37 protein-coding genes, 2 pseudogenes and 1 CRISPR repeat array (1 of these 40 running past the window's edge) are annotated in these 57,671 nt (G+C 62.5%); of the genes and pseudogenes, 34 read left to right on the top strand and 5 right to left on the bottom strand.

Translation table 11 applies throughout. The features are described from left to right. The 3 genes from NUW12_10455 to carB form a co-directional block, all read left to right on the top strand. Positions 1-393, top strand: partial view of a gamma-glutamyltransferase family protein gene (locus tag NUW12_10455; GenBank protein ID MCR4403173.1) — the 3' portion only. The gene continues 1,392 nt to the left of window position 1, outside the view; 393 of the gene's 1,785 nt are visible here — the last part of the coding sequence; its start codon lies off the left edge, out of view; the stop codon is at positions 391-393. A gap of 542 nt (positions 394-935) precedes the next feature. Beyond that, entirely contained in the window at positions 936-2,162 is a 1,227-nt protein-coding gene (gene carA, locus NUW12_10450; protein ID MCR4403172.1) for a glutamine-hydrolyzing carbamoyl-phosphate synthase small subunit, read from the top strand. Between the two features lie 153 nt (positions 2,163-2,315). After that, a complete protein-coding gene (gene carB, locus NUW12_10445) occupies positions 2,316-5,783 on the top strand; it encodes a carbamoyl-phosphate synthase large subunit (protein ID MCR4403171.1) in 3,468 nt (1,155 codons plus the stop codon). Here the strand turns inward: carB and NUW12_10440 are convergent, their stop codons facing one another. Next, positions 5,784-7,472 (bottom strand): FGGY family carbohydrate kinase, encoded by a 1,689-nt coding sequence (locus tag NUW12_10440; GenBank protein MCR4403170.1) that lies wholly within the window; start codon positions 7,470-7,472, stop codon positions 5,784-5,786. Between the two features lie 74 nt (positions 7,473-7,546). Here NUW12_10440 and NUW12_10435 point away from each other — a divergent pair, with 74 nt between their 5' ends. The 5 genes from NUW12_10435 to NUW12_10415 all read left to right on the top strand — a co-directional run bounded on the left by NUW12_10435 (position 7,547) and on the right by NUW12_10415 (position 18,849). Next, complete coding sequence (locus tag NUW12_10435) at positions 7,547-7,822, top strand: hypothetical protein (GenBank protein ID MCR4403169.1); 276 nt, start codon at positions 7,547-7,549, stop codon at positions 7,820-7,822. A gap of 13 nt (positions 7,823-7,835) precedes the next feature. After that, positions 7,836-9,350 (top strand): glycoside hydrolase family 13 protein, encoded by a 1,515-nt coding sequence (locus tag NUW12_10430; GenBank protein MCR4403168.1) that lies wholly within the window; start codon positions 7,836-7,838, stop codon positions 9,348-9,350. A 524-nt stretch (positions 9,351-9,874) separates the two neighbouring features. Next, complete coding sequence (locus NUW12_10425) at positions 9,875-10,471, top strand: Uma2 family endonuclease (protein ID MCR4403167.1); 597 nt, start codon at positions 9,875-9,877, stop codon at positions 10,469-10,471. A gap of 792 nt (positions 10,472-11,263) precedes the next feature. Then, entirely contained in the window at positions 11,264-12,580 is a 1,317-nt protein-coding gene (cas6, locus tag NUW12_10420; GenBank protein MCR4403166.1) for a CRISPR system precrRNA processing endoribonuclease RAMP protein Cas6, read from the top strand. A gap of 844 nt (positions 12,581-13,424) precedes the next feature. After that, positions 13,425-16,802: direct repeats of the CRISPR family, unit length 37 nt; unit sequence GTTGCACCGCTTGACTCGATGACGAGAGGACTGAAAG. Between the two features lie 427 nt (positions 16,803-17,229). Next, positions 17,230-18,849, top strand: a complete 1,620-nt coding sequence (locus tag NUW12_10415) for a MerR family transcriptional regulator (GenBank protein MCR4403165.1) — start codon at positions 17,230-17,232, stop codon at positions 18,847-18,849. Between the two features lie 277 nt (positions 18,850-19,126). On the opposite strand, the gene NUW12_10410 is transcribed toward NUW12_10415, so the two are convergent. After that, a complete protein-coding gene (locus NUW12_10410) occupies positions 19,127-20,359 on the bottom strand; it encodes an aldo/keto reductase (protein ID MCR4403164.1) in 1,233 nt (410 codons plus the stop codon). Positions 20,360-21,331: 972 nt separating this feature from the next. On the opposite strand from NUW12_10410, the gene NUW12_10405 reads away from it, so the two are divergent. The 12 genes and pseudogenes from NUW12_10405 to NUW12_10350 all read left to right on the top strand — a co-directional run bounded on the left by NUW12_10405 (position 21,332) and on the right by NUW12_10350 (position 35,756). Beyond that, complete coding sequence (locus tag NUW12_10405) at positions 21,332-21,571, top strand: Ykof family thiamine-binding protein (GenBank protein MCR4403163.1); 240 nt, start codon at positions 21,332-21,334, stop codon at positions 21,569-21,571. A gap of 579 nt (positions 21,572-22,150) precedes the next feature. Then, positions 22,151-23,191, top strand: coding sequence for a LacI family transcriptional regulator (locus NUW12_10400; protein MCR4403162.1), 1,041 nt, complete (start codon positions 22,151-22,153; stop codon positions 23,189-23,191). Positions 23,192-23,910: 719 nt separating this feature from the next. After that, a complete protein-coding gene (locus NUW12_10395) occupies positions 23,911-25,284 on the top strand; it encodes an FAD-dependent oxidoreductase (protein ID MCR4403161.1) in 1,374 nt (457 codons plus the stop codon). A 343-nt stretch (positions 25,285-25,627) separates the two neighbouring features. Further along, entirely contained in the window at positions 25,628-26,875 is a 1,248-nt protein-coding gene (locus NUW12_10390) for a sugar ABC transporter substrate-binding protein (protein MCR4403160.1), read from the top strand. A 146-nt stretch (positions 26,876-27,021) separates the two neighbouring features. Beyond that, entirely contained in the window at positions 27,022-27,906 is an 885-nt protein-coding gene (locus tag NUW12_10385; protein MCR4403159.1) for a sugar ABC transporter permease, read from the top strand. Beyond that, positions 27,899-28,753 (top strand): carbohydrate ABC transporter permease, encoded by an 855-nt coding sequence (locus NUW12_10380; protein MCR4403158.1) that lies wholly within the window; start codon positions 27,899-27,901, stop codon positions 28,751-28,753. Before NUW12_10385 ends, NUW12_10380 begins: the two co-directional genes overlap by 8 nt. Positions 28,754-28,788: 35 nt before the next feature. Beyond that, the gene (locus NUW12_10375) at positions 28,789-30,018 is read left to right on the top strand and encodes a zinc-binding dehydrogenase (GenBank protein MCR4403157.1); all 1,230 of its coding nucleotides are present in this window, start codon (positions 28,789-28,791) and stop codon (positions 30,016-30,018) included. Positions 30,019-30,109: 91 nt separating this feature from the next. Further along, the gene (locus NUW12_10370) at positions 30,110-31,351 is read left to right on the top strand and encodes a PfkB family carbohydrate kinase (GenBank protein MCR4403156.1); all 1,242 of its coding nucleotides are present in this window, start codon (positions 30,110-30,112) and stop codon (positions 31,349-31,351) included. Positions 31,352-31,566: 215 nt separating this feature from the next. After that, on the top strand, positions 31,567-32,640 hold the full coding sequence (locus NUW12_10365; GenBank protein MCR4403155.1) for a zinc-dependent alcohol dehydrogenase family protein: 1,074 nt from the start codon (positions 31,567-31,569) through the stop codon (positions 32,638-32,640). A gap of 276 nt (positions 32,641-32,916) precedes the next feature. Then, positions 32,917-33,474 carry a ferrous iron transport protein A gene (locus NUW12_10360; GenBank protein MCR4403154.1) on the top strand — a complete coding sequence of 186 codons (558 nt, stop codon included), beginning with the start codon at positions 32,917-32,919 and terminating at the stop codon, positions 33,472-33,474. Further along, a pseudogene (locus NUW12_10355) lies at positions 33,471-33,950 on the top strand (GTP-binding protein). The gene NUW12_10360 and the pseudogene NUW12_10355 overlap by 4 nt, the downstream one beginning before the upstream one ends. Before the next feature lie 864 nt (positions 33,951-34,814). Then, positions 34,815-35,756, top strand: a complete 942-nt coding sequence (locus tag NUW12_10350; protein ID MCR4403153.1) for a hypothetical protein — start codon at positions 34,815-34,817, stop codon at positions 35,754-35,756. Positions 35,757-35,876: 120 nt separating this feature from the next. On the opposite strand, the gene NUW12_10345 is transcribed toward NUW12_10350, so the two are convergent. Together NUW12_10345 and NUW12_10340 are read right to left on the bottom strand one after the other, a co-directional pair. Next, on the bottom strand, positions 35,877-36,830 hold the full coding sequence (locus tag NUW12_10345) for a branched-chain amino acid transaminase (protein MCR4403152.1): 954 nt from the start codon (positions 36,828-36,830) through the stop codon (positions 35,877-35,879). 569 nt (positions 36,831-37,399) lie between these two features. Beyond that, positions 37,400-37,738, bottom strand: a complete 339-nt coding sequence (locus tag NUW12_10340; protein MCR4403151.1) for a tRNA-binding protein — start codon at positions 37,736-37,738, stop codon at positions 37,400-37,402. Between the two features lie 682 nt (positions 37,739-38,420). Here NUW12_10340 and NUW12_10335 point away from each other — a divergent pair. Both NUW12_10335 and NUW12_10330 read left to right on the top strand, forming a co-directional pair. Next, a pseudogene (locus NUW12_10335) lies at positions 38,421-38,807 on the top strand (4Fe-4S binding protein). A gap of 184 nt (positions 38,808-38,991) precedes the next feature. Continuing rightward, positions 38,992-40,842 carry an aldehyde ferredoxin oxidoreductase family protein gene (locus NUW12_10330; GenBank protein ID MCR4403150.1) on the top strand — a complete coding sequence of 617 codons (1,851 nt, stop codon included), beginning with the start codon at positions 38,992-38,994 and terminating at the stop codon, positions 40,840-40,842. Positions 40,843-40,851: 9 nt separating this feature from the next. Here the strand turns inward: NUW12_10330 and NUW12_10325 are convergent, their stop codons facing one another. Then, positions 40,852-42,858, bottom strand: a complete 2,007-nt coding sequence (locus NUW12_10325; GenBank protein MCR4403149.1) for a glycosyltransferase family 2 protein — start codon at positions 42,856-42,858, stop codon at positions 40,852-40,854. 621 nt (positions 42,859-43,479) lie between these two features. Between NUW12_10325 and NUW12_10320 the strand changes: the two genes are divergently transcribed. The 12 genes from NUW12_10320 to NUW12_10265 all read left to right on the top strand — a co-directional run bounded on the left by NUW12_10320 (position 43,480) and on the right by NUW12_10265 (position 57,225). After that, positions 43,480-44,667, top strand: coding sequence for an ATP-binding cassette domain-containing protein (locus NUW12_10320; protein MCR4403148.1), 1,188 nt, complete (start codon positions 43,480-43,482; stop codon positions 44,665-44,667). A gap of 315 nt (positions 44,668-44,982) precedes the next feature. Further along, positions 44,983-45,819 (top strand): ABC transporter permease, encoded by an 837-nt coding sequence (locus NUW12_10315; GenBank protein ID MCR4403147.1) that lies wholly within the window; start codon positions 44,983-44,985, stop codon positions 45,817-45,819. Positions 45,820-46,073: 254 nt separating this feature from the next. Continuing rightward, positions 46,074-47,042, top strand: coding sequence for an ABC transporter permease (locus NUW12_10310; protein ID MCR4403146.1), 969 nt, complete (start codon positions 46,074-46,076; stop codon positions 47,040-47,042). 215 nt (positions 47,043-47,257) lie between these two features. Further along, on the top strand, positions 47,258-48,280 hold the full coding sequence (locus NUW12_10305) for a molybdopterin-binding protein (protein MCR4403145.1): 1,023 nt from the start codon (positions 47,258-47,260) through the stop codon (positions 48,278-48,280). Between the two features lie 50 nt (positions 48,281-48,330). Next, complete coding sequence (gene modB, locus NUW12_10300; protein ID MCR4403144.1) at positions 48,331-49,023, top strand: molybdate ABC transporter permease subunit; 693 nt, start codon at positions 48,331-48,333, stop codon at positions 49,021-49,023. A gap of 66 nt (positions 49,024-49,089) precedes the next feature. Then, positions 49,090-49,767, top strand: a complete 678-nt coding sequence (locus NUW12_10295; GenBank protein ID MCR4403143.1) for an ATP-binding cassette domain-containing protein — start codon at positions 49,090-49,092, stop codon at positions 49,765-49,767. A gap of 93 nt (positions 49,768-49,860) precedes the next feature. Continuing rightward, entirely contained in the window at positions 49,861-50,637 is a 777-nt protein-coding gene (modA, locus tag NUW12_10290; GenBank protein MCR4403142.1) for a molybdate ABC transporter substrate-binding protein, read from the top strand. A gap of 39 nt (positions 50,638-50,676) precedes the next feature. After that, entirely contained in the window at positions 50,677-51,528 is an 852-nt protein-coding gene (locus tag NUW12_10285; GenBank protein ID MCR4403141.1) for a DUF364 domain-containing protein, read from the top strand. 346 nt (positions 51,529-51,874) lie between these two features. Continuing rightward, positions 51,875-52,294 carry an Rrf2 family transcriptional regulator gene (locus NUW12_10280; protein ID MCR4403140.1) on the top strand — a complete coding sequence of 140 codons (420 nt, stop codon included), beginning with the start codon at positions 51,875-51,877 and terminating at the stop codon, positions 52,292-52,294. Between the two features lie 154 nt (positions 52,295-52,448). Further along, positions 52,449-54,317 (top strand): anaerobic carbon-monoxide dehydrogenase catalytic subunit, encoded by a 1,869-nt coding sequence (gene cooS, locus NUW12_10275; GenBank protein MCR4403139.1) that lies wholly within the window; start codon positions 52,449-52,451, stop codon positions 54,315-54,317. 165 nt (positions 54,318-54,482) lie between these two features. Next, entirely contained in the window at positions 54,483-54,890 is a 408-nt protein-coding gene (locus NUW12_10270) for a 4Fe-4S binding protein (protein ID MCR4403138.1), read from the top strand. A gap of 406 nt (positions 54,891-55,296) precedes the next feature. Beyond that, positions 55,297-57,225, top strand: coding sequence for an FAD-dependent oxidoreductase (locus NUW12_10265; GenBank protein ID MCR4403137.1), 1,929 nt, complete (start codon positions 55,297-55,299; stop codon positions 57,223-57,225). Positions 57,226-57,671: the final 446 nt, after the last annotated feature.

The raw sequence follows: 57,671 nt of genomic DNA, 5'->3' as shown, positions 1-57,671 counted from the left end.
CGCCTCGCTCCAGGCAAACGACCGTATCACACCATCATCCCTGCGTTCATCACCCGTGACGGCGTGCCGCTCGCCGCGTTCGGCGTCATGGGCGGCGACATGCAACCCCAGGGACATGTCCAGGTCATTCTGGGCCTCATCGACCACGCGATGAATCCCCAGGCCGCGCTTGACGCGCCAAGGGTCCGCGTGCTCAAAGGGAGCGAAGTCGCCGTCGAGCCCGCGATAGGTCGGGAAGTCGCGGAGGATCTCGCCCGGCGGGGCCACCAGGTCCGCGTGGACGAGGAGCCCGCAGGCTTCGGCGGGGGACAGATCATCTGGCGGGATCCCGACTCCGGCGTGTTCATATGTGGCTCGGAGCCTCGCAAGGACGGGGCGGCGGTAGCCTGGTAGGCGCCGCGCACGGCAGGCATCGCCCGGCGGGCATTCTTCCTGTCTCGCAGGCGCCATGGCTTCCCCCGGACGCGCACGTTCTCCCACGTGCCTCCGCGCGGCGCGTACGCTCAGGCTCGCGTCCGCGGGCGGCGACGGACGCGTTCGCGCCCCGCGCATCCCAAACAAAAGTGTATGCACGCCCTTGACTTTACCACCCGTCTGCTTATAATAGCAATAAGAAGCATGAGATGCATAAATATGCACCAGCTGACTTGTGCGTCGCTCTTTCCCGTGATTCGGGGAACCCAGGTGTGAGGTGACCCGAACAACGAAGCGCGCCGACATGAGGGCGCTATTCCGACCATGGCTGAGCGGGATGGAAAGGCGAGGCAGCTGGGCGCGGGGCGCGTCGGCGTGCGGCGTCTATCTGTAATGCTGACGGCGGGATGCGCGACCCGCGGTGTGCGGCGCGGGCGCCGCGAGCGATGCCGGCGCCGCGAGCGGTGCTGGCGGCGTTCGATCGGTGTGTGTTTCGGTGTGGTGTGGACGGGAGGAGCTGCATGAAAGCGCTGCTGGTGTTGGAGGACGGATTCTGGCTGGAGGGAAAGGCGTTTGCGGGGAGCGGGGAAGCGTACGGTGAGGTAGTTTTCAATACAAGTATGTCCGGGTATCAGGAGATCATCACCGACCCGTCCTACAAAGGACAGATAGTCACCTTCACGTACCCTCTCATCGGCAACTACGGTGCAAACGAGGCGGACTCAGAGTCCGCGCGTCCGCAGGTCGAGGCGGTCATAGTCCGAGAGTACAGCCGCTTTCCGAGCAACTGGAGGGCGACCCGCACCTTAGTCGATTACCTGGACACCAACGGAGTGCTGGGGATAGAGGACGTGGACACCCGCGCTCTCACGAGACACGTGCGGGAAGCGGGAGCGATGCGCGGGGTGGTATCGACCACGGACCTCGACCGTGAGAGCCTGCTTCGCAAGGTCCGCGCCCACCCCGGTCTCGTGGGACAGGACATGGTGAGGCGCGTCACCTGTGCCCAGGAGTACACTTGGAATGCTTCGGGCGAGTGGCGCGTGGTCGCGTTCGACTTCGGGATCAAGCGCAGCATCCTGAGGATGCTCGAGGAGGCGGGGTGTCAGGTCACAGTGGTGCCGGCCTACACCCCAGCTAAGGAAGTACTGGCGAAGGATCCGGACGGCGTGTTCCTTTCGAACGGGCCGGGCGACCCCGCAGGCGTGCCTGGGGTGGTGAGGGAGGTAGGGAGACTCATAGGCCGCAAGCCCGTCTTCGGTATATGCCTTGGTCACCAGATCCTCGGCCTCGCGCTCGGCCTATCCACTTTCAAGCTGAAGTTCGGGCATCGAGGCGCGAATCACCCGGTAAAGAACCTCCACACAGGAAGGGTGGAGATCACCTCTCAGAACCACGGCTTCTGCGTGTGCGTCGACGCGGTCGAATCGGTGTCGTCCCGCCACGCGGACCGGACGCCTCCTGGGACGGCGCCGCTCGAGCCAGGATCGCCCGGGGCCGTGCCGCGCGACGTAATGGACACGTTCCGCGTCACCCACGTGAACCTCAACGACGGCACCGTCGAGGGAATGGAGGTGCCCGGCCTCATGTGCTTCTCCGTACAGTACCACCCGGAAGCGTCCCCCGGTCCCCACGACTCGCGGTACCTGTTCGAGAGGTTCGTTCACATGATGGCCGGAAAGGATGCAGGCGGACGACAGGCTACGGTGGGTATGCCCGGTGCGTCTGGCGGTCGAGGAGCCGCGTAGGCGACCCGCGGTCTCTTGCGGTCTCTGGTGGTCTCGAGCGGTCTCCTGCGGTCGCGGCGGTCGCGGCGGCGCGATGAGCCACGGGTGAGGCGCGCAGCACGTAGAGGGACTTGACGAACCAAGGTACGCGAGACGGAAGGAGGGCGCAGGCAGATGCCAAAGAGACGAGACCTCGAAAGCATCCTCATCATCGGGTCGGGTCCGATAGTCATAGGCCAGGCGTGTGAGTTCGACTACTCGGGTTCGCAGGCGTGTAAAGCGCTGAAAGAGGAAGGCTATAGAGTGATCCTCGTGAACAGCAATCCCGCTACGATCATGACAGACCCCGAGATGGCTGACAGGACATACGTGGAACCCCTTTGCTTCGAGGTCCTCGAGCGGATCATCGAGCGTGAGCGGCCTTCAGCGATCCTCCCAACCCTAGGCGGCCAGACCGGCCTCAACCTCGCAGTGGAGCTCCATGAACACGGCATCCTTGAAAAGCACGGGATCGAGCTCATCGGGGCGGGTTTCGAAGCGATTCGGAAGGCCGAGGACAGGGAGCTCTTCAAGTCGGCCATGTCCCGCATCGGCCTGGACGTGCTGCGCAGCCGACGCGTGCGTTCGGTTGAGGAGGCCCTGGAGTTCGCCATGGCCGTGGGGTACCCCATTGTGGTTCGTCCTTCGTTCACGCTGGGTGGAGCGGGCGGCGGTGTGGCGCGCAACGCCAGGGAGCTAGCGGAGGTCGTGAGCACGGGAACAAGCCTCAGCCCCGTGCATGAGGTGCTGGTGGAGGAGTCGGCGATTGGCTGGAAAGAATACGAGCTCGAGGTCATGAGGGACGGCGCCGACAACGTGGTCATCGTCTGCTCCATCGAGAACCTCGACCCGATGGGCGTCCACACGGGAGACAGCATCACGGTCGCGCCGGCCCAGACGCTCACGGACGTCGAATACCAGGCCATGCGCAGCGCTGCCATCGCCGTCATCCGCGAGATAGGAGTCCAAACGGGAGGCTCCAACATTCAGTTCGCCGTGCGTCCCGAGGACGGACGCATGGTTGTAGTCGAGATGAACCCGCGCGTGTCGAGATCGTCCGCGCTCGCTTCGAAGGCCACGGGCTTCCCCATAGCCAAGATCGCCGCCAAGCTCGCCGTTGGCTATACACTGGATGAGCTAGCGAACGACATAACACGCGAGACTCCCGCGTCCTTCGAGCCTGCCATAGACTACTGTGTCGTCAAGATCCCCCGCTGGGACTTCGCCAAGTTCCCAGGTGGGGACAGCACGCTCACGACGCAGATGAAGTCGGTGGGGGAGGTCATGGCCATCGGCCGGACCTTCAAGGAGGCATTACAGAAAGCCATTCGCTCGCTCGACCAGGGCAGCGCCACGCTTGGCCTCAACGCCGCCGACGGGCGCGATCCCGACGCGCCGGGCGTCATCACCGGGGCACCCCGCGGGCAGCGGGCGGGCGGCCGGTGTGACGCGGGCGGCAGGTGTGACCAGGAGGACGGGCTTTCGGAACTTCGCTCGAGGCTCGCGGTGTTGGGCCCCGATAGAATCTTCGACGTGTACCGTGCCCTCCGCATGGGGATGGACATCGAGGAAGTGTACAGTCTGACGCGCATTGACAGGTGGTTCCTCTGGCATCTCAAGGAGATAGCAGAGGTTGAGGAGGAGATCAAGGCACGCGCGGAAGGGGGCGCGCTCGACGCCCTTGGCCCTGATCTCGTGCGGCGGGCGAAACGGTGCGGCTTCTCAGACCAGCAGCTCGCCACCTTCACGGGATCTTGCGAGCTCGACGTAAGGCGGTACAGGCTCGAGCACGACATCCGTCCCGTCTTCAAGCTGGTGGACACGTGCGCGGCGGAGTTCGAAGCGCGCACGCCGTATTACTACTCCACTTATGAGACGGAGGACGAGGCGAGGCCCTCGGGTCGGCCGAAAGTCATGGTCCTCGGAAGCGGACCCAACAGGATAGGCCAGGGCATTGAGTTCGACTACTGCTGCGTGCAGGCGGCCTTCGCCCTCAAGCAAGAGGGCTACGAGGTCATCATGGTCAACTGCAATCCTGAGACTGTGAGCACCGACTACGACATCTCTGACCGACTGTATTTCGAGCCGCTCACGTTGGAAGACGTTCTGAACATCGCGGATGAGGAGCGTCCCTGGGGAGTCATAGTCCAGTTCGGCGGACAGACCCCGCTCAAGCTGGCGTCGGCGCTCGAAAACGCTGGGCTCAGGATCTTGGGGACATCCCCGCGGAGCATCGACTTGGCGGAGGATCGAGAGAAGTTCTCGAAGCTCGCAGACGAGCTAGGCCTGAAGCAGCCCCTTCACGGCGTGGCGAGGACGGTCGGCGACGCGCTCGATGTGGCGCGGTCGCTGGGTTACCCGGTCCTGGTCCGTCCATCGTACGTCCTGGGCGGCGCGGCCATGGAGGTAGTGAGAGACGACGCTTCCCTCAAGAGCTACGTCGAGCGTGCCATGGAAGTCGCACCCGGCCAGGTGATCCTGATAGACAGCTTCCTCGCGGGAGCCACCGAGGTGGACGTGGACGCGGTATGCGACGGCGATGAGGTGGTCATCGGGGGCGTCATGGAGCACATCGAACACGCCGGGATCCATTCCGGGGACAGCGCTTGTTCCATCCCGCCACTAGGCCTTTCTCCAGGATGTGTTGACGAGATCAAGCGGCAGACCAGGTCGCTCGCTCGCGCTCTGGGCGTGGTGGGGCTTATGAACGTCCAGTTCGCGGTGAAGGACGGCACGGTTTACGTCCTGGAGGCGAATCCCAGAGCTTCGCGCACAGTCCCGTTCGTCAGCAAGGCGGTGGGCGTGCCTCTTGCCAGGATCGCCACGCGGGTCATGGTCGGGAGGACCCTCCGCGAGCTCGGTCTCGTCAGCGATCCTATGCCCAGGCACGTGGCGGTCAAAGAGGCGGTCTTCCCGTTCGCCAAGTTCCCCGGGACAGACATTGTGCTCGGCCCGGAAATGCGCTCCACGGGCGAGGTCATGGGAATAGACGAGACGTTCGGTGCGGCCTTCGCCAAGGCGGAGTTGGCGGCGGGGACGCCGCTGCCCAAGGCCGGCACCGTGCTCGTGGTTGCCTCCGAGTGGGAGCGGGCCTCTGTTGCGCCCGTGGCTCGGGAGCTTGCGGCGCTGGGATTCACGCTGGTCTCGTATGGAGCGACCGCGGAGTACCTCCGCAGCTTGGGAATCGCGGTCGAGCTCGCCGAATGCGCCGGATGCGCCGGAGACGAGGCAATGGAGCGCGCTGGCGGGGGCGGGGGCACCGGCAGGGTCGAAGGCGGCGAAGGCGGTGGAGGAGACTCTGCCGCGAGCGAGTCCGGACGCGGCGTCGGTGGCGGCGCCTCAGCCGCGGTTGAGTGCATTAGGAGGGGACAGGTGAACCTCCTCATCAACACGCCGTCCGCACGCGGTCCCGCGTGTGAGGAGTACTATGTGAGGCTGGAGGCGCTGAGGCGTGGCGTGCCGGTCATCACAACCGTCCGTGCTGCCCGTGCGGCGGTGGAAGGGATCAAAGCCCTGCAGGCTCGGTCGCTGCAGGCGAAGAGCCTTCAAGAGCACCACGAGCACCATGCGGGGCCCCATGCGGAGCGGCACGCGGCGAGCTGACTACCGAAGCGCCGCGTCCACGCGATGCAGCGCGTCGCTGACCGAGCAGTAGATGGAGTAGGCGTCTTCGTACAGTTCGCGCAGAGATTCGTCGGGCTCCGCCCGGCGAGCGATACGGAGGGTTCGCGCGAGCGCGTCGCCTACGTCCCGGTACATCCCACACCCGATGCCCGCGAGGAGCGCGGCCCCAAGCGCCGCAGCCTCGGTTACCTCGGGCACCTCGATAGGCATGCCAAGGACGCTCGCTTTGATGGCAAGCCAGAGATCGTTCCTCACGCCGCCGCCCGTGGCGACCACGCTCGATACCGGGGTGCCGAGGGCGGCCTCCATTGCCTTGATGGCTGTCCGGAGCTCGAAACTGAGGCCTTCGAACACTGACCTCGCGAAGTCCGCTCGCGTCGCGCCCGGCCTCAGTCGCGCGAAGGCTCCGGTCGCCCGCTCGTCGCGGGTCGGGGGCCCGCTTCCGAGAAGGCGTGGGACGAACACAACCCCGCCCGCGCCCGGCTCGGAACGGCGCGCAAGCTCCGTGAGGCGCTCATACGACGCGCCGGGCTCGGGTTCGAGGAACTCGCGCATGAACCACTCTACGGCTCCGCCCGACGCGAGCAGGCCGCCCATGGCATAGCGCATGCCCTCGACCACGTGGTGACCCAGGGAAAAGCCGTTCCCGCAGACCGTCCGAAGGACCGACGCGTCCGGGCAAGACGTGAGGATGCTCTCGGCTGTGCCGCACGAGTCCAGGAGGATGCCGGGCCTCGTGGCGCCGACCGCGAGCGCTCCACACACGTGGTCGTGACCGCCCATGAACACCGGCACGCCAGCGGGGAGACCTGTGGCAAGAGCGGTCTCGCGGCTGACGTAGCCTGCCGGGGTGCCGCTGGGGACGGCGCGCGGCAATATACGCGCGGGGATTCCCGCCGCTTCGGCCAGGTCGCACGACCAATCGAGCTTCGTCTGGTCGAAGAGGAGGGTCCGCGAGGCCTGCGAGAAGTCCACCAAGTAGTCCGAGGGGCGGACGCGTTCCCTGTCGGCGGGACGGCCGGTGGCGCCGGCGGCGCTGCCGACGCCTCCGGTTCCTCCGGTCAGCCTATACGCCACGTAGCTCGACACCGGCAACCATGCGTCGATCGCTTCCCTGAGCCCACTCACGTTCTCGAAGAGCCAAAGGATCTTGAGGGCCGAGTATATGGACTTGACTGACAGTCCAGTGATAGCGCGCGTGCGTTCCTGGCCGATCTCCCGAGCCCACCATGCTGCCTGGGGCGCCGTTCGCGGGTCGAACCAGGCGATAATCGGATAGAGCGGGCGGCCTTCGCGGTCGAGCGGAACTCCCGATTCCCCGACGCTCGCAACGGCGACGCCGACGATCTCGGGGCGCACTCCAGAGGATGAAGTCCGACATGAAGGGTCCTGGGGGGGACGGGGTTGGGCCTCGCCGCTTCGGGCCATCTCCTGCGCCTCTGACCCGAGCGTCTTGAGCGCTCTGCGTGTGACAGAGGCGACCGCTTCCCAAATGGCTTCCGGATCCCATACCACGTGACCGGAGCCGTTCCCCGGCAGAGAGGGTGTGTCGGTCGAACATCTCGCCGCTTCCACGCCAGCCTCATCGAACACCACGGCCTTGATGTGCGTTGTCCCGACGTCGATCCCAAGTAGGTAGGGCTTGCTGTACCTGGAAGAACTGGCCATTCCGTGGACCTCCTTCATGTACATTCTAGTCTATCCGCGCCAAGTCCACCAAGCAAGAGTTCCGAAGTTGGAGGGTGGTCTTGCCGCTCTCACGACCTGTTGTAGCTACACTCGCGGTGTTCGCGTTCCTGTTCTCGTGGAACGACTTCCTGTGGCCGATGATCGTCAGCCGGTCTCCGGAAATGTATACCATTCAGGTTGGTCTGCAGGTCTTCATGGGCAAATACGGGACGCAGTGGGTCAAGCTCATGGCGGGTGTCGTCACGAGCACGATCCCGGCGATTCTCTTGTTCATGCTTGCTCAATCGCACCTCGTCAAGGGAATGGCCACATCGGGGCTGAAAGGGTAGAAGGAGTAGTTGGATGAGCAATCGTCTGCAGTTCATCAGTTCTGTGCCAGAGCCAGACGGCGCGTCAGATCACGCACCAGACCGCGAGGGAGACCGCCCGCTCGTCTGGGCGCCTGGCGAAACGCGAGACCAAGCCTGTGATCGCGCACCAGACTGGGTGAAAGACTCCATCATTTATGAGGTGTTCCCTGAGCGCTTCAGCAACGGCGATCCGATTAACGACCCCGGCAACGCGTGTTCCTGGACCGGTCTCCCGAGCCGCGGGAATTTCTATGGCGGCGATCTTCAGGGGATAATCGACCGCCTGGACTACCTGGACGACCTCGGCGTCACCTGCCTCTATCTAACGCCGGTATTCGCCGCTCCGTCCAATCACAAGTATGACACGGTCGACCACTTCCGCGTTGACCCTGCCTTCGGAACCGACGCTGTCTTGGCAGACCTTGCCCGCCGCCTGCACGCCCGCGGGATGCGCCTCATTCTCGATGCCGTGTTCGCTCACGTAGGAGACGGACACCCGGCGTTCCAGGACGTCCTTGCAAGGGGCGAAGCGTCGCCATACAGGCGCTGGTTCAAGATAGATGGTTTCCCGGTAAGGCGGAGACCTCGGCCCAATTACCGCGCATGCGGCGGCCTTGCCTCGATGCCCAAGCTCAACGCGGAGGACCCTGAGGTGCAGGACTTTCTTTGCCGCGTGGGAGTACATTGGCTCAGAACTGCCGATATCGATGGCTGGCGCCTGGACATGCCCTGGGAGATCCCCCATTCGTTCTGGCGGTCCTTTCGCGCGGCGGTGAAGAGCCTGAAGCCCGAGGCGTTCCTGTTCGGCGAGCTCTGGGGGGACGCTGCGCCGTGGCTGCGCGGGGACCAGTTTGACTCAGCGATGAACTATCGGTGGCGCGACATCGTTCTGAGGTTCCTCGTCACGCAGTGCGTCGACGCCCGGACTTTCGTCCGCGAGCTCTACTCGCTGCGACGAGCTTACGGGGCGGCAAGCGAAACCATGGTGAACCTCCTCGGGAGCCATGACACGCCGCGCCTTCTCACCGTGTGCAGAGGGCAGGTAGGGAAAGCAGTGCAGGCCCTGGCCCTTCTGCTCACTGATGTGGGGGTGCCGATGCTGTACTATGGCGACGAGATCGGCCTCACGGGCGGCAACGACCCCGGGTGCCGCGGCGCGATGCCTTGGTCGCGGGACAAATGGAACATGCACATCTACGAATCGTGCCGTGCTCTCATGCGCGCGAGGCATCAGCACCCAGCCCTCAGGCGCGGGGACTTCCGTCTTCTGATCGTCAGTGGCCGTGTGCTTGTGTTCGTGCGCAGGTGGCAAGAGGACGCTGTGCTGGTCGCGCTGAACGCAGGATTTCAACAGGAGAGGCTCGAGGTGCGCCTGCCCGACATGATGTGTTTTCGACCTCTCGAAACCTGGCACAGCCCCGTGCCCGGGCACGAGTGCAGAATCGACTCCAGCCGCGCCCGTCTTGTCCTGCCTCCCTCGGGGACGTGCCTAGTTCTTACTGCATAGTCGGCAACTATGGAAGCGCGACGCGTCTCGGTCTCGTCCGCGGGGCGGGACAGGGGGAACCCTACGCTCCGACTGGACAGTCGGGTGGAGCTCGGAGGCGTCGTGACCCTGCAAGTGGTGTAGATGGGGTCCCAGCGTCAAAGTCGGCGCCCGTGACGCACATGCGTCCAAGAGCAATGCCCCCTCTGGGTCATTCTGGCTGGCACGCGTTGTACGTAGCTTGGCCATCGATACCTGAAGGATTGCGGCGCGCCAAGACCGCAGCGCCGAGACCGCAAGCAGGCTACTCTACATAGCCTGCACCGTCGAGGCGCCCTACGATAGGGCTACGCAAGCCGCGGCCTTCGTGTCGTGTGACAAGGTTTTCAACAAGAATGTAAACCTCAAATCAAGGGGAAGACTGCCCCACTGGTCTTGACACGCACCTCACCACAACGGGGGATGGCGGCGCAAGTGCCGGCATGATACAATCAAGCCGGGACCAGGCCGACGCCATACCATCAGGTTCGTCTGGAGGGGAAAGCGTGGCGAAACCGGATAACGTACGGGAGGTCGCGGTGGACTATGTTTCGCCCGTTGCGCCTTCTCTACGCCTTACATACTCTGACTATTGCGAGATTCCACCCGGGCAGCAGCGGTACGAGCTGATCGGGGGTGCGCTCAGGGTGGTACCATCGCCGAGCGTGGTTCATCAGGAGATCGCGAAGCGCCTCTATAGGGCCCTCGTGGAGTGGATAGAGGACCGCGGGCTCGGCAAGGTGTACTTTGCACCCCTTGATGTCGTTCTCAGCGAACATGACGTGGTGCAGCCGGACCTCCTTTACGTGTCGAAGGATCGCATCGAAATCGTCAAAGCTGCACACATCTTGGGCCCTCCCGACCTTGTGGTGGAGGTTCTCTCGCCTGGAACAGTCGGATGGGACCGCGGAATCAAACGCCAGACGTACGGGCGATTCGGGATACGCGAGCTATGGCTGGCGGACCCCGAGAGCCGAAGCATTGAGGTCGCGACGCTCACAAGCGGGGACTTGCCAACCGCGGGCGTGTACGGTCCTGGTTCGGCGCTGATAAGTCCTATCCTGCCTGGGTTTAGCTTGAGTGTAGACATTGTCTTTCCGTGACCATCAGCCCCCACTACGGACCTTGTGCCACTCGGCACGTGTGCCCTCATGGGACTCGGTACGCAAGAGTGCGCAGCTCATCTTCGGGTTTTCAGCAGCCTCTCGGTGCTGGCGTTGCACTCCTGGCGTTCCACTCAATGGCAGCGCTCCGAGCAGACGCTGCTCCGCCGGACCCGGCCGCGAAGCCCGTAGCCGGATCTCCGCAGTACCCCTCGTGTGAGCAACAACGCCCTCAAACACCGCGAGCGCCTTTGCACTGTAGCTGGCGGCGGACGGTCTAGCTAGCGAGACTGCTCGCGAGCTCGCCCAGCTTCCTCAACGTTTCAGCGGCGAAATCGTGTCGATCTCCGAATGCTGGCGGTCGGAACAGGCAGGAACCGTAGACATCGTGTCGAAGTGTGCAACCGGCGCACGCAGGCGTCGCAAGAAACAGCTCATTCCCGCGGATACGTCGGCACGTGTCAATACCCGCTCGATGGCCGCCGCAATATGAATCGCGAGTATGTCGCACTGACGTGAGCCTTTGCTTCTCTCACATCCGCACTAGTGCCGCACGACAAATTGCAGGCGTGGCCCGCGAAGCTAGGTGGCTGCGCCAGCGCGATCCGCGAACGGGAAGCTCTAAATGAGCTGTGCGCAGGACACTCCGAGGTTGAGGAACCGCCTCGCCGGCAGTCAGTGCGCATGCATGCACGGAATGTCCGGTCCGTGATGGTGGGCTGCGCTTGTGCAGTTTCGAGCTTGATCGTCTACACAGAAGCGTCCACACAGACACGCAAAGGGGGCGCCCAGGTGAAGGGCGTCGAGGAGTTTCGCCTTGCCCGCTATGAATTCATCCTGGAAGCCGTGGACAACCTCTTCCTGCCGCCTTATAAGGGGTCCACACTCAGGGGCGGCTTCGGGACGGCCTTCAGGAGGATTGCCTGCTCCGCCGGCAGAGCAGACTGTCGCGACTGCGTCCTGAAGGCCCCTTGCCCATACGCATACGTCTTCGAGACCATGCCCATGGACGGGTCGGAAGCGTTGGCCAAGTTCGAGCACGTGCCCCATCCCTTCGTGCTCGAACCGCCTCTCACGGAAGAGCGCGAGTTCGGGCCGGGGGACCAGCTTTCGGTGGGGTTAGTCCTCGTAGGGCGGGGGATCGAGTTTCTGCCATACTTCATCGCTGCGTTCCAGGAGTTCGGGAGAATGGGGATCGGCCGTGGACGTGGAAGGTTTCGCTTGAGAAACGTCTACGCTTCGGTGGGGGTGCCCCACAGCCAAGATAAGTCCGGCGGCGATGAGCGTCGCTTCCAGCCAGGTGGTTCAGCTTCTGGGCCTATCGCTGCCCACGACACAAGTTGTGCCAAGGAAGACAACCGTGCTTGTGGTACGGATGGTGCGGGACACAGTGACAACAGCGATCCCCGTGCCCTCGTGTTTGACGGAAAGGCCAACAAGGTGTATATGCGAGACGCGGCTGTCACATGGGCCGACATCGTGGAGACGGCGAGAGGCATCTCTAGACGGCTTCGTCAGGCATCTGACCGGGGGCCGGAAGGCGGACGACCGTCGACCACCTCTGGACCCATGGTCGTCTCCGACTCTGAGTCCGCTTCTCCCGTCCTCGGCGGGACTTCTGCTTGCCCGGCCGCCGCCGAGTCTCGTGGCTCTTGCGAGTCCGATCCCTCCTGCGCTCCCCCACGCGTAACCGTGGTGTTTCGTACAATGACACGCCTCAAGTTTCAGGGTGGCCTCGAGGACCGACCCGAGTTCCATGTCTTGATGCGCAGCTTGCTCCGACGAGCGTCATCTCTGTTGTACTTCCACCACGGAACGCGGCTTGACATGGACTTCCGTGGGTTCATCGCGCGGGCAGAGCTTGTTGAGCTGGCAGCACAAGATGCGCGGTGGGTGGATTGGGAGAGGTACTCGAGCCGCCAGGATACTCGGATGAAGCTGGGCGGACTCGTGGGCACCGCGACTTACGAATTCTGTGACGCAGACCTCGCTGAGTTCTTTCTGCCCTGGCTGATCCTCGGAGAATACATTCACGTCGGGAAGGGGTGCACGTTTGGGCTGGGGCTAATCAGCCTGCAGCCTGGCTGCAAGCGGGCAAACGGCAGATGACGACGGACCTTCAGGGGCATCGGTCCGTTGATCAGTATCTGGGGCCCCCTAGTGGGCGCACTCCGGTGTTGCAGAGCATTCCGTCCATGCGGCCACATCCCTTCTGCGGGCCGACCTCTGATGATCCGACCTCGGCATCCTGCTGCGCTGCCGCATCGGCATTTGTAGTCCAATCGGTTGCGCGGGGTGTCGTGAGGTGACCGCAGGCCTATTCAGTGAAGAAGACCGTGACGGCAGCCGTCAGCTCCCTTTCGCGGGCGATGTAGCGACGTGGCCAGACAACGGACAGCCACCTACTGGCCTTCACGCGTTCTAATGCGACGGCGTCGGAACTCCGTTCCAGAAGCTGCCGGCGCTAACCCATATGTCGGCCATGCGAGGGCAGGTGCGTACGAGGCGCCTGACCCCTCGGCTTAGAGGCTGCCCGTGCCGCGCCCATCGGCCGACCAGTACGGCACGCAGCCGAAGGATTATAGCATCTGGCCCGCAATCGGGAGAGCAGCCCGAGTTTCGGGGTGCGTTCCTGTGAGGCACCGGCTTTGCAGGAAAAACTCTGTGCAAGAAAGAATATCAGCAACAAACCGAGCAAGCCAGGCGGATGCCAAAACTTGTCTCTCAAATCCCCGGGTTCTTGCGTGAAATGTTCATCTGAATGTTCCTGGTAATGCATGGAACAACAGCCCTGAACCCTTGCGGGACAACGAAAGGCGCCCCTGAACCGTAATGTTAAAATCCCCGGGGTTTTCATACAGAGAACCGATTTTAACATGGACGAGGTGATCGCCAGTGTATCGATGGACGCAAAACTCAGTAACGACGCGGGGTACAGCAACGCGCTGGGGTCGTTGCACCACTTGACTCGATGACGAGAGGACTGAAAGCAAAGAGGCAGCTCGAGGATGCGGCAACGCTCCAAGCCGTTGCACCACTTGACTCGATGACGAGAGGACTGAAAGGGTAAATTCGCAGATACGTTTCCAAGGGCGAGCCAAAGCGTTGCACCACTTGACTCGATGACGAGAGGACTGAAAGTGTCAAGCCGCAAAGCCATCGGACAAGGAGTGGACACAGTTGCACCACTTGACTCGATGACGAGAGGACTGAAAGCAAGATCTCCGTCGCCATCACCGAGCCCGCCTCATCCAGTTGCACCACTTGACTCGATGACGAGAGGACTGAAAGGCGCTACGGCCTTCACGTCGCGCTTGAAGTCTCGGGAGTTGCACCACTTGACTCGATGACGAGAGGACTGAAAGGCGCAACAAAGGCGTACAAACTCTCAATGCGCACCAGGTTGCACCACTTGACTCGATGACGAGAGGACTGAAAGCCTTCGCGGCTGCGTCCATCTCCTCATCGCGCAGGAGTTGCACCACTTGACTCGATGACGAGAGGACTGAAAGTCAGCCCGGCCCCTACATCCAGAACAGAGCTGCCTGCCGTTGCACCGCTTGACTCGATGACGAGAGGACTGAAAGCGGCAAGCGGGATCTCTACTCGGACGAGCGAATCGTGGTTGCACCGCTTGACTCGATGACGAGAGGACTGAAAGCAAAGAAACTCGCGCTTCGCGGCCCCATTCTCAGGTTGCACCGCTTGACTCGATGACGAGAGGACTGAAAGACGATTTCGTCTGGTATATCTTGTCCTAGCCGGGCGAGGTTGCACCGCTTGACTCGATGACGAGAGGACTGAAAGCCATACACCCTGAGTCCCCAATACGGCGGCGATGTGACGTTGCACCGCTTGACTCGATGACGAGAGGACTGAAAGGACAACGAGCTGGAGGCCTTGCCGCTGACCCTCGCGGTTGCACCGCTTGACTCGATGACGAGAGGACTGAAAGTCAAAGACAAAGCCCAGGCAAATCGTGATTGGGCCATGTTGCACCGCTTGACTCGATGACGAGAGGACTGAAAGGAGGTTGTCCCAATCGCGCGGGTCATCAAGACACTCGTTGCACCGCTTGACTCGATGACGAGAGGACTGAAAGAGTATCCGACCCCTGGCTCGGTCTTGGCGGTTCCAACGGGTTGCACCGCTTGACTCGATGACGAGAGGACTGAAAGCGTGTGGGATAGTGCCGGTAGGAGGCCGGTGCCGCTAGTTGCACCGCTTGACTCGATGACGAGAGGACTGAAAGCTGGAAGGAGGGCGACCGGAATATGGCAACCAATCTCGGTTGCACCGCTTGACTCGATGACGAGAGGACTGAAAGGCGCAGGCGAATTCCCTTTTCGCGAAGTTCGCCTACGGTTGCACCGCTTGACTCGATGACGAGAGGACTGAAAGCGCGGTTGGCCTCGACGCTCGTGTCGAGAGCCGCGGTTGCACCGCTTGACTCGATGACGAGAGGACTGAAAGTATTCTGCCGCCTCGAAAGCACCCTCTCCCCGGTCTGGTTGCACCGCTTGACTCGATGACGAGAGGACTGAAAGGGAGGAGTTGACCCTGCGTATACGGGCCGCTTATGGTTGCACCGCTTGACTCGATGACGAGAGGACTGAAAGCGGCTCTTCTGGACCGGGAACACGTCTTTCGCGGTCCTGTTGCACCGCTTGACTCGATGACGAGAGGACTGAAAGAGCGCCGGGATCTGGTGTGATGATACTGACACGTCGCCGTTGCACCGCTTGACTCGATGACGAGAGGACTGAAAGTTGTGTAGCGCGCCATCTCGTCACCCTGCTTTCGGCCAGTTGCACCGCTTGACTCGATGACGAGAGGACTGAAAGTCTCTTGGTTGGTCATCGGCTCACCGCCTCAGTAGTTCGTTGCACCGCTTGACTCGATGACGAGAGGACTGAAAGTCCAACTGTGATCTCAAGACGCTGGAAGCCCAGGTGGTTGCACCGCTTGACTCGATGACGAGAGGACTGAAAGCAACACCCGGCACCCTGGTTCTGATCTCATCCATGAGGTTGCACCGCTTGACTCGATGACGAGAGGACTGAAAGCCGACCTTGTGGATGCCCGGTACGTGATTCACCGGACGTTCCACCGCTTGACTCGATGACGAGAGGACTGAAAGCTGGCTGGCTCTCCTTAACATCGACGAACTCTTCAAAGGGGTTGCACCGCTTGACTCGATGACGAGAGGACTGAAAGGTCTTCGTTCAGCAACACCAGGTCCCTAAGCAGGGCGGTTGCACCGCTTGACTCGATGACGAGAGGACTGAAAGATTGAGTAGTCGGCCAGACTTTGTCGTATGACTGCCTGGTTGCACCGCTTGACTCGATGACGAGAGGACTGAAAGTCACGCGACACCCCGCTTCCTCAGGCGCCGCTCCCAGTTGCACCGCTTGACTCGATGACGAGAGGACTGAAAGCCGCCGGGGTTTGGAGCAGAACCGGAATTCTCTTGTGTTGCACCGCTTGACTCGATGACGAGAGGACTGAAAGCTTGCACCAACGCTCCCGGATGTGCGGTTCCATGTGTGGTTGCACCGCTTGACTCGATGACGAGAGGACTGAAAGGCCAAGGCTTGTCCTCGCCCGCCGCGTCGCCGCGCCCGTTGCACCGCTTGACTCGATGACGAGAGGACTGAAAGTTTTCGCGGGCCTTCTTGCAAAACTCTGCCGCGCCCGGTTGCACCGCTTGACTCGATGACGAGAGGACTGAAAGATTTACCCTCCCTGGTGTTAGAGTTTGCCTCCCGTCAGTTGCACCGCTTGACTCGATGACGAGAGGACTGAAAGTCGCGGATCGTTTGATAGACCGCTTGCCGCCCCACGTCGTTGCACCGCTTGACTCGATGACGAGAGGACTGAAAGTGAACAGTGCAGGATCGGCAGGTACAAAACCCCCATCGTTGCACCGCTTGACTCGATGACGAGAGGACTGAAAGTCGGGGCCGGTCCAGTGAAGGCGTCCGACGAGACGGCGTTGCACCGCTTGACTCGATGACGAGAGGACTGAAAGCAGCTCAAACTCTGTCTGGTTATCTGCGATTTGCTCTGGTTGCACCGCTTGACTCGATGACGAGAGGACTGAAAGCGTAGACGTTCCAATGTCGCATGTGGCGCCTTAAAGTTGCACCGCTTGACTCGATGACGAGAGGACTGAAAGCTCCAATACCTCGCCCGAGAGCCGCACTCGACACGCTATGTTGCACCGCTTGACTCGATGACGAGAGGACTGAAAGCATCGCGTCCGTTGGCTTAATGCGCCATTTGGTAGTGGCGTTGCACCGCTTGACTCGATGACGAGAGAACTCAGAGGTGGATGCCTCGCTCGACAACCCTTGCGAGGTCCTCGAGGAGCCTGTGCGAGTATTGGCGGGGAAGGTGGGGAGGGTACAGGAGGTTGAGCGTCGGGGTCGAGTAGTCCTCGCATGATCAAGATATGTCGGCGTCACGACCAGGATCAGGTGCTGCTGTTACCTCCTCGTTTGCGCGATTGGCTTACCGGGGGGGCACACGGCGCTCCTCATAAACGACATCGCAGATGAGCTGGACATTAGGAGTATCGAGGGGTATTACGAGGAGTGGACGAGGGGATACCACACCCGGTCCCCTGCTGCCCTCCCCAGCCTAGCGTCAGCGCAAGACCGGACATCGCTCAGCGTTCGCGCGACACCGGACATGCGCTCAAGCCTTGCAGGGCACACGAGACACCGCGTAGACGATTGGTGTTAGGTTCAGATCGATGAGACCCCTAAGGACATCTGACATCGCCAAAGCTGCGGGGATTCACGTCAACACGGTTCGGTTGTACGAAGAGCTCGGCTTCCTTCCGCCGGTGCCGAGAAGCGCTAACGGTTATCGCATGTACTCCCCGGACCATTTGGCACAGGTGCTCTTGGTCCGGACCGCCTTACGGAGCACCTGGCTTGGCGGAGAGATCCGCAGGCGCGCCCTGGCTGCGATCAGGTTTGCGGCAGCCGGGGACGGACGGAAGGCAGTGGAACAAGCTCGGATTCATCTGGAATTGGTGAGAGCCGAACGGAGCCGGGCTGAAGCGGCAGCTCAATACCTCCAGCGGTGGGCACGAGGGGCTCTCCCTGCGGAGACCCTGCCGCGTCCACTGCGCATCGCGCAGGCGGCTCGGCTGCTGGGTGTGACCGCTGATGAGCTCAGAAACTGGGAGCGAAACGGCCTCATCCGGATCCCGCGCGATGCCACGAGCGGGTACCGACTCTACGGCAGGATGGAGTCGGACCGTCTGCTGGTCATCCGGGCGCTGCGTCGCGCCAGATACAGCATGATGTCCATCCTTCGCATGCTGCGACGGTTGGACACGGGACAGCGAGAGCGGCTCGTTGAGGTTCTGGACAGTGTCCCTCCGGATGAAGAGGACGTCTTCCATTCGACAGACCGCTGGCTCTCAAAGACCCGGGAGATCGAGGAGTGTGCGAAGGAGATGATCGCCAGGCTCGAGAGGTTGGAGGGCACGTCTTGCGACACCGGGGACGAGTTGGCTTCTCTTGGCTTCGAGACCGAGACTCCCGAATTCAACTGCATCGATTGGGAACACGGAGACGTAACGTTGCAGATGGGAGGCACGGCAGGAGCGGCAGGCGGGACAGGCGGGGCAGGTGGGACAGGCGGGGCAGATGGGGCCGGCGGGGCAGGAGCTGCAGGAACTGCGGGCGGGGCAGGCGCGGCAGGCGCGGCGTCACGGGAGCGCGCGTTCCGGGCGTTCGTCAGCCCCTACTCGCTCCCGTGTGACGTGACCGCGCCGCTGGTTTGCGCGACCACCATGGACGAACTGGAGGACGCGCACATCACCGGCAACATAGTCCTCCTTCGTTCCGAACTTGCCAAGGAGCCACTGATGCCCAAGAACTTTCCCTTCTATAACCCGGATGACCACCAAAGGATCATTCGTCTCCTCGAGCAGGGACGCCCCGCCGCAATCATCTCTGCGACGTCAAGGAATCCCGCGCTGGCGGGCGGTCTTTATCCGTTCCCCATCTTCGAGGACGGCGATTTCGACATCCCATCGGTGTACCTGACCGAGGAAGAGGGGAACGAGCTCGCTATGCACGTCGGAGAGGACGTTCTGTTGAGGTTCGAGTCCAGACGCGTTCCTTCTCGAGGCTGCAACGTCATCGCCCGGAAAGGGGGTGCCCGATCACCCAGGGCCTCGCGGACCTGTTCCTGGATGTGGAGGGAAGTCTCTCGTAGGACGGGGTTGCGGGTTTGGCCCCGTCCGCGGCGGATCTGGCCGGCCGCATTAACGGGCTCATCCGTATCCGCCGAGCTGAACAACGTGCCGCACTGGAATACTGAACACGTGCGGTCGCGGGCACGCCGTCGGTCGTGAGCGGACGACGCGGCGGCGTGCCGGTCGCTTGGAGGCTCCGACCCGCGTGCCCTGGCATGATTTGAAGGAAAGGGGCAAGAGCGTGGGCCTGTGCACATGGCCCTTGCCCCGGCGTCTCCGGACCGTTCCTATTCCGGCTTCGTCCTCGATTGTCCCGAGAACGACCCCGTCACTGTCTCCGCTCGCCCTTCTCTGGCCTCGGCCCCTAAACTTCGACCCGAGCCTCTGTGCGAACCTTCGCTTGCGTCCCGGCCCGTGCTCCGCTCCGGCCTGTGCCTTACCTTGTGCCCAACGTGCCCAACCTCTCGTTTCCTCCGGCGTCTTGACCTGCCCCTCCACTTGTGAAGAACCGGTGGATCTCCTTGAGATGTTGCGGAATCCCGAGATGTTGAGGGCACACCTCTTCGCACGCCCCGCACTCGACGCACGCTGAAGCGTCGCATCCTGCCTTCTTCAGAGTATCGTACATTCTCAGCGAGTCGCTCAGGGTGCCGTACATGAACGCATCGTTGTACAGTGAGAGAATGTCGGGTATGTGCACGCTATTGGGGCATGGCATGCAGTAGCGGCACTCGCTGCAGCTGACCCTGATTCTCTTCTTGTAGATTGCCCGCACCTTCGCGATGAGATCGAGCTCCGCCTCTGTGAGCGAGTTCGGGAAGGCATCCTCGGCGATGCGGACGTTCTCCCTGACCTGATCCATGGTGCTCATGCCGCTGAGGATGACAGTCACTTCGGGATGGTTCCAGACCCACCGAAGCCCCCACTCCGCTGGAGTCCGCCTCACAGGAGCCGCGTCCCACACGGCTTTGACGTCCTCCGGGACCACCTTCGTCAGCCTGCCGCCTCGAAGAGGCTCCATCACGATGACGGCGAGGCCTTTCGACGCGGCGTATTCCATGCCCTCTGTCCCGGCCTGGTAATTGTCGTCTACGTAATTGTAGTGAATCTGCGCGAGGCTCCAGTCGTAGGAGTCGACGATCTCCTTGAAGAGCGCAAGACTGTCGTGGAAGGAGAAGCCAGCGTACTTGACGCGTCCGTCTGCGAGCGCGCGATCGAGGAAGGCCATGACTCCCAAGTCTTTCGCCTTTGACCACGTCTCTTTGGAGAGGGAGTGGAGCAAGTAGAAATCGATGTAGTCCGTGTCCAGCTTGGCAAGCTGCTCATCGAGGTAACGGTCGAAGTCGCCATGGTCCTTGCACAGCCAAACCGGGGACTTGGTGGCGAGCCTCACCGTCTTTCGGAGCCCTCCGGACAGCGCCTTGCCGACGAGGACTTCCGACTGGCCCTCGTGGTACCTGTAGGCGGTATCTATGTAGTTGACGCCTTGGCTGATTGCGTATCGGAGCATGGCGATGGCCTCATCCTCATTGATCCGAGGAGCGGTGCCGGTCTCCGACCCGTCCGAGGCCGTCTCCACGCTCTCGACGCTCTCGACGGGAAACCTCATGCACCCGAATCCCAGTGCGGAAACGGAGAAGCCGTGACGTCCGAACTTCCTGTACTGCACCTTCAGCCTTCTCCTTTCGGTCTTTTCAGCCTGTCCACCCGTGGTGCGTCGACTTCCAGACCCTCGATTTCATCATTCCGTCATCATTCCGTGGATGCCGCTTTCAGGTCTTCACCGTGCGCCGCCGCTCTCCTTCTTTGTCTACCCTCTGTTTGTTGTCTGTAGTTCGTCGTCTCGTCAAGTCCCCGTCACAACGAGAGTCGGACTGCGCGGACACTCATGTGCGCGGGGCGGACATCCATGTGAGCGGGTGCTTCCCGGTGCTTGCGTGCGCGAGGGCTCGCGTGAGCTGGCACTAGCGTGCGCGGGCGCCAGTGAGCGAGGTGAGTCTGCGTGCATCCGTCCGCGCGATCCTGCGTGGCCGTGCCCGCAACCCTGCGCAGCCATGCGCGCAGCCCTGTGCGTAGCTGTCGCCCAGCCCTGGTCCGTCGCGCGTGTGCGCGCCTGCTGCCCGAGTCGAGGCTCGTGTTGGCGGTCTGCAGGCGAGCTTCATGTGAGCTCCGTGTTGAGCTCCGTGTGCGTGGCGCATGCGCGCTGACGAGGCTGGGCACGAGGCGGGATGAGGCGCAAGGACGCGGGTTACGTAAGTGGGAAACGGTCCGGGCGAATACTCTGGCGGGCCTCTGGCAAGACTCTGAACGAAGGCCCTGAACGACGAAGCTCCACAGCAGCGAAGCTCCGCAGCAGCGAAGCCCCGGAGAAGCGAAGTTCGGGAGAAGCGAACCTCCGGAGGAGCGAAGCCCCGCAGAGGCAAAGCTGCGGAACAGCAGCTTCAGGCGCCTCAAGCTTTCGCAGTTGCACAGTGCGGCCGGCCGCCGCTTCGGCGCTTTACAGCCGCTACGGCGGCACTCTGCGGCCGTCGCTGCGGCGCTTTGGGGCCACTGCCGCGGCGCGTTGGGGCCACTGCCGCGGCGCGTTGCACCCGCTGCCGCAGCGCTTCGCAGCAGCAGAGCTCGGATGGGAGGTACCGACATGATCACAGCCGAGGTATCACTATATCCCATGGAGACTCCACGATCCGATGACATCATCAACGCGTCTCTGACTGCCCTTGCAGCAGGAGGGCTATCCTACGACGTAGGGCCGCTGAGCACGAGGATATCTGGAAGCGAGGACGAGGTTTGGCACGCCCTTCGGTCAATGTTCGAGCGGGCGTGCGGCCATGGCAAGGAAGTGGCGATGGTTGTAACCCTCGCTAACTCTACCGTGTGATGGGTCGGTGTCGTGACGATCCGGCCAAGTGGCGACCGCTCAAGTGGTGACCGCCCGTTCTCGTCGCCTCAGCTTTCCGACTTACCCATCCGCTTCACCTCTTTGCCTCGCCGCTTTAGCTTCCCATTCCATCGCCTCGCCTCCGTTTCGCGCCGCTTCGTTTTCTCGCGCCGCATCTTAGCTGCGGGTCTTCACGTTGCCTCCCGCTCCGGCCCCTCTATCCTGCCTCCCGGTTCCTCTTCTCCGTCTTGACTCTTCCCGTATGTGTTTCCGCTAGCCGGCTTCCTATCATTGCGCGACTGCCCACCGCGATGTGTGACATTCGAAAAAAGATCTTTGGCGTGAAGGAGATCTGCCAAACGTGTCGAAGGAGAAGATACCGGTTACGTAACCGGTTACGTAACCGGTATCTCGATGGAAGGAATCTTTCTGGACGGACAGAGGGGCGGACGGCAGACGGATTGATGAATTCGCGGACCAGCAGACCGGAACAGCCGTTCATCGACAGCAGCTCATCGAGAGCCGTCCATCGGCGGCACATGGATTAATGGCAGACGGACTGCACCGAGGGGTGGTGTGATGGCCAACATCCGCGAGGTGGCGCGGCTGGCCGGAGTGTCGACCGCCACGGTCTCCAGGGTCATCAATGAATCCGGATTCGTTGCGGAGGAGCTCAAGGAGCGCGTGAAGCGGGCAATGGCGGAGCTCAACTACCGCCCGAACAACCTTGCGCGCTCATTCAGGCAGAACCGGAGCTTCATGATCGCGCTCATGATTTCCGACATCTCCAACCCGTTCTTCACGTCGCTGGTCCGTGGCGTTGAGGACGTGGTCAAGGAAGGCGGCCTGAATCTCCTTCTCTGCAACACCGATGAAGACCCCGAGAAAGAGCGTTCCTACGTGGAGGTCCTAATAGGCAACCGGATTGACGGTGTCATAATGGCGCCGACAGGGAACGCTCAAGCAAGCGTGGAGGCGTTCGGGCGCCACGGAATCCCCGTGGTCTTCATAGACCGCCACCTCCCCGGGATGAAGGTCGACGCTGTGCTCATAGACAACGTAGCCGGGGCGTACCTTGCTACTTCGCACCTGCTCCGCCTCGGTCACCGGCGCGTGGGCATCATCACTGGGCTTGAGAGCGTCTCAACGTCTCAGGAGCGCGAAGAAGGCTACCGAAAGGCGCTTGCGGATTTCGGGATAGAGCCAGACGAACGAGTCATCGCACGCGGGAACTCGCGAATCGAAGGCGGGAGGCGGCAGACCCAAGCGCTCTTGTCTCTGCCGCCCGGCGTAAGGCCAACAGCCGTCTTCACCAGCAACAACCTGCTCACCATCGGCGCAATGCTTGCGCTGCGCGAAGCGGGGATCAAAGTGCCCGACCAAATGGCGGTGGTTGGCTTCGACGAATTCGAGTCCACGCCGATCATCGACCCGCCGCTGACCGTGGTCGCGCAGCCGACTTACGAGATTGGCGTGCGCGCCGCGAAAAGGCTTTTCAAACGTCTGAGCGAACGAACCGCGAGTGAGAGTCGGCCGGTAGTGGTCCGCCTCAAGCCGCAGCTCATAGTGAGAGAGTCGTGCGGGGCAAGTCTGAAACCAAGCATTCCCCCGGGGCGATAGACGCGGCAGTGGACGCAGAAGCTCACGAACGCACGCACGCAACTAGGTTCATGCCGATCGTTCACGCTCATCGTCCCGGGGGTGAACGAACGTTCGAAGTTGCGCGGCCTGGCACGCCAGGCAGCCACGCGAGCTGTCATGCATGACGCTTGCCGGCCGGGCAGATCTGTGGAGCGCGCGAGGCGGCCGTGTAAAGAAGTCGTCGTGCGCGCGAGGCGGTCAGCGCGATAGCGGACCGGGCTCGTAGACCGTGGTGTAGACCGTCCGGCGGACCGCCTTGGAGGCAGCGCAGGAGGAGTCGGCAGAGGAGTTGGCAGAGGAGTCGGCGGTGACGGAGGGGGTGGTAGTTGACCAGGTCTCGCGGTTCGGTCACGCGCTGCTGTGCATAAGTCTCACAGGCGGCGGTGCGATCCCGGAGGATGCGCCGAGGATGCGCGGTAAACGCGCGCCTGGCCGCACCGTTACCGTGGGTGCGCAAGCAACGCGCAGGGCGGCGCGGCAACCTTGGGTGCGCGGGCAGCGCACCTGGCGGCACAGCCACCGTGGGTACGCAAGCAATGCTCCCGGCGGCACCGCAACCTTGGGTGCGCAGACAGCGCGCCCAGCTGCACGGCCGCCGAGGACGCGCAAGCGACACGCGTGGCGACGCGCTCTGCGACGACACACGGGCGACACGAGTTGTGCTTCCGACTCTTGGAGGACTCTTGGAGGGGCAGAGAATGCGCACGTATTCGTTCAACAAGACGATCCCGGTTGGACAAGAGGTCGATGTTCTAGTAGTCGGCGGTGGACCATCTGGTTTTGCTGCAGCGATTGCCGCGAGCCGGAACGGAGCCAAGACCATGCTCATCGAGAAGCATGGATGCATTGGAGGCATGGCGACTGTAGGACTGGTGGGCCCGTTCATGACGAGCTTCGACGCTACAGGGGACACGCAGATAATCAGGGGTGTTTTCGAGGAACTGGTCAGGCGACTCGAGGAGCGAGGGGGCGCCATTCATCCCTCGAAGGTTCGCCGCGGCACGTCCTACTGTGCTTTCATCATCCCCGGGCACGACCACGTCACTCCCTTCGACCCCGAATGGCTCAAACTCGTTGCCACTGAGATGGTTCTCGAATCAGGCGTGGAGCTGCTTCTTCACACTCAGTGCCTGGACGTCATCAAAGAGGGAGATCGAGTGACCGGTGTCGTGGCTGCCAACAAGTCAGGTCTCCAGGCGATAGAGGCAGCCGTCATCGTTGATTGTTCGGGGGATGCGGACGTGGCGGAGTGGTCTGGGGCTCCCACCGTCCTGGGCAGGCAGAGCGATCACGGGATGCAGCCGGCGACCATGTTCTTCAGGATCTGCAACGTGGATTCCGAGAAAGTCAAGGCGTACATTGAGGAGAATCGAACTCTCGTTGGAAAACCATTCCATGGCCCCTTTAGCTGGCTCGTCGAAGAGGCTCGAGAGAGAGGTGAGTGGGACGTCCCCCGGGGCGAGATCAACATGTACGAGACGCCCAATCCGGGGGAGTGGAGGGTCAACACGACTAGGATACTCAACATCGACGGGACTAACGCCCGAGATGTGACGAGGGCGGAGATAGAGGGCAGAAGGCAGGCTAGGAAGGTCTTCGAGTTCATAAAGTCCCGAATACCGGGATGTGAACGCGCGCGGTTCATGGACACCGCGGCTGTGGTTGGGATACGAGAAACGAGACATATTGTCGGGGAGTACGTCGTCACGAAGGAAGACGTGCTGGGTTGTCGGATGTTCGACGACAGCATCCTGCTTGCTTCCAATTCCGTGGACATCCATTCCAAGGATGCCGAGAGTGGCGAATACACGGTCATCAGCGGTAGGTGGTACGGCATTCCGTACAGGTCTCTCGTGCCTCTTTCGGTCGAGAATCTCCTGGTAGCGGGACGGCCGATCTCTGCCACCTCTGAGGCCTCGTCAGCGTTCCGGGTGATGCCGTGCTGCATAGGAACGGGACAGGCGGCAGGCACGGCGGCCGCTTTGGCGGTCAAGTCAGGAGTCGTCCCGCGCCGGGTGGACGTCTCCAGGCTTCGGGATCTCCTGAGAGAACAAGGAGTATACCTGGGCTGATCAACTGGTCGTCCGGGTCGTCCCATCAGTGTCCGGTGTCCAGTATGTCCGGTGTCCAGTGGGCGAAGTCGATAACCCCCCCATGGAGTTGATGAAAGCGATGGAGTTGACGAAAGCGGGCGGGACGTCGGAGGCTCGCTCGGCGAGGTCACGCTACATCGCGGCAGGAACTCGGGGACCACTGCCCGAGGAATGCGGGGATCGCCGCGCGGGACACGCAGGGGGCGCCGCACAGGGAACGCAGGGAACTCAGGAAATGCCGTGCTGGGCGCGCAGAGCATCTAGAATTACACAGCAACAGGCAATATGGAGAACGAAGACGAAGAAAGGGAGGCGAGTTACGATGTCGAAAATGAACGGGAGTGCGCGAACGCTGTTGCTTAGTCTGGTTGTCCTCGTGCTCTTGTCTTCAGTGTCGTTCGCTCAAGCCCAAGAGAAGGTAAAGGTGACGTTTTGGACGTGGCTCAGCAACGAGGCGTTGGTTGAGGAGTTCAATCGACTTCACCCGAACATTCAGGTGGAGCACGTGAAGATGGGGGCCTATGACGCGCAGAACAAGTTCCTCGTAGCACTCTCCTCTGGCACGGGAGCGCCCGACGTCATACAGCTCATGGCGAGGCACTTCAGCCTCTTCTCGACCACCGGCAAACTCGTGGACGTGACCGACGCAGTCAAAGACATAAAGGATGGCTATCCGTCGAACCTGATAGAAGCGGTAAGCTACAATTCAAGGATGTACGGACTTCCGGCGGATGTTAGCCCCGCGGTGATTTGGTACCGGAGGGACATCTTCAAGAAGTATGGGATAGAAGCGCCGTTTGCCACGTGGGACGACTTCGCCAAGGCAGCCGCGGTTCTGAAGAAGAACGGTGTAACCATGATGCCCTTGTTCTATCCGGCCGGCGGGTGGGGCGCGAATGCGCTCGTGATGTACCTGCACTCCCGCGGAGGGAACATCTATACCCAAGAGGGCAAGGTCATCAGGAACAACAAGGAGCTAGAGTATACCCTGCAGTGGCTCAACGACCTATACAAGAACGGCTTCGCAGAGGGCATCACCTTCTTCACGCCTGAGTTCTGGGGTGCGTTCAAAGCGGGCCAGTTTGCGTGCTGGCCGATGAACGTCGCCGAGGGAGCGAACATCCGGCAGTACATGCCCGAGCTGTCAGGGAATTGGGGCGTGATGCCCTTCCCGAGATGGTCGGACAAGAAAGAGCAGACCACGGGCATATGGGGCGGAACGGTACTGGCCGTTCCCAAGCAGTCAAAGGTGAGGGATGCCGCGCTGACCTTCGCCAAGTGGGTGGCAGGCACGGTGCAGGGGCAGGTTTGGGCGAGCAAGACATGGAACGCCGTGCCCGCATACTCACCGGCCTACAAAGACAACCATTATTCGCTCGGGGATCCCTACTACGGCGGCGACAACGTCTACAAGATGATCAATCCGGTGAAACCCTTCTACTACTTCGACTGGGCCATCACGGAGAGGATCATCGGCAAGCAGCTCGACCTGATGTTCGCCGGAAAGGTGACCCCGGCAGCAGCCAGGGCAGCAATAGAGGCCGAGCTCATAGATGAGACGAACCGCTAGGCCCATGGGTGAAATGAACGGCTGTATGAGTATAGCGGTTGAATGAGTATGAGCAGGTGCAGTAGAGTTATCCTCTAGGGCCGCGATTAGCAACGAGTGCGGATGGCCCCGGCCCGGGCCGGGGCCATCCGGCGGAGGCAGCTCTGATGAAGCAAGTGTCCTTGACTATCGACAAACGCCTTGCACCGTACGTGTTTCTCCTTCCGTTTCTCGTGTTCTTTCTGGCGTTCCGCGTGGGGCCTATAGTTTGGTCGCTTGTCGTCAGCTTCACGAAATGGAGCGGCATGAACGAAGCTGTGTTCGTTGGCTTCCAGAACTACTTGCGAGTCTTCAAAGACGGCCGGTTTTGGACTGCGACGTATAACACCTTGTACTTCGTGGTCGTCTACAATGCAATCATGATTACCCTCGCACTCTTGCTGGCTGTGTCATTGGATTCATCGCTTCTCAAGGGCAAGGGGTTCTACCGCTCAGCCTACTTCATGCCCATAACCATGTCCCTACCGGTAGTTGCCATGGTCTTCGACCTAATCTTGGCAAGGGGCTCGGGGCTGCTGGCCGTCTTATTGCAGTACCTGGGAATCGGGCTCAGAGTCCGGTGGCTCAGCAACGCATCCCTTGCGATGTGGGCCATCATACTGATGAGAGTATGGAGGGGTACGGGATACTATTGCGCGTACTTCCTCGCAGGGTTGGCCAGCATCCCGAAGGACGTATACGAAGCGGCGAAGGTTGACGGGGCTTCCGCCTGGACAGTGTTTACTCGCATATCATTGCCCCTCCTCAAGCCGATGCTGCTATTCGTTCTCATCATGTCCACGATACTGTCGTTCCAGATCTTCGACGAGCCCTGGATTCTCACTCAAGGTGGCCCGGCCGATGCGACGCTCATGCTTCAGATCTACCTCTACCAGACCAGCTTCCTCGAGGGCAATCTGGGCAGAGGCTGCGCCATATCATACATGATGACCCTTCTGATGATGGGCGCGTCCGTGCTGTACGTAAAGAGACTGGGAGAGAGAGATGCCTAAGATGATCATCGGGAAACGTGGGAGAGGCCTTTGTGCCCTGCTATTCATGCACCTTGTAATGCTGACGATGGCTATAGTGATCCTACTGCCGTTTTATTGGATGCTCGTGAGCTCGCTCAAGGACATGGGGGAGTTTTTCAACCCAAAGCCGTCTCTGTTTCCGGCGAGCGCGACCATGGCCAACTACGTGAAGCTCTTCAGGGAGACGCACTTCGTGCGGTGGCTCGTCAATAGCGGCACGGTGAGCGTCCTTTCGTTGGCCCTCGGCCTGGTCATCTGTTCCCTTGCCGGCTTTGCCTTCGCAGTGTATGAGTTCAGAGGCAAGACGCTTCTGTTCTGGACCGTGCTTGTCTCCGTGGCCATTCCAGAAATCGTCACGATAATACCCGTTTTCAGGCTCATGGTCTCCGCTAGGATGATCGATACCTATTCCTCGCTTGTCCTGCCGTATTCCATGAACGTCTTCGGCATCTTCTTGATGAAGCAGTACATCGCGTCCACCTTGCCACGGGAGCTCCTGGAGGCGGCGAGGATAGATGGTTGTTCCGAATTTGAAATCTATCTTCGAATCGGACTGCCGCTTGCGAGACCGGGTCTCGGGGTCCTAGGGATCTATCTGTGGCTGAACTCGTGGAGCGGGTACTTCTGGCCGCTTATCATGCTCAAGTCGCGGGAGATGATGACTCTTCCTCTCGGACTCGCGACACTTTACGCGGACCCGTGGAACCTTCAGTATGGGATGTTGATGGCAGGCGCTTTCCTATCTACCTTGCCGATAATATTGATCTTCCTTGGAGCTCAGAAGCAGTTCATCGCTGGCCTCACAGGAGGGGCCCTTAAGGCGTGAAGAGTGAGTCTCCGATGAGGAGGAGTGTCAGGGACATGAAGCGAATGAACATGGTTAGGCCTGGGAGCCTGCGTCTTGAGGACGTCCCGGCACCGGCGCCGGGCGAGGGCGAGGCGCTCGTCGAGGTGAAGGTCGTCGGAGTGTGTGGGTCCGACGTTCACGCTTTCCGTGGCAAGCACCCGTTTATCTCGTGTCCGATAGTGCCAGGGCATGAGTTCTCGGGCATTGTCCGGGACGTCGGCCCTATCGGACGTGGCGCGGAGTTGGGCGCGCGAAAGGCGACGGCGACAGGGATAATAACAGAGATCGTCGAGGCGGATGCGCTGAAGGCGGCTGATCGGCAGGCGGCTGCTCAGAAGGCGACCGAGCAGAGGGAGGCCGCGCAGGAGGCGGCCGACCAGGCCGCGGATAGGTCAGCAGCGGGCAGCGTGAACGCGTCAGCGGCGTCAGCCGAAGCCGCTAGAAAGCTCATTGGTAGGCCCGTGACCGGACTGCCGTCGCTCGTGTGTGGCACGTGCTATAACTGTAGGCACGGCAGGTACAACATCTGCGCTTCCCTGCGCGTAATAGGGTGCCAGGCTGACGGTGCGTTAGCGGAGTTCGCGCGCGTTCCGGCCGATTTCCTGGTGCCCCTGCCGGAGGGGCTTTCGTTCGAGGACGGGGCAATGATAGAACCAGTCGCCGTGGGCGTCCACGCGGTGAGGCGGGCCGGTGCCGGTGTGGGCGGCGCGCGCGTGTTGGTGCTGGGCAGCGGCACTATAGGGCTTGCCGTCGTCCAGGTGCTCAAGGCATACGGGGCGCGCGAGGTCATAGTCACCGATGTAAACGAACGGCGTCTCGAGCTCGCCCGCAAGCTGGGCGCGGACCACACGATAGACGTGCGCGAGGTTGACCCTGTGACAAGGATTCACGAGCAGTTCGGACGCGACGGCGTCGATCTCTCGTTCGAGTGCGTCGGCATCGGTTCCACGGTGCGTCAAGCCATCCTCGCTAACCGGAAGGGCACGAGAGCGATCGTGGTGGGGGTCTTCGAAGAGGAAGTGCCGGTTCCCATGGGCTTGGTCCAGGACAGGGAGATCGAGCTAGTAGGCAGTCTAATGTACACCCTTGATGACTTCTCCGAGGCGGCAAGGCTTGTCGGGGAGGGGCTCGTGCGCGTGGCTCCTCTTGTGACCCATAGGTTCCGCTTCGAGGAGGCGCAGCGGGCGTTCGAGACAGCGTCCGACCCAGCAAGTGGTGCGATGAAGGTGCTGATCACGATCTAGCGCGGCTGTCGAGACACGACCGAGACACGAGTGCCACGCGGCACCCGGCCCGGCCGGGCCGCTCGCGTTGTTTGGGGGAGTAGATGATGCGTTGATCGACGTAGTAACGATGGGAGAGCTTCTCATAGACTTCGTTTCGGTCACGACCGGGACGTCTATCAAGGACGCGCCGGCGTTCACGAAGGCTCCGGGAGGCGCCCCGGCGAACGTCGCGGTCGGAGTGAGGCGGCTCGGCCGCACGTCTGGCTTCATCGGCAAGGTTGGCAGGGATGATTTCGGCCTCTTCTTGGGTGAAACCCTCGCTAGGGAAGGCGTCGACACACGTGGAGTGAGGTACGAGGACAAGGCCAGAACCATGCTGGCCTTCGTTTCGCTTCGGCCTGACGGAGAGCGCGAGTTCATGTTCTACAGGCATCCCAGCGCCGACATGCTTCTCGATCCCGGCGAGGTCGACGCGAGCGTCATTCGAGAGGCTAGGGTGTTCCATCACGGATCCATCTCACTCATAACGGAACCCTCGCGCTCGGCGACGCTGGCTGCTGTGGAAGCGGCTCGAGCTTCCGGAGCGTTGGTGTCTTACGATCCCAACCTGCGGCTCCCGTTGTGGCCCACGCCGGACGAGGCGCGCGCAACCATTCTCGCTGCCGCCCGTTGGGCTGACCTCATCAAGGTCAGCGAAGAAGAGCTGGCCTTTCTCACGGGCGCGGATGACGTGGCCGACGGCGTTCGAAGGCTGCGTCGCGCCGTGCCGGCAGAGTGCGCCATAGTTGTGACGCGCGGGCGGCTCGGGTGCGCGCTCGCCGTCGGTGGCCCTTCGGGCCGCTCCGAATGTGGCGGCTTGTGGCTAGAAGTCCCGGGGTTTGACGTCCGAACGGTGGACACGACCGGCGCAGGCGATGCCTTCGTCGCCGGCCTCTTGGTGGGTCTCGTGGATGAGGCTGCCGCCGCGACCTCGATCGTGGGGGCGCAGGCTGCGAGCGCCGGCGTCGCCCCGAGAGAGGGCGTGACCCCGAGACAGGGCGTCGCCGAGGTTGTCGGCGACGCTGAGCCGGTCTCGCGTGGCGTTGCGAGCAGCGGCGGTCGCGGAGGCATCGATAAGACAAAGACAGAGAGGGCGATGATGACGCCCACATCCGGAGTGTCGCTCCGTATGTTTTGCGAGGCCCAATGGCGCCGGGCGCTCACGCTCGCGAATGCGGTGGGTGCACTGTGCACCACGAAGCTGGGCGCCATTCCGGCACTTCCTACGATGGATGAGGTGCGGACGTTCCTCGCAAACGTGTCGAATGAGCGCGCCGGTCGCAATGTGCCGACGAACGCTTTGGATGAGTGAGAGGGCGGCTTTCAGCGCTCTCGTTGAATGAATGGGCGAGCCTATGTTGCGAGCGCCTTGGACGAATGAACGAGCCGTTCTCAGTTCTCAAAGGCAGTAGAAAGGCAGAATTGCATGAATGCATGAATGAGCCCGCGCTACCGTCGCTAGGAGCGTAGCCGATGGGCGTCTCGTAAGTGAGCGTGTCGATCTCGCGAGCGCGTGAGATGACCGCATTGAAGAACTTGAAGGACGTGATTGAGATGTACGGAACTTTCGGCAAGATGTCGGCTGCCGTGTTCCGGGGGCCGGGACAGATTGACCTCGAGCTGCGCGATGTTCCCTCGCCGGGGCCGGGTGAGGTCCTGGTTCGCGTGGAGGCGTGCGGGGTGTGCGGCACGGATTTCCACATATTCCGAGGCGAGGCGCCGGCGAGGCCGCCCGTCATCCTCGGGCACGAGTATTGCGGAACGGTGGTCGCTCTGGGCACGGGAGTCGCGGGCCTGGAGCCCGGCGACAGGGTGGCGGTTGACCCGAACATGGCTTGCGGGCGGTGCCACCATTGCGGGCTGGGCAAGGTCCACCTCTGTGAGTCCTTGGAGGCGCTAGGCGTCACCGTGGATGGGGGGTTCTCAGAGTATTCCATCGCTCCCATCGCGCAATGTCACGTCATCCCAGCCCACATGTCAGCGGTCCAGGGAGCGTTTGTGGAGCCCGTAGCATGCTGTGTCCATGGCATCGACCTGGCCGGCATAATGCCGGGCCACACCGTAGTAGTGCTTGGCGGAGGCACCATCGGACTCATCCTTCTTCAGCTCGCCAAGAGGAGCGGAGCGACGACTCTCATCGTGAGCGAGCCTGCGCCGCGAAAGAGGGAGCTTGCGCTGGAGTTTGGTGCGACCCTCACCGTTGATCCCGTGTCATCGGACCTGGAAGAGCAGGTGCGCGTGGTGGCGCCTGCCGGCGCTGACGTGGTGATTGAGGCGGTCGGACGACCGGAGACCGTTGAGGCGGCCGTTCGGATCGCCGCTAGAGGCGGCTGCGTGTTGCTCTTCGGCGTTGCTCCGGAGAGCGCGAGAATGACGATAAGTCCATTCACTATCTACAAGAAGGAACTCCGACTCCAAGGGTCTTACGTCAACCCGTTTACCTTCTCAAGGGCTATATCTCTCCTCGCGCACGGCGCGGTAGACGTCGAGCCGTTAGTGGAGAGGATCGTTCCCCTGGACCGTCTGCCCTCTGTGCTGTCCTCCGGCCCCTCAGGCGGTGGCGCGAAAACCCTCGTGAGCATGGATGCGCGGCGCGACTGAACTAGCCAAGTGACGGCGAGGCCTCGGCGATGCCGATGACGAGAGACCGGTGCCACTCACGGTGAACGACGTCATTTCCCCTGTTGACAGGCAAGGCGTGAGCTCGTAGAATGGAAGTGAGAATGATTCTCAGTCTTGTCAACAGGATCAGTGACTGGGTGCAAGATTGAACGCGCATTGAACGCGCACTGGACATACATTGGACATGCGCTGGACACGCGCTGGACACGCATTGAAAGCGCCGAGAAAGAAGCAGGGAGTGGGGGACCAGAAGTGGTGGGAGGAAACACACGGCTGATTTCTCTAGTGAACGCACGCGCAGGTGAGACAGTCCAAGTCGTGGAGATCCTCGGAGGGCACGGCTTGGTGGCGCGTCTCGAGGCATTGGGTATCAGACAGGGGGCTGAGCTTCGGAAGGTAAGTTCGCTGTTCCTGCGTGGGCCGGTCACCGTAGAAGTCCACGACACAAAGGTGGCGATGGGGTACGGCATGGCAAGCAAGGTGCTGGTCAGGCCGATCGATAGGGCCGGCGAGGGCAGCGGGGCCGGCGGGACCGACGACGCCAACCAATCCAGCCACAACGCCAACCAATCCAGCCAGGCCAGTCAAGGCAGCCATCCTCTCCAGGACCGTCAAGGCGGGCGCGCACCCGACTCCAATGGGTGCGGATCCCTCCCACGAGGATGTGGCTCCCGCGAGCAAGCGCGCCAAGGCAAGCGCGCCGCCCTACCGAAGAGCACAGACGAAGAGCACGGAGCCAGCAGCAGCAGCGGAGTGCGCGCAATGGCGAGAGACGCGAAGGCCGCACTGAGGCCAGGGGGTGAAGGTGCATGAAGATCCTCCTGATGGGCAACCCGAACGTAGGCAAGAGCGTTGTCTTCTCGCGCCTCACAGGCACTCAGGTGATTACGTCCAACTATCCCGGCACCACCGTCGAATTCATGAAGGGCGTGACACGTCTGAGGAGCGGCGAGAAGGCGGAAGTCATCGACGTCCCGGGGACATACAGCCTTGAGCCTACATGCAAGGCCGAGGAGGTGGCGGTCACCCTGCTGGACAGCCTCGAGGATGGAGATGTCGTCGTGAACGTGGTCGACGCAACTCACCTGGAGCGCAACCTCCACTTGACCCTCGAGCTGCTTGAGAGGGAGGTTCCGCTGGTCGTAGCGCTCAACTTGTGGGACGAAGCACGGCATGAGGGAATCTCCATCGATGTGGACAAGCTGCAAGCCTTCCTCGGAGTGCCCGTCGTTCCGACGGTGGCCCTGACGGGAGAGGGCGTGGACGTGCTGCTCGATAGAATCGGCGAGGAGGGGGCGCGCCGCTCCGGTCGCTCCGGACCCGGACCGCAGGTCAGGAAACGAGTCGGGCCCGCCGAAGGAATGGCAGCTGAAGTCGGGGACAAGGGCGTGGGTGCGGGGGTTCGGCCGACGGCTGGCGCAGGAGCGCGTGAGCGGGTGCGTTCGGACGATAGAGCTTCAGCTGCGGGAGTCGGCACAGAAGGTGGCGCGACCGCAGACGCGGGCCTTGGAGCTAAGGCTGGCGCCACGAGCATTGCGGGCGCCGCGGTGGGCAAAGACGCGAGCGGCGCTACGATGGGGAGAGGCAGAGTAATCGTCCCGCGCCGCTACACATCCGTCTACACCTCCGGGCACGCGTGCCTTGCCGGACACACGTCCCTTGCCGGACGCGCGTCCTTTGCCGGGCCTGCCGCGCAATCGTTGCATTCGCCGGGACAGCCGGCGGGCCACACGCCAGCGCGAGCCGGCGGTCCTGCGTCTGCCGAGCGCGCGAGCGATACGCTGACGACCGACGAACGCTGGGCTGAGGTTGGCCGCATCACCCGAGAGGTGCAATCCATCGCTCATCGGCACCACTCTGTGCGCGACATCCTCGAGGACACCAGCATGAGGCCGGTCAGCGGGATTATCATGGCGGTGGCGGTGCTGTCTCTCTCGTTCGTGGTCATCCGCTTGATCGGAGAGGGCCTGATCTCGTACGTGTTCGATCCGGTCTTCGAGAGCCTGGTAAGACCTCTTGTCATGAAGCTCGATGCCATGCTGAGTCCCGCTGGGTTTGTCAGAGGTTTGCTCATCGGCCACCTCGTCGACGGACGAGTTGACTTCGTGGAATCCCTAGGCCTTCTTACAACAGGGCTGTACGTGCCGATCGCGATGGTGCTCCCATACGTGCTGGCGTTCTACGTGGCGTTGAGCATCCTGGAAGATGTCGGATACCTCCCGCGCCTGGCGGTGCTATTGGACAGTCTCATGCACGTTTTGGGCATGCACGGTTATGCGGTCGTTCCCACGATCTTGGGCTTGGGATGCAACGTCCCTGCAGTCTTGGCCACGCGCGTCCTTGAGAGCAGACGGGAGAAATTCATAGCCGCGACGACGCTGTCCATTGGCGTGCCTTGCATGGCCCAGAGCGCGATGATCGTGGGGCTCGTCGGAAGACATGGCGGCTCGTACCTTGCGTACATCTACGGAACCCTGTTCGTGCTGTGGCTTTCGCTCGGGCTGGTGCTCAACTCGGCGCTGCCTGGTCAGAGCCCGCCCCTGCTCATCGAGATCCCCCCGTATCGATTCCCCTACTTGCGGGGGCTCGCAAAGAAGATCTGGATGCGTGTGCGGATCTTCCTTGCCGACGCCGTGCCCTATGTGCTGCTGGGCGTCATCATCGTGAACTTGCTGCACACATCCGGGCTCATGGAAGCTTCCACAAGGCTTCTCGCGCCGGTCTTGAGCGGGCTGCTGGGCCTCCCGCCGGAGGCAGCCGTTGCCGTGCTCATGGGATTCCTCAGGAAGGACGTGGCCGTGGGCATGCTCGGGACGCTCGGCATGAGCGCCCGCCAGCTTGCGGTGGCGAGCGTCGTGCTAACGGCTTTCTTCCCGTGCGCAGCGACATTCGTCGTGCTCCTTAGGGAGCTTGGGACGGCAGACATGGCAAGAGCCGCGGCCATCATGGTTGTGGCGGCGCTTGGGGCCGGCACCGCGCTGAACCTCGTCCTGTCGGGGGCGGTCTCCGCCGTTCTCGTGCTCGCGGCGGTTTCGGTCTTGGTAATAGTGGCCTGGCTCCTTAGGCGTCGCGCCCGAGCCGAGGCCAATGCTTGAAAGATTGAAAGATTGAACCCTTGAACCCTCGAGCCCTTTAACCCTCGAGTCCTCGAGCCCTTGAACGCTTGAGCCCTCGAGCTTGAGGAGTGGGAGTGAGCCGTGGCCTCGACCTCGTGTTCAGCTTGCGAAGCGGCCAGGGCCGCCGGCATCCCGTACAGGAGTGAGCCACGAGTGCGAATCGGGAGCCTTCCCGCCGATGATGGCGAAGAAGGCGTCCTTGAGCCTGCGGGTGATCGGGCCCATCTCGCCATTCCCTACAGGGATTCTGTCCACGGAGCGCACGGGAGTTATCTCCGCAGCGGTTCCTGTGAGGAACACCTCGTCCGCAACGTACAGAATCTCCCTCGGCAGCGGCTGTTCCACGGCCGGAATTCCGAGGTCGCGCGCGAGCGTCAGGATGGTGTTCCTGGTTATGCCGTTGAGTATGGACGAGGCGAGCTGAGGGGTGTATATTGTTCCACCGCGCACCACGAAGAGGTTTTCGCCGGTAGCCTCTGACAAGAGGCCGTCGGTCCCGACTGCGATCGCCTCGTGGTACCCGTCTACCACGGCCTGCATCTTCATCAGCTGGGAGTTGATGTAGTTGCCGCACGCCTTGGCCAGTGGAGGCAGGGTGTTCGGAGCAAGGCGGTTCCATGAAGACACAACCACGTCCACGCCGTCGGCGCCCGCGCCCGCTGCAAGATAGGAGCCCCATCCCCAGACGGCGATCATGGTCTGCACGGGGACGCGAAGTGGGTTGAGACCCAGCTCGTGATATCCTCTGAACACCAACGGCCTAATGTAGCACGAATCGAAGCCGTTCCGCCTGACGGTCTCGATTATCGCCCGGGCAATCTCGTCCTGTGAGTAAGGGATGTCCATGCGGTATATCTTCGCGGAATCATACAACCGTGCCACGTGGTCGCCCAAGCGGAAGACGGCTGTTCCGGCAGGCGTCTTGTAAGCCCTGATTCCTTCGAAGACTCCCGAACCATAGTGCACGACGTGGCTCAGGACGTGGATCTTCGCGTCCTCCCACTTGACGAAGTCACCATCGAACCAGATGTAACTACCTTCCACCCATGCCATCAAGACATCACCTCATGCGGACACGTCGTGTCAGCGCCTCGGCAGGCAGGAGCCTTGCCGCTCCTTGACTGACGAGAGCCATAGAGTGGTCACCAAGGTTTCGGGAACGCGAGGACGAGACACCACGCTTCTTGTCGGCTGACACGGCTCGGTGCGAGTGGGTCAGCGAGCGCTGTGTGGCGCGCGTGGGTCGGCGCACGCTATGTGGCGCGGGTGGATTTGCTCGTGCGGTCCCGTTTGGCTTGGTCGGTCTTCCTCCTGTCTACAGTCGGGCTAGCGAGGACAAATGCACGTGTCGAGGTCCGAGCTAGCGCGGCTCGTGATCCGACAGGTGCGACTCACCGACTCACCAACCATCGCGACTTGCCGGCCATCTGCGTTCTGCCCTCTGCTGTCTACTTCCAGGGGTCCGGCACCCAATCACTGTTCTCTGCCGTTGCCTGCAATAAGCCCGGGGATCACTCTGGCTCCGAGTTATTACCGTAAGTGTATAAAGACTCATGTGCCGTGTCAAGGTCGCCTCGAGCGAAATCTCTCCGCAAGGCGCGAGCCGGCGTGACGCCGTGTCGTCAGAAGACTCGTCGCCCCAAAGGAACCTCCCGGTCTGGCTGAATGAGCGCGACCTCGCTCGCGTCACTGACGGCGACCCCGAGGACGAGCACCTCCGACAGGAAATCTGCGATCTGGCGCGGAGGGAAATTCGTGACGGCAATAACCAGTCTGCCCACAAGCTCGTCGGGCGAGTAGAGCTTCGTGACCTGCGCGCTTGATCGCCTGATTCCGTGTTCTCCGAAGTCTATCAGCAGCTTGTAGGCGGGCTTCCTCGCCTTGGGGAACCGTTCCGCCTTCACTATCCTACCCACGCGCATCTCAACCTTGTCAAAGTCATCGTACGTTATCTGGCCCATGCGTTCTCCCCTCCGTGTTGACCCGGTGGCGCCACCCTCACGGCTCGCCGCCCGCCGCTTGTTTCACCACTTATGCCCTTTCTGCCATTCTGCTGCGAATTCCTACCGTCAAGTCCAATGTGTTTTCGCAGTGTTCGAGGCTTGCCCGAAATGGCCACGTAATCATCGCGGAGGCGGTGATCATGGAGGCGGCCGACCAAGCTGGCCTCTCGCGTGCGTCGGCGCACCCAAGGGCGGGCGAGGCTGTCAGGGCGCTGTGAGAGATGCTCTCGTGGCGAGGGTTGAGCCTCTCACCTCTGTGGAGGCGCCTCTTGCCCCAGCCGCGTGCACTCAGCCACCTGGTGCGGCCGAGCATGGCGCTGGAGGGGCGGCACACGGCTTGTTACATATGCACGATTGCCGACTTCAAAGTCGCGCGCCAGTGGGACCGAGGCCGGGCAGATGCAGTGCAAAGGCTGACGGGGGAGGCCGACCACACACGACCACCCCTTTGGGCGGGGTTTACGGTCGAAGCGAAGCAAATGGGCCGGAGTGCCTGAGTGTGTACTTCCGATATGTGCTGGAATGTGTGGCAGAGAGGAGGATAGCAGGGTATGCATGTAGAAACGTGCCCCTATGCGTACCGCAAGCGGCTCCCATTAGGTACCGCGAGCGGTTCCCCTTGGAAGGGTGCGGATGGTTCATGAGATTGTCTGTGGTCGATACGGAGAGGTGTGTCGGCTGCCAAAGTTGCATGTTCGCCTGCGCACGGCGGCTGGGAGAGGGAGGCCTTGCCCGCGCTTGCATCGGGGTGAGGTCCATCGGAGGCATGGAGCGGGGGTTCACGGTCGTAGTGTGCAGGGCTTGCGACGACCCGCCCTGCGCAAGGGTGTGCCCCGTGGGCGCGCTCCGTGTCCGTGACAGTGGAGGCGTGCGACTGGATGAGGCGCGGTGCATAGGATGCGGTCATTGCCGGGACGCCTGCATAGTCGGCGCGGTCTTCTGGGACGACGAAACCGCCAAGCCCATGATATGCGTCCACTGCGGGTACTGCGCGAAGTTCTGTCCACATGGTGTGCTGAGCGTGGAACGGGCCCAGACGGCTGAAGGTGCGACGACTCGCGGGGTTGCTCGCACGCCAGCAGGTGGGGTCGCTTACGGCCTGTCGGGCGAGGCTTCTTGCGAGCCTTCGGACGACGCTGCTCATGGGCCATCGGACGAGGCTGCCCGCGAAGCAAGGAAGGGGACCCCGGACGCGAAAGGGGTTGGGGTATGTGATTAAGGCCGATCCTTTGGCGAACGTCCTCTACATAGATCTTTCGAGGAAGCGGCACTGGGTTGAGCGTCGGGAGGACCTCTTCGACCGCCACTTGGGCGGGGCGGGCGTAGCCATCGAACTTCTGCACGAAGAGTGTCCCAATGGCGCCGATCCGCTTTCCCCTGAAAACCCCATTGTGTTCGCAGTGGGGCCGCTCACAGGGTTGTTTCCTCTGGCTTCGAAGACCGTGGCCATGTTCAAGTCGCCGCACACTGGCAATCTCGGCGAGAGCCATGCCGGCGGGCGAAGCGCCGTCGCCATCAGGACGGCCGGCTACGGAGCGGTCGTCATCCGCGGCGCGAACGATCTCCCGGGCTATGTGGCCATTCATGGCGGCGACGTCCATTTCCGAGACGCCCGCACGCTTTGGGGCATGAGGAACAGCTTTACCGTCGGTCGCATCATTCGGGAGAGCGAGCCCGCGGCCGGGCTGCGCACGATCATGCGTATCGGCACGGCCGGCGAGAAGCTGATACCGTATGCCTGCGTCGCCACCGAGAGCTACAGACACTTCGGCAGGCTAGGGCTAGGCGCGGTTTTCGGCAGCAAGAAGCTGAAGGCGGTCGTGGTGTCGGGCAGACACTCGCTGCCCATAGCAGGGGCAAGGAGCGGCGAGCGCACGGGCGCGACAGGCATCAAACCTAGGGGCGGAGCCGAGGGCGAGGGCGGGGTGGTGGGCCGCGGCGGATCGGCGGAATACCGACGCGTGTACGACGAGATATACCAGGAGGCCGTCGCCTCGCCCGTCATGAAGAAATACCACGACCTCGGGACGCCCGAGAACGTCCTGCCGCTGAACGCCCTCGGCGGCCTGCCGACGCGGAACCTGAAGGACGCGAGGTTCGAGGGAGCCGACCGTATCTCCGGAGAGGCGCTGGCCGAACGTTACCTGGGACGCCGTCTTGCCTGCTCCCACTGTCCGGTAGGGTGCATTCACATCGCGGCCTTGCGTGAGCCTGACGAGAAGGAGCCGTACTTCTACAAGACCAGCATGATCTCGTACGACTACGAGCTCATCTACTCGCTCGGCTCGATGCTCGGTGGCTCTGACCCCGAGGGTCTCCTGAAGCTCATCGACCGCATCGAGGTTTACGGGCTCGACGCAATGAGCTGTGGAGTGGTGCTGGCGTGGGCGACGGAAGCACAGGAGCGCGGCCTCGTGTCCGAGGATGCGGCGGGCGGCCTGCGGCTTGCCTGGGGTGACTATCGTGCCTATCTCGAGGCGGTGAGGCGGATAGTAGAGCAACCGAACGAGTTCTACAGGGCGCTCGCACACGGCGTCGAACACGCTGCGTCAGCGTATGGCGGCCAGGATTTCGCCCTTGCCTTCGGAGGCAACGAGATGCCGGGTTATCACACGGGTCCAGGGGCGCACCTCGGGTTCCTCGTGGGCGCACGCCACAGCCACCTGGACAGCGCTGGTTACAGTGTGGACCAGAAGGTGCTGGTGAAGAAGCGGATCGGCCCGGACGAGCTTGCGCGCGAGATCCTGAAGGAGGAGCGCTGGAGGCAGGTCCTGTCCAGCCTCGTCGTGTGTTTCTTCGCCCGTGGCATATACACACCTGACACGACCGCCGCTGCCCTGCGCGTCGCCGGGTTCGAGTGCGGTCCCGAGGATCTCCAGAGGACAGGCACTGAAATACACAGGCGCAAGTACGCGTTCAAGTTGCGCGAGGGGTTCTCGTTCGACGCCCTCCGCATGCCGGGGCGCATCTTCGAGACGCCGAGCCCCGTCGGCGTGCTCGACGAGCCCTATCTCCGGAAGGCCGCCTGCAGCGTCAGGGCGGAAATCGGCGTCGACGACTAGGCCTGACTTCTATTCGACCCACTCGACCAAGTTGGGTTTAGGATCCATGATGGACTCATACTGTTGTCGGATGCCGTACCTCCCGTCTGGATCGAGTGTCTTGTACCTCCTGTACTTTGCCTCCCTGTCAGCGGGCGAAACCCAGCCGAAGTGCTTTACCCGCAAGTCCGAGCGTGCGCCTGGCAACAGCCCGATGTTGTTTGGAAGCCGACCACAGTGCAGCGGGGTCTCTTGCCACGTATACCTGAACTCAGGTTGGTACCGAACGAGGAAGATCCTGTACGTCTTGTGAGCCTGCCAGTATCGATCCTCACGATAGTGCGTCGTGTCCCAGAAATCGTATAGCCGGAACGAGTAATGGTCGTAGAACGGCTGGTCGATGAGGTCGCGGATGGCGGACCTGGCCCTGTCCTCGAGCATTTCGTCTGCGTCCAGTATCAGGATCCAATCCGGGTCGGTGCTCACCGTGAGCTCCCACTGTTGCCGCCTCAGCTCAACCTCGTTGTGAAAACCGGGCTTTGCGTTCGAGACGATCGTCGCGGGAATGCTGCTCAGCGCCCGCTTGCACACTTCGACAGTCTGGTCCTCGCTAGCGTCGTCGAGGATCACGGCGGCATCAACGTACTGCGCGGCGTGTTCGAGTACTCTCCGGAGGTACCTGTCCGCTTCGTTTCGAACTAGCATAGATAGGGTGAGCTTGTTCCCATGATACTTCGTGACCCTATTCCGCACAAAGTCCGGCAAGTCACGCTCGGGTGCTCTCGTGAACTCGACCCCTCTCACTAGCCACTTCGTTTCCCGTTCAGGTCTGGTTACGAGGATCCGGCAGTCATACAACTCACGGAAGTACTTGTCTTGCTCGACCCCGTGGGTCAAGGCCCGACCGGTCACAAGGGCCTCGGTTGCCTCGGAGTCTATCGCAGCCAAGGTGGAGCTCAATACCTCGGTCTTCGAGATGAGCCGGGATTCCAAGGAGCTTCTCAGCTCGCTTCCAAGACCTCTCAAGATGTGGGAGCGGTACTCAGGGTCAAGAAGCTCGATGCCTTCGTCAGGTCTCGGCTTCCTGAAATCAAAACTCCAGAACCGTTCGACCGCACTCTTCGTGACAGAGAGGATCCTGCTCACTTCTCCGCGTATCTCATGAGATTTCAGCAACGCCACGGCAGCTTCATGAACAGGAGCCGGCTCTGTGGCGCGATGGGCCTCTCTATAGCTCTTGACGAGTTCGAGGTCGGACTCCCTATAGACATGATAGGCAGGATAGCACGTGTCGACATAGAGCCTCAACCCAAGCGCGCTCGCTCGTATGCAGAAGTGTCTATCCTCTCCCCAGAAAGACACGTTGGGGACTTCCCTGAATGAGACGCCTTTCTGAAGAGCCTCTCTCGATATCAGTGTGCACGCGCCCAGTCCGCCCACTTCGTACAATCCGGGCGTCTTCAGGCACTCCAAGAACGCCTGAATCCTGGCCTGGGCCTCTTCCTCGGGAACGCGTTCCCCGCGAGCGTGTTCGAACAGAGTGTATTGATCTCGGAGCCAGACCTGGGGCAGGGGAGACGAGTCAGGTTGCCACTGTGTCCAAAACACCTCTGAGACAATCGGTTTCCCGCACGTGATGAGGTGTCGAACGGTATCTGGGTGGAGAACGAGGTCCGAGTCCACCAGGAAGAGGTAGTCATAGTCGCTCTCAAGAGCGAGCCGAATCATGCGATCCTTGTGCGCCGCGACCCTCCACACGAGGTCTTCGCTCCATCGGTGGGTCTGGTCATCACAGACATATTCCCCTCCACGTGCCTCGGCTGTACCAGCTGAGCTCTCCAAGATGAAAACTCGGCTGCCGTCCCGGCGGAACCCAGCAAGCATCGCGGATGAGTCTGGATTCTGGTTATCATCGACGAAGGCGAAATCAAGTGACATGCCTGAGATGTACAGCTCGGCCAGCGACCTGAGGAACTCGGTCAGGATGGCAGGTTTCTGATTCACCGGGCTCCCGACGAGCACTTTATGAGAAGCCAATTCCCCTCACGCACCCTCCCATCAGACTCGGATGTGCTGGCTCAAAACTGAGCCCGCCGGCCATGCCTGCGACAGTGCCACCTCAATGCGGCAGACTTGGGCCCAGCATTCGTGAAACACGTCGCCCGACGTGTGCGATGCATCTCCAAGCCAATGACCTTGCAACTGACGTGCCATTCGCGCGGCGCGCGCAACTGGAGCACGCCCAGAACGCGACAACGCTTCACATGTTGGGTCCCGACAAGAAGATAGCTGTCCGTGCGGGACATGGCTTGTGGGCAAGACCTGCACGCTGCTGATCCCAAATGTACCACCCGTTGAGCCGGTCACTCATGCCCGCGGTGAAGCGTGTGCTGCCATCGCCCCGCGTGATTCCGTTTCTTCCCGTTTCCACACTGCCGAACGCTCCTACGACGTCTTGAGACGATGAACGAGCGGCACGGACGATCATATTACAAACATCAATGCCTAGATTAATAATGTTGATCCGTGCATTGACATTATTCGCCACGGGGATTATGATCAATTCCGGCAATGCCGATTGGCGACGCCGCTTGGTGTTCCGAGAAAGGTAGGTCCTGTATCGGTCGATCGAGGTTGTCCCTCGGAGGCGATAGGAGAGTGGCCGTAGGACTGAGTGGGTCAGTGTTTGCGGTGGAGGCGATACACCTCCGCAAGGAGTTCCCGAAGCGCCGGAAAGGCGTGGCGCTTTGGACCCGCTGGCGGCGCCGGCGCGAAGGGGTCCCCAGGAATCCGAGCGACGTATGCAGTGGGCGTGACCAGCGCAACCGGTGCGATGAGCGCGGCGGATGGAACGGGCGCCACCGACACGGTGATGCGGAGGCGTTGGGCAGCGGTCGCGAACGGACCAATAACACCGACAACGCCGAGGAGACCGTCGTCGCCGTGCGCGATGTGTCGTTCGTCGTAGAGCGAGGCGAGATATTCGGGCTCCTCGGCCCGAATGGCGCGGGCAAGACCACGACCATCCGGATGCTCTGCACGCTCCTCGAGCCTACGAGCGGGAGGGCGCTCGTGAATGGCTACGACACAGTTCGCGAAGCTGCCATGGTGCGACGCTGCCTGGGCGCGGTTCTCACGGGCGAGCGGAGCACATACTGGAAACTCACGGGCCGCGAGAATCTCGAGTACTTTGCAGCCCTGTACGGGCTGTCACGCCGGGAGCAGAAGGCCCGGGCGTCGGCTACCCTTGAGAGGCTCGGCCTGGCCTATAAGGCGGACCAGCTCGTCGAGACTTACTCGTCCGGGATGAAACAACGGCTTGCGCTTGGAAAGGCGCTGCTCGCCGATCAGCCCATCCTCCTCCTCGATGAACCGACCATCGGGCTCGACCCCGCGGCAGCGCGCTCCATCCGGGCGCTAATACGCGATCTTCGCGCCGAAGGCCGAACCATCCTTCTCACGACCCACTACATGGAAGAAGCCGACCAGCTCTGCGATAGGGTAGCCATCATAGACGAGGGAAGCATCATTGCGCTCGATAGTCCCAGGAGACTCAAGGACTCCTTGGGGGAGGGCAGAGGCCTTCGGCTCGAGGTGAGCGACTGGAACGAGGACGCTGACCGGGGCGTGAGGGCGATTCAGGGGGTTGCGGGCGTCACGGCGAGTCACGCTGAGGAACAAGAGACCTGGCAAGTAGGGATTGTGACGGACAACGGACCTTCGGTCCTTGCTGAGATCATCTCCGTCGTCGCGCGCTCTGGGGCCAGGATCCGCAGGGTACAAGCGGCGGAGCCGACCCTGGAGGACGTGTTCCTTAAGCTGACCGGCAAGGGCCTTAGGTCATGAGCGGTTGTGTCGTGAGCGCCCTCGAGCGGTCGTGGGCAGCCTCAGCCTCGGGCTGCATAGAGCGGCCTCGAGCGCCCTTGAACGGTCGTGAGCGCTGCAAGAGGGGGGATCAGTACGGACGCCAACACTCCAGCGCCCAGAACAGAGTCCTTCGGTACGGGCTCCAGCAGGCGCGCCGGCTCCAGCGTGGTCACGGGCTCTAGCATGGTCACGCGCTCCAGCGCGGGCACGGGATCTGGCATGAGCGCTACCGCGGGCTCCCCCATCGGATCCCGCCAAGAGCACGGCGCGGGACAGCCGGGATGGGCGCCTGCCATGCCGGCCGGACCGACCTGGGGCATGGCCATCCTGGCCATCGCCCGCAAGGAGTGGCTCATCATAAGGCGCTACCCGAGCTGGATCCTGTCCATGCTTGTATGGCCGATCCTGCTGCCCCTTTCGTTCGCCTTCGGAGGCAAGGCGCTGTCCGGCCCGAGCGGGGAAAGTCTTGCTGTCTTTGCGCGGCTCACCGGGACGATCGATTACACGGGTTACGTGGCGATAGGCACCGTCATCTGGCTGTGGGTCAACGCAGCTCTTTGGGACTCGGGGACATTCCTCCGAAACGAGCAGACGAGGGGGACTCTCGAGAGCAACTGGATGACGCCGGCTCCGCGCATCTCGCACCTCCTGGGATCACAGCTCCTGAGCATTCTCGTAGGGCTCGTGATGATGAGCGTAGCCATCCTGGAGTTCAGGTTCCTGCTGGGTGTGCGGATCACCGGTTCACCCTGGGTCATCGCCATTTCAGTGGCGGCGGTCATTCCGTGCGTGTACGGGCTAGGCTTGCTCTTCGCGAGCGTCGTGGTATGGGCGAAGGACGTTTCCGCGATGGTCAATGTCGTTCGAGGTGCCTTCCTCATCTTCTGCGGGGTGAGCTTTCCTCTCGCGGTGCTTCCCGGGTGGATGCGAGCAGTAGCATCCGCGCTCCCGCTGACTTACGCGATAGACGCCGTGAGGACGGCCGCGCTCGGGAAGGTGAGTGTCGGCGCGATCTATCGGGATCTTGTGGTCCTCTTTGCCTACGGGTGCATCTTCCTGGCGTTGGGCGTCGCTGCTTTCATATACACGGAGCGGCAGGCCAGGCGGCGCGGAACGCTCTCGCACTACTGACTACTGAGAGGCTGCGCAGCCCGCGTTGGCGTTGGCGTTGGCTTGCCTTGGCGTTGGGTCGCTTTCGCGTTGGCTCGCTCTCGCGCTAGCTTGCTTTCGCGCTGATGAGAAGCAGCGCGGGTCGCTTCGGCGCCGGTGACGCCGGGAAGAGGTGGCGCGAGCGGCACGAAGCCGGCACCAAGCTGGCTGGCCTGATCCTGATGAAGCACATCTAGAACCTCGACTTGGTCCAGGTGAAGGGTGGTACTGTGCACATGGAAGTTCCAACGAACGGAGCAGCCGAGACGCCGGCGAGGGCCAAGGGCGAGGCGCCGCTGGACCTTTCGTCGAGCGTAAATGGGCGTGGGAGCGTGCGCACGTACGGTGCGCGAGCCTCTGATAACGCCGAGGCCGCCTACCGAGTTCGCCAAGCGATCTGGGCTATCGCCGCCATATTCCGTCGTGACTGGCTCATATACTGGCGTTACCCCATGAACGCCGTGTTCTGGCTCATGCAGCCTTTCATCTGGTTCACCCCGGTCTACTTCATGGGGCTCAGTTTCGTTGAGGATGGAAAGGCTGCCGGGTTCGAGGCGTTCACCGGAACTTCGGACTTCATGGCCTTCGTGATACTGGGAGGCATAATGTCCTCCTACGTGAGCGCGGTGTTCTGGAGCATCGGCACGACCCTCAAGAACGAAATGACCGCCGGGGTGCTCGAGTCGAACTGGCTGGCGCCGGTGCCAAGAGCGGTTCAACTCGTCGGACGCACCGCATTCAGCCTCGTGAGCGTGACGTGCGAGTCCTGCTTCTTGATGGTGGTCATGCGGTTCATGTTCCGCTTCGACCTCGGGCGGGACATCATTCCTGCGGTGCTCACTGCCATTCCCATGGTAGTCGGCATCTACGGCTTCGGGTTCGCCTTCGCGGGTCTCGTCTTGCTCATGCGCGATGCCTACACGATGATCGACATATCAAGCTACCTCGTAAACCTCTTGAGCGGCAGCACGGTGCCGGTAGTGGCATTCCCCAGGTTCCTCCTTGTGATAGCCATGGCCATTCCTCTCACGTACGGCTATGATGCGGTGAGGGGCATCCTCCTCGGCACCCGCACGCTCCTACCCATCCGGGTGGAACAGGCGATCCTCATCGGATTCATGGGAGTCATGGTAGTGCTGGGCCTCTGGGCATTCGGCCTCGTGGAGCGTCGGTGCCGCCGCCTGGGGACTCTGACCATGCACTAATGCCGACGTTTCCTGGGCTTCCCCTGCGCGTCGTCTGCCGAAGCAGGCTTCCGGCGCAGGATCTTCTGCGCGTATGTCGAAACTGGTAGTGAACGACGTGTTCGCTCGTTCGCTCGTTCGTTCGCTCGCTTTTACTCGACTGCGGGTTCCAGCTACGCACGCCAGGCACGAGCCGCTTGGGGGCACGCGCGACTGGCAAGAGGACGAGGTGCGGCGTGAAATCACGTGAGGTGCGGATAGAAGACGCCGTCGGGCTGACTCTCGCGTACGACATCACGGAGATAGTCCCCGGTCAGCGCAAAGGGGCGGTCTTGAGGCGAGGCCACCGAGTCTTGCCTGAGGACATCCCGACGCTCAGGCGCGTCGGCAAATGCGCCGTGTACGTCCTGGAGTTGGAGAAGGACGAAGTGCACGAGGATGATGCGGCCCGATGCTTGGCGTCAACGATCTCGGGCGACGGGACGACTGTGGAGATGCCCGGAGAGGCGTGGGCGGACGTGCGCGCCACCCTGAAGGGTCTTCTCAAGGTGGATGCACGGCGGCTGATTGCCGTGAACGCGATCGGCGAGCTCCTCATCGCGACCAGGCACACCAACTCAATCGTGTCGCCTGGGGACCTGGTTGCAAAGGTCAAGGTGAGGGGGCTCGTCGTCGAGAGGGAGCGCCTCGCGCGTGCGGCCGGCGTCGTGGCGAATGACCCGATCATCAGAGTCGTTCCCTTCAGGACCGTCAGCGCGGGTGTGGTCGTGACGGGACGCGAAGTCTATGAGGGCCGGGTGAAGGACGCGTTTACTCCCCTTGTCCGAGACAGGCTTGCGGAGTATGGGAGCACGGTTGCGGAATCGGTGGTCGTGCCCGACGACGCAGACGGAATTGCGCGAGCCGTTCTGGCGATGATCGGGCGCGAGGTGGACATGGTCCTCGTGACCGGGGGCATGTCTCCCGATGACTGCACTTCGCGGGCTATCGAGCTTGCCGGGGCGCGTGTCGCGTTCTACGGGGCGCCCGTGTCGCCCGGAGCCATGACGCTCCTTGCCTACCACGGCACGACTCCCGTTGTCGGAGTGCCTGCCGGCATCTTGGCGCGCCCGCGGGCGTTCTTCGATCTCCTGCTGGCCCGGCTCCTTGCTGGCGAGACCTTGAGCCCCGCTGACGTAGCCGAGTACGGACATGGTGGACTTTGCCTTGGGTGCAAGACCTGTTCGTTTCCGCGGTGTCCTTTCGGAAGGGGAGCCTAGGCGAGCGCGCTGCGGTAGGACGAGTGAGACGCGCGGGGGTATGAGTCGGAATGCCCGTGGACTGGGTCAGCCCGATGTTGCTTTCAGTGCGGGTCGCCGTGGTCGCGACCCTGGTGGTAGCGTGCGTCGCGACGATCGCCAGTTGGGCGATGAGAAGGTTCTCGTTCGCGGGGAAGCTGCTCCTCGACACGCTGCTCACGCTGCCCATGGTCGTGCCTCCCACAGTCACAGGGTTCGTCCTCCTGATGCTGTTGGGGAAGAACGGGCCCGTGGGAAGGTTTCTCGAAGCTTTCCTGGGAATCCGCGTGGTTTTCACGTGGTGGGCGGCTGTCATCGCATCGGCGGTCGTTGCCTTCCCGCTAATGTACGGCACGCTCAGGGCGGGGCTCGATTCCATCGATGAGTCTCTCGAGAAAGCCGGGCGCACGCTGGGGGCTTCGGAGGCGAGGGTGTTCTTCACGATCACCTTGCCTCTCGCGTGGCCGAGTTTCGTGGCAGGCGCTCTTCTTGCGTTCATGCGAGCCCTCGGAGAGTTCGGGGCCACTCTCATGGTGGCGGGGTCGATTCCGGGACGCACCCTGACCATGCCAACGGCGATCTACGTGGCGACCGAGTCGGGGGACATGCGGTCTGCGAGCCTGCTCGTGGCGGTCATGCTTTCGTTAGGGTTCGGTGCCACGTATCTGAGCAGAGTGTGGTCGGAGAGACAGGCCGGCAGATTCCGGCGGGCTCGAAGGAGCTGAGCGGCGGGCGGGATTGGGGAGCGAGGCGGTGCGCGATTCAGGTGGGCGGGGCGGTGCGTGAGAGCGATGGGTCCTCTCAAGGTGGAGATAGCGAAACGGCTCCCTGACTTCACTCTCGAGGTATCGTTTTCGTGGCAGTCGGGCATCATCGTCATCTTTGGACCGTCGGGCGCAGGGAAGACCACCGTGCTCGATTGCATTGCCGGGCTGCAGAGGCCGGACACGGGGATCATTGAGCTCGGCGGCAGAGTCTTGTACTGCTCCGGGCGCGGGATAGACGTGCCCCCGCAGCGCAGGCGCGTGGGATACGTTTTTCAGGACTACGCTCTCTTTCCCCACATGACGGTCAAGCAAAACGTCATGTACGGCATCGGAGGACGCTGCAAGCGCGGGCGCGGCTTCCGCATGACGGTCCTGGACGTATTGGAGATGCTCCGCATAGTGCACCTGCAGGACAGGTACCCGTGTCAGCTATCCGGAGGCGAACAGCAGCGGGTCTCGCTCGCTCGTGCCCTCATGACCGAGCCGGAGGTGCTCCTTCTCGACGAGCCGTGGAACGCGCTGGACGAGGAGACGCGGGTTGCCGTCCAGAATGAGCTCCTTGCGCTGCAGCGCCGGTGGGCGGTCCCGTTCGTGCTCGTGACCCACGATCGCGAGGAGGCCGAGAGGCTGGGCGACGCGATACTCTATCTAAATCGTGGGAAGCAGAGCCTTGAGTCCGGTGTCAGCTCCTCCCAAGTATGAGTCCATTCGCCGCGGCATGTGCCGGAGATGTTCGGGTCGGAGTCGACCCGCCGGCCATGCCACATACGCTGGATCGGTGGAGGTCGGACGGGAATGAGGCCAATCTTGGTGTCTTGCGTTGCCGTGGCGGTGTTCCTGGGCGCTGTCGCAGGGGTCGGGGATGCCGCCCGAAGAGAGATCGTCGTCGGCGCTGGCGCTGGGCTGCTAGACGCCTTGCAGCTCATTAAAGGATCGTTCGAATCGACAAACCCCGACGTCTCAGTGTCGTTTACGTTCGCGAGCGCGGGGGCGATAGCTGCTCAAGTGAAGCAAGGCGCCCCGGTCGACGCGGTGGTGTTTCCCGCAGGCGGGGGCCAGATGGACGCGCTCGAGCAAGACGGGTTCATCGCCCAGGAGACGCGGTTCGCTATCGCGCATGACGAGATCGTCCTAGCGGTGCCCGCCGGCACGAGAGTGGAGGGTGACCCGTGGAAGTGGCTGGCGAGCCCGTCCGTTGAGAGGATCGCGATCGGCGATCCTCGGATCGTGCCGGCGGGAACGTACGCCACGCAGGTCCTGCAGCACATGGGGCTAGACAAGCTGCTCGCCAAACGGCTCGTGTTCGCGAGGACCGTGCAGCAGGTCCTCATGTACGTGGAAATGGGAGACGCGGATGCCGGGTTCGTGTTCGGAAGCACTCTGCACAAGTCGACGAAGGCCAAAGCGGTCGCCAAGGCACCGGCTGAGTCCCACGAGAAGGTGGTGTTCGAAGCGGCCATGGTGAAAGGGACGCGGCACGAGAATGAGGCGAAGAGGTTCCTCGACTACCTGCGTTCCCTGGAGGCGAGGAAGGCGCTCAGCCAGTGCGGATTTGGCACTCCTGGGGAGTGAGCGGCGTGCTACGCGTCGGACAAAGGAGGACGACTCGAGATGGAGATCCTTGACCTTTGCAGAGAGAGGCTCAGAGAGCTGACCCGGTCTACCGGCTTGGCGGACGACGCAGTTGAGGTAGTCACCGCGCGGCCGCTCGCGCCGGAGGAGGCCATCGGCGCGCCGACCAGGCGCGACTTCCCGCTGCTCAAGGGCAAGGAAGTCATGATCCAGGCGCATTTCCGAGCGAGCTGCGGCCAGGCGTACACTGATATGCCCGCGCCGTTTCGTGGTAGGCTCGCAGATGTCATCGCGCTCCCGCTGCGCACGAACTACGAGCGCGCGGTGTTCGTGGCCACCTGCAACGCCGTAATGCGCAGCCTCGGTCTGGTCGACCACACTGTCCACTGCCGCGACACCGAGCCCGAAGAGTGCGCGCGGCTCCTGCTGGAGCACGTGGAGCGCCTTACGAGCGGGCATCTTGCGAGCGGGGACAGGGCTGGGGAAGGGGCGAGCGAGAGGAACGCCCGGCCGACTCGTACGGCCCTACCCCGACAGGCTCGGCTGGTCGCGCTCCGCGGTAGCCGCCCCCGCGTGGCCGTCATCGGCCTTCAGCCTGCGATCGTAAGCGCCCTGGCAGGGGACGACCGCTTTCAGGTTCGGGTCACAGACATGGACCCGACGAACATCGGAACGACCCGCCAGGGATTGATGATCGAGAGCGCCGAGCGCAACGCGGAGGTCGTCGCTTGGGCCGACCTCGTCCTTTCCACAGGGACAGTCCTCGCGAACGGGACCGGCGAAAGCATCCTGTCAGCTTTGCATGGCAAGCCGATCATTTTCTACGGCGTGACCGCGGCTGGGCCGGCGAAGCTCATGGGCTACGAAAGATTTTGCCCGTGCTCGCGGTGATCAGGCAAGCGCCTCTTAGGGCTCTCCACGTGCACAAGTTCGAGGTCGGCATGGGTCACGTCATGCCGGCTTAGAACCACGTCAAAGCACTACATCAGTTTCTCTTGCCCTCGCGCCTCGCCTGCTGCCCAAGCTCCTAACCTGAGCTCCCATCTGACCCGGCTGAGCGATCGCGTGCCCGTTACCTCGTTGATACGTGGGCGGTACATCGCTATTGACACGCGGAATATATAGGACTAAAATAGTCCTGTAATGACCTGACTGTCCCGACCTGATCTCTGAGAGGGGGAGAGGTCGGAGGCGAGGCTTCAGCAGAGACTTCCCCGAAAGGAGCTTGCGACCTGATATGGAGTTCATCAAGAGAAACACCGACTACGCATTGCGCGCGCTGTCGCATATGGCGAGCTACCCTGACGGCACGGTGTTCTCGGTGGAGAGAGTCGCTCGCGCCGAGGGCATTCCTGAAGGGTTCCTCCGCAAGATCTTTCAGAGGCTGGCAGTGTCGGACATAGTCGTCTCTCACCGAGGTCCCCGCGGCGGCTTCTCGCTTGCGCACGATCCGTCGGAAATCACTGCCCTCGAGATAGTAGAGGCCATCCAGGGAAGAGTGGCGGTCAACCGCTGTCTTCTCGGGCGCGATGCGTGCGACCGATGGGAAGTCTGTCGCCTGAGGCAAAGCTGGGTCGGGGTCCAGGAGAAGTTCGTGTCGTTCCTTGAGAACCTGACTCTGAAGTCCCTCGCCGAGCAGCAGCAGAAACCGGAATGATGGCGACGCAGTAGATCCCAAGGCGCCACGTGCGGAGGGGGCTGTTGTAGCCAGGTGCCACCACGCGAACGTGCCGTGGCGGGAAAGCGGATTTGCGGGAACTGCGCGTGATCGAGAACCCAATCAGAATCAAGATAAGGGGAGGAGAGAAACAGTGGAACCCGTAAGCGAGCACGAGTCCATTCGGGAGATGCATGAGGAGATGCAGGGAGCCGGAGTCACGAGCGTGGTCGAACGATTCGAAGCGCAGGGACTGCGTTGTACGTTCTGCGATCAAGGCATCACGTGTCAGCTGTGCTCCATGGGGCCGTGCCGTATCACGAAGAAGGCCGACAGGGGCGCGTGCGGGATCGACGGCAACGGCATGGTGATGCGAAACATGGTTCACAGGGCGAACATGGGGGTAGCTGCCTACTCGTTCCATGCGCGCGAGGTAGCCAAGACGCTCAAAGCTACGGCGCTTGGCAAGACGCCCTTCGAGATCCGCGACAGGGCAAAACTCGACCTCCTCGCACGGGCGCTCGGCGTGGCACCGGGGAACGCGGGCTACGAGAAAGCGACGGCAGACGCCATGCTCGCAGCGCTCTATCAGGACAGCGCCGAAGAGTCGGTGGCAGTCGCGGCGTTTGCACCAGAGACGCGAAAAAAGGTGTGGCGCGAGCTCGGCGTGTTCCCCGGCGGGCCGATCAGCGAGCTAGTGGACTCCACTGCACGGGCGATGACCAATATCGACGGCGATTATGTGTCCCTCGCCAAGACAGCCCTGCGCCTCGGCGTGGCAAGCTGCTACGGCGCGCTCGTCCCTCTCGAGATCGTCCAGGACGCCCTTTTCGGCACACCCGCACCTCACGAAGCCTACGTGGACCTCGGGATTCTCGACCCGGACTACGTCAACATACTTCCCAACGGCCACGAGCCTTTCGTGGGGATGGCGCTGGTCGAGGCAGCTCGCTCGGAGGACGTGCAGCGACGCGCTCGGGAGGCGGGAGCGAAGGGCCTTCGTATCGCGGGGTCAATCGAGACCGGCCAGGAGATGATGCAGCGCCTCTCGTGCGACGATGTCTTCGCGGGCCTCACGGGAAACTGGCTGAATCAGGAGTTCGTGCTCGCTACTGGCGCGGTCGACGTATTCGCAATGGACATGAACTGCTCGCTGCCGTCCCTCGCTTCGATCGCCGAGAAGTACGGCGCGACTCTAGTCGCGGTATCCCGGCTCATAGGCGTGCCCGGCGTCGAGAAACGCATCGTGTATGATCCCGAGAGAGTGCGGGAGCAGGCCCTGGAGATCGTCGGCATCGCCATAGAGAACTTCAAGCGCCGGAAGGCCGCCGGACGAGCGGCGCGCGACCTGGGGCGCACTAAGATCCTGACGGGCTTCTCGACAGAGGCGGTGCTAGGCGCCCTCGGTGGCACGCTCGAGCCGCTCCTCGAGGTCATCAAGAAGGGCGACATAGCCGGAGTCGTGGCTCTCGTGAGCTGCACCACCCTTAAGGGAGGCGGCCAGGACACCATGACAGTGGCAGTGGCCAAGGAGCTCATCCGCCGAAACTTCCTCGTGCTGTCGGCGGGATGTGGCAACGCGGCCTGCCAAGTGGCCGGGTTGAACTCACTGGAGGCGCAAGAGTGGGCGGGGGACCGTCTCAAGGCCGTGTGCAAGGCGCTTGGCCTCCCGCCTGTGCTTAGCTTCGGCACGTGCACTGACACTGGACGGCTCGCGCTCCTCGTCGGCGCAGTGGCCGGCGCGCTTGGCGTCGACACGGCGGCGTTGCCCGTCGCTGTTACGGCGCCCGAGTACATGGAGCAGAAGGCCGTGATCGACGCGTTCTCCGCGGTCGCCCTGGGGCTGTATACGCACGTTTCGCCGGTTCCGCCGGTGACCGGGGCTACCGACGTGGTGAACCTCCTTACCCGCGACGTGGAGGGCCTGACCGGCGGCAAGCTCGCCGTTGAGACAGACCCCGTGGCCGCGGTGGACGGAATCGAGAGGCATATCGCCGGCAAGCGGCGGGCGCTCGGCATCTGACTTGACGTCTGCTCTTGCTTGCTGGGCATCCGGCTCTGGGTGACCGCGGATGCCCGGCGGGCACTAAGGGCGTCTGTTGGGAGACTCGGTCCCGCGGTGAGACCGCGGCACTGACAGGAGAGTGCAAGGTTGAGTTCGAAGGTTGAGTTCAAGGGAGGACGATGCATGGCTGTAAGGAAGATAGTGAAGATAAACGAGGAGAAATGCAACGGGTGCGGCCTTTGCGTGACGCCGTGCGCGGAAGGCGCTATCGAGATCGTGGACGGCAAGGCGAAGGTGGTCCGCGAAGAGCTATGCGACGGCGCGGGATTCTGCCTCGCGGTGTGCCCCACCGGTGCGCTTTCCATCGAAGAGAGAGAGGCGCCGGAGTTCTCGGAGGAAGCCGCGAGGGAACGCGCGGCGGAGCGTGCGGAGGAGCGTGCGGCTGCTACGGGCCAACCAAAAGCTCAAATCACCCAACGCTGCTTCCTGTGCGGGGCGGGCGAGGGCGCTGAGGTGCTCATGCCGTGCCGCTTCAAGGGCGACAGCCTTTGGGTGTGCGTCCGGTGCTTGCCCAGGCTCATCCATGGCTAGACGTCCCAGCGAGCAGCACGAATGCTTGAGCCAGGTCGAAAGCTCCCGTGAGGGTGCAGAAAAGCTCCCGACACTTCGTTAAGGCGCCCCGCTTGGGGACGGCGTTGAGTCCGGGCCCACCGCGAGCCCAGACCCGAGTGAACCCAGAGCTCAGGGTCCCGGGCTCTGAGCTCTGGAACGTCAGTCGGACAGACTGCGGACTGTCCAGACCGCGCAGCCCGCCCGGGCGGCAGGGCGAGCTCGAGCGGTGAGTCGCCCAACCTTCTGCCCTTGCCACGTGCTCGATGCCTCGTGGAGGCGCCTGACCCTGCCATCAGCATACGCTCCCGCACATTGGCAAGACTGATCCTGGGCGCGCCCCATGGCGCTGACCTACAGAACCACCAAGGAAGGGAGCGAGTGCTGCATGGCAGGGTTTCCTCATCTCACAAGCCCTATGAGGATAGGGAACATGGAGCTTCGCAACAGGATCGTCATGCCACCCATGGTCACGAACTACGCGTTCGAGGACGGCTCGATCACCGGCAGGCTGCGGGCTTACCACGCGGAACGGGCGAGGGGAGGGGTCGGCCTCATCATCGTGGAGGCCTCGTACGTTCACCCGTCCGGCAGGGGTTTTCAAAACGAAGTCGGTATCTACTCGGACAAGCTCATCCCGGGACTGCGCAGCCTCGTTGACGTCGTCCACGCTCACGGCGCGAAGATCGCCGTCCAACTTTACCACGGCGGTCGGCAGACGACCTCTGACGTCACGGGCGAGCCACTCCTGGCGCCGTCGCCGGTGCCCGACCCGACGAAAGGCGAGACGCCCAAGGAGATGTCAAAGGACGAGATCGACATGATCGTGCGGGCTTTCGGCGAGGCGGCGCGCCGCGCGAAAGCGGCGGGATTCGATGCCGTGGAGATCCACGGTGCCCACGGCTATCTCATCAATGAGTTCCTGTCCCCGTACGCCAACAAGAGGAAGGACGAGTACGGGGGGCCCCTCGAGAACAGGCTGCGCTTCCCGCTTGAGGTCGTGCACGCCGTGCGGCGCGCGGTGGGGCCCGACTTCCCTGTCATCTACCGTATGAGCGCCGACGAGAAGGTGGCGGGGGGGCTCACCCTGGACGAGACGAGAGAGGTCGCCAGGCGTCTCGAGCGTGAGGGCATCAACGCGTTGCACGTGTCGGCGGGGGTGTACGAATCCGCGGTGTGGATCATCCAGCCCATGGCGATGCCTCACGCGTGCCTCGCGGATCTTGCGAGCGGGATAAAGTCGGTCGTGAAGATCCCGGTCATAGCGGTAGGCCGCATCAACGACCCGGACGTTGCGGAGGGGCTCATCGCCCAGGGCAAGGCCGATCTCGTTGCCATGGGGCGGCAACTTCTGACGGATCCTGAGACGCCTCGCAAGATAGCTGAAGGGCGCGTGGACGAACTTCGAAGGTGCATAGCTTGCTGCCAGGGCTGCATCGACGAGCTGTTCCAGGACCACCCCATTGGATGCACGGTGAATGCCCGCGCGGGCTTCGAGGAGGCGTTCGCCATGGCGAAGGCCCCAGTCGCCCGAAAAGTTCTAGTGGTCGGCGGCGGACCCGCCGGCATGGAGGCCGCGCGCGTGGCGGCACTCCGGGGCCATCAAGTCACGCTCTGGGAGAAAGGGTCGAGCCTTGGCGGCCAGCTCCCGCTGGCGGCAACGACGCCCGAGAAGGGGGAGATCGCCACGTTCAGGCAGTTCCTCGCAAGAGAGATGGGCCGACTCAAGGTGGACGTCCGGTTGAACAAGGAGGCCACCTTGGATGCCATTCGCGCCGAGAAACCTGACGTCGTCGTGATCGCGACCGGCGCCCGCCCGGCGCGCGTGGCTGCGCCCGGGGCGGACCGGCCGAACGTGGTCATGTCTTGGGACGTGCTGAGCGGCAAAGCTACTGTAGGGAGGAGGGTCGCGGTCATCGGAGGCGGACTTGTGGGGTGTGAGACCTCTGAGTTCCTGGCCGAGAAAGGACATGAGGTCACCATCATTGAAATGCTGCCGCGCGTCGCGTCCGACGTGGGGCCGCTCGTGGGGGCGCTCCTGCTGGATCGCCTGGCGGGGAAGGGTGTCAACATCGTGACCGGCGCGAAGCTGGCCTCAATAGGCGAACGCGACGTCACCGTGGAGAAGGACGGGAAAACCGAGACGCTTGCGGACTTCGATTCGGTGGTGATCTCGGTGGGATCCTCGCCTGAGGACGGACTGGCCAAGCAGCTCGAGGGAGCCGGGATAGACTACTACGTCATCGGGGACGCGTGGAGACCACGGCGCATAACCCACGCGGTCTTCGAGGGCATGCGCGTTGCCCACGAGATCTAGCGGCCGAAGTGACGGCCACGGCGGCCGCCACGGAGGCAGCCGGGGCGGCCGGCTTGGCGGCGGCTGCGGGGGGTGTGGGGGCTGCGGGGACGGCCACGGTCTTGGCCGGTGACACGGGACCCGAGGAGGTATCACGAGGGCTCCTGGGCCCTGTTGAACGAGGTGTAAGGCCACTCTTCGCAGGGCGCCGCGTCTTGGCGGTGCCCTGCGCTTGCGCGGAAAGCCCCTTCGACCTAGAGGGGGTGGGTGCGGACACGGCGGGAAAGACTGTGCGCGGCCTGGGCGATGGGACGAGACCGCTGGTTCTTGGCGGCCGGGGCAAGCCACGCGTGGCGACTGAAGACATCTTCGCGTTCTCCAGGAACGCGCGTAAGCCAGCCACAGGCGCACACCTGTCAACGGACTGTGATTTTGTCACCCCAAAACACATTCATCTGGACTGAGAA

Source organism: Bacillota bacterium (genome assembly GCA_024653485.1).
GTDB lineage: Bacteria > Bacillota > SHA-98 > UBA4971 > UBA4971 > UBA6256.
Note: the sequence above shows the minus strand (reverse complement) of the source record. Positions and strands in the feature narration are given on the sequence as shown.

Bases quoted from the DNA above. Each gene is read 5' to 3' on its own strand.
- modB (MCR4403144.1), top strand. From the start codon at position 48,331: ATGCCCGTGGACTGGGTCAGCCCGATGTTGCTTTCAGTGCGGGTCGCC.
- NUW12_10280 (MCR4403140.1), top strand. From the start codon at position 51,875: ATGGAGTTCATCAAGAGAAACACCGACTACGCATTGCGCGCGCTGTCG.
- NUW12_10395 (MCR4403161.1), top strand. From the start codon at position 23,911: ATGCGCACGTATTCGTTCAACAAGACGATCCCGGTTGGACAAGAGGTC.
- NUW12_10270 (MCR4403138.1), top strand. From the start codon at position 54,483: ATGGCTGTAAGGAAGATAGTGAAGATAAACGAGGAGAAATGCAACGGG.
- NUW12_10345 (MCR4403152.1), bottom strand. From the start codon at position 36,830: ATGGCATGGGTGGAAGGTAGTTACATCTGGTTCGATGGTGACTTCGTC.
- NUW12_10375 (MCR4403157.1), top strand. From the start codon at position 28,789: ATGAAGCGAATGAACATGGTTAGGCCTGGGAGCCTGCGTCTTGAGGAC.
- NUW12_10380 (MCR4403158.1), top strand. From the start codon at position 27,899: ATGCCTAAGATGATCATCGGGAAACGTGGGAGAGGCCTTTGTGCCCTG.
- NUW12_10430 (MCR4403168.1), top strand. From the start codon at position 7,836: ATGAGCAATCGTCTGCAGTTCATCAGTTCTGTGCCAGAGCCAGACGGC.
- NUW12_10310 (MCR4403146.1), top strand. From the start codon at position 46,074: ATGGAAGTTCCAACGAACGGAGCAGCCGAGACGCCGGCGAGGGCCAAG.
- NUW12_10385 (MCR4403159.1), top strand. From the start codon at position 27,022: ATGAAGCAAGTGTCCTTGACTATCGACAAACGCCTTGCACCGTACGTG.
- NUW12_10440 (MCR4403170.1), bottom strand. From the start codon at position 7,472: ATGGCCAGTTCTTCCAGGTACAGCAAGCCCTACCTACTTGGGATCGAC.
- NUW12_10405 (MCR4403163.1), top strand. From the start codon at position 21,332: ATGATCACAGCCGAGGTATCACTATATCCCATGGAGACTCCACGATCC.
- NUW12_10350 (MCR4403153.1), top strand. From the start codon at position 34,815: ATGGTGCTCCCATACGTGCTGGCGTTCTACGTGGCGTTGAGCATCCTG.
- carA (MCR4403172.1), top strand. From the start codon at position 936: ATGAAAGCGCTGCTGGTGTTGGAGGACGGATTCTGGCTGGAGGGAAAG.
- carB (MCR4403171.1), top strand. From the start codon at position 2,316: ATGCCAAAGAGACGAGACCTCGAAAGCATCCTCATCATCGGGTCGGGT.
- modA (MCR4403142.1), top strand. From the start codon at position 49,861: ATGAGGCCAATCTTGGTGTCTTGCGTTGCCGTGGCGGTGTTCCTGGGC.
- NUW12_10265 (MCR4403137.1), top strand. From the start codon at position 55,297: ATGGCAGGGTTTCCTCATCTCACAAGCCCTATGAGGATAGGGAACATG.
- NUW12_10295 (MCR4403143.1), top strand. From the start codon at position 49,090: ATGGGTCCTCTCAAGGTGGAGATAGCGAAACGGCTCCCTGACTTCACT.
- NUW12_10315 (MCR4403147.1), top strand. From the start codon at position 44,983: ATGCCGGCCGGACCGACCTGGGGCATGGCCATCCTGGCCATCGCCCGC.
- NUW12_10415 (MCR4403165.1), top strand. From the start codon at position 17,230: ATGAGACCCCTAAGGACATCTGACATCGCCAAAGCTGCGGGGATTCAC.
- NUW12_10400 (MCR4403162.1), top strand. From the start codon at position 22,151: ATGGCCAACATCCGCGAGGTGGCGCGGCTGGCCGGAGTGTCGACCGCC.
- NUW12_10285 (MCR4403141.1), top strand. From the start codon at position 50,677: ATGGAGATCCTTGACCTTTGCAGAGAGAGGCTCAGAGAGCTGACCCGG.
- NUW12_10390 (MCR4403160.1), top strand. From the start codon at position 25,628: ATGTCGAAAATGAACGGGAGTGCGCGAACGCTGTTGCTTAGTCTGGTT.
- NUW12_10340 (MCR4403151.1), bottom strand. From the start codon at position 37,738: ATGGGCCAGATAACGTACGATGACTTTGACAAGGTTGAGATGCGCGTG.